This window comes from Rhizobacter sp. P5_A1 (assembly GCF_056400745.1).
Map to the genome: position 1 here is coordinate 1 of NZ_JBFUKR010000027.1, position 53,615 is coordinate 53,615.

58 protein-coding genes and 1 pseudogene (1 of these 59 running past the window's edge) are annotated in these 53,615 nt (G+C 69.6%); 33 read left to right on the forward strand and 26 right to left on the reverse strand.

Annotation, left to right across the window (positions count from 1 at the left end; all coding sequences use genetic code 11):
* From AC1DTW_RS22705 to AC1DTW_RS22715, 3 genes are all read left to right on the forward strand, one after another.
* On the forward strand, positions 1-1,535 hold a 1,535-nt coding region (locus tag AC1DTW_RS22705; RefSeq protein WP_477983665.1), incomplete at its 5' end, for an ATP-binding protein.
* 104 nt (positions 1,536-1,639) lie between these two features.
* On the forward strand, positions 1,640-1,915 hold the full coding sequence (locus AC1DTW_RS22710; RefSeq protein ID WP_477983666.1) for a DUF4339 domain-containing protein: 276 nt from the start codon (positions 1,640-1,642) through the stop codon (positions 1,913-1,915).
* Between the two features lie 16 nt (positions 1,916-1,931).
* A complete protein-coding gene (locus tag AC1DTW_RS22715; protein ID WP_477983667.1) occupies positions 1,932-2,993 on the forward strand; it encodes a surface-adhesin E family protein in 1,062 nt (353 codons plus the stop codon).
* Positions 2,994-3,005: 12 nt separating this feature from the next.
* On the opposite strand, the gene ureG is transcribed toward AC1DTW_RS22715, so the two are convergent.
* Positions 3,006-3,656: an urease accessory protein UreG gene (ureG, locus tag AC1DTW_RS22720; RefSeq protein ID WP_477983668.1), complete on the reverse strand. Its 651-nt coding sequence runs from the start codon at positions 3,654-3,656 to the stop codon at positions 3,006-3,008.
* Positions 3,657-3,747: 91 nt separating this feature from the next.
* On the opposite strand from ureG, the gene AC1DTW_RS22725 reads away from it, so the two are divergent.
* Positions 3,748-4,632: a UDP-2,3-diacylglucosamine diphosphatase gene (locus AC1DTW_RS22725; RefSeq protein ID WP_477983669.1), complete on the forward strand. Its 885-nt coding sequence runs from the start codon at positions 3,748-3,750 to the stop codon at positions 4,630-4,632.
* Positions 4,633-4,642: 10 nt separating this feature from the next.
* Positions 4,643-5,698, forward strand: a complete 1,056-nt coding sequence (locus tag AC1DTW_RS22730; RefSeq protein ID WP_477983670.1) for a glycosyltransferase family 4 protein — start codon at positions 4,643-4,645, stop codon at positions 5,696-5,698.
* Between the two features lie 27 nt (positions 5,699-5,725).
* Here AC1DTW_RS22730 and AC1DTW_RS22735 read toward each other — a convergent pair whose 3' ends face one another.
* Positions 5,726-6,133, reverse strand: a complete 408-nt coding sequence (locus tag AC1DTW_RS22735) for a hypothetical protein (RefSeq protein WP_477983671.1) — start codon at positions 6,131-6,133, stop codon at positions 5,726-5,728.
* A 90-nt stretch (positions 6,134-6,223) separates the two neighbouring features.
* Here AC1DTW_RS22735 and AC1DTW_RS22740 point away from each other — a divergent pair, with 90 nt between their 5' ends.
* Both AC1DTW_RS22740 and AC1DTW_RS22745 read left to right on the forward strand, forming a co-directional pair.
* Entirely contained in the window at positions 6,224-6,421 is a 198-nt protein-coding gene (locus AC1DTW_RS22740; RefSeq protein WP_477983672.1) for a hypothetical protein, read from the forward strand.
* Positions 6,418-7,623 (forward strand): DUF2252 domain-containing protein, encoded by a 1,206-nt coding sequence (locus tag AC1DTW_RS22745; protein ID WP_477983673.1) that lies wholly within the window; start codon positions 6,418-6,420, stop codon positions 7,621-7,623. Before AC1DTW_RS22740 ends, AC1DTW_RS22745 begins: the two co-directional genes overlap by 4 nt.
* 34 nt (positions 7,624-7,657) lie before the next feature.
* Here AC1DTW_RS22745 and AC1DTW_RS22750 read toward each other — a convergent pair whose 3' ends face one another.
* The 3 genes from AC1DTW_RS22750 to AC1DTW_RS22760 form a co-directional block, all read right to left on the reverse strand.
* The gene (locus tag AC1DTW_RS22750; RefSeq protein ID WP_477983674.1) at positions 7,658-8,545 is read right to left on the reverse strand and encodes a dioxygenase family protein; all 888 of its coding nucleotides are present in this window, start codon (positions 8,543-8,545) and stop codon (positions 7,658-7,660) included.
* 103 nt (positions 8,546-8,648) lie between these two features.
* Complete coding sequence (locus tag AC1DTW_RS22755; RefSeq protein ID WP_477983675.1) at positions 8,649-10,004, reverse strand: sensor histidine kinase; 1,356 nt, start codon at positions 10,002-10,004, stop codon at positions 8,649-8,651.
* Positions 10,001-10,717, reverse strand: coding sequence for a response regulator (locus AC1DTW_RS22760; RefSeq protein ID WP_477983676.1), 717 nt, complete (start codon positions 10,715-10,717; stop codon positions 10,001-10,003). Before AC1DTW_RS22760 ends, AC1DTW_RS22755 begins: the two co-directional genes overlap by 4 nt.
* Positions 10,718-10,806: 89 nt before the next feature.
* On the opposite strand from AC1DTW_RS22760, the gene AC1DTW_RS22765 reads away from it, so the two are divergent.
* Complete coding sequence (locus AC1DTW_RS22765; protein ID WP_477983677.1) at positions 10,807-11,538, forward strand: transporter substrate-binding domain-containing protein; 732 nt, start codon at positions 10,807-10,809, stop codon at positions 11,536-11,538.
* Between the two features lie 19 nt (positions 11,539-11,557).
* On the forward strand, positions 11,558-12,220 hold the full coding sequence (locus AC1DTW_RS22770; protein ID WP_477983678.1) for an amino acid ABC transporter permease: 663 nt from the start codon (positions 11,558-11,560) through the stop codon (positions 12,218-12,220).
* Here the strand turns inward: AC1DTW_RS22770 and AC1DTW_RS22775 are convergent.
* From AC1DTW_RS22775 to ureE, 3 genes and pseudogenes are all read right to left on the reverse strand, one after another.
* On the reverse strand, positions 12,207-12,764 hold the full coding sequence (locus AC1DTW_RS22775) for a class IV adenylate cyclase (RefSeq protein WP_477983679.1): 558 nt from the start codon (positions 12,762-12,764) through the stop codon (positions 12,207-12,209). The two genes, AC1DTW_RS22770 and AC1DTW_RS22775, sit on opposite strands and share 14 nt — an antisense overlap.
* Before the next feature lie 5 nt (positions 12,765-12,769).
* Positions 12,770-13,495 carry an urease accessory protein UreF gene (locus AC1DTW_RS22780; protein ID WP_477983730.1) on the reverse strand — a complete coding sequence of 242 codons (726 nt, stop codon included), beginning with the start codon at positions 13,493-13,495 and terminating at the stop codon, positions 12,770-12,772.
* Positions 13,496-13,505: 10 nt separating this feature from the next.
* Positions 13,506-14,027 (reverse strand): annotated as a pseudogene (ureE, locus tag AC1DTW_RS22785) (urease accessory protein UreE); the annotation flags it as partial.
* Positions 14,028-14,290: 263 nt separating this feature from the next.
* On the opposite strand from ureE, the gene AC1DTW_RS22790 reads away from it, so the two are divergent.
* On the forward strand, positions 14,291-15,319 hold the full coding sequence (locus tag AC1DTW_RS22790; RefSeq protein ID WP_477983680.1) for a porin: 1,029 nt from the start codon (positions 14,291-14,293) through the stop codon (positions 15,317-15,319).
* Between the two features lie 243 nt (positions 15,320-15,562).
* A complete protein-coding gene (locus AC1DTW_RS22795; RefSeq protein ID WP_477983681.1) occupies positions 15,563-17,113 on the forward strand; it encodes a tetratricopeptide repeat protein in 1,551 nt (516 codons plus the stop codon).
* A 37-nt stretch (positions 17,114-17,150) separates the two neighbouring features.
* Here the strand turns inward: AC1DTW_RS22795 and AC1DTW_RS22800 are convergent, their stop codons facing one another.
* Positions 17,151-17,648: a hypothetical protein gene (locus AC1DTW_RS22800; protein ID WP_477983682.1), complete on the reverse strand. Its 498-nt coding sequence runs from the start codon at positions 17,646-17,648 to the stop codon at positions 17,151-17,153.
* Positions 17,649-17,845: 197 nt separating this feature from the next.
* On the opposite strand from AC1DTW_RS22800, the gene AC1DTW_RS22805 reads away from it, so the two are divergent.
* Both AC1DTW_RS22805 and AC1DTW_RS22810 read left to right on the forward strand, forming a co-directional pair.
* Positions 17,846-18,520 carry a heavy metal response regulator transcription factor gene (locus tag AC1DTW_RS22805; RefSeq protein WP_477983683.1) on the forward strand — a complete coding sequence of 225 codons (675 nt, stop codon included), beginning with the start codon at positions 17,846-17,848 and terminating at the stop codon, positions 18,518-18,520.
* Entirely contained in the window at positions 18,495-20,069 is a 1,575-nt protein-coding gene (locus AC1DTW_RS22810; protein WP_477983684.1) for a heavy metal sensor histidine kinase, read from the forward strand. Before AC1DTW_RS22805 ends, AC1DTW_RS22810 begins: the two co-directional genes overlap by 26 nt.
* Here the strand turns inward: AC1DTW_RS22810 and ureC are convergent.
* The 4 genes from ureC to AC1DTW_RS22830 are packed head-to-tail and all read right to left on the reverse strand — an operon-like array spanning position 20,066 to position 23,059.
* A complete protein-coding gene (gene ureC / locus AC1DTW_RS22815) occupies positions 20,066-21,778 on the reverse strand; it encodes an urease subunit alpha (RefSeq protein WP_477983685.1) in 1,713 nt (570 codons plus the stop codon). The genes AC1DTW_RS22810 and ureC overlap by 4 nt on opposite strands.
* On the reverse strand, positions 21,775-22,080 hold the full coding sequence (locus AC1DTW_RS22820) for an urease subunit beta (protein ID WP_477983686.1): 306 nt from the start codon (positions 22,078-22,080) through the stop codon (positions 21,775-21,777). The genes ureC and AC1DTW_RS22820 overlap by 4 nt, the downstream gene beginning before the upstream one ends.
* A 9-nt stretch (positions 22,081-22,089) precedes the next feature.
* Complete coding sequence (locus AC1DTW_RS22825; RefSeq protein WP_477983687.1) at positions 22,090-22,704, reverse strand: HupE/UreJ family protein; 615 nt, start codon at positions 22,702-22,704, stop codon at positions 22,090-22,092.
* A 52-nt stretch (positions 22,705-22,756) separates the two neighbouring features.
* On the reverse strand, positions 22,757-23,059 hold the full coding sequence (locus AC1DTW_RS22830) for an urease subunit gamma (RefSeq protein ID WP_477983688.1): 303 nt from the start codon (positions 23,057-23,059) through the stop codon (positions 22,757-22,759).
* A gap of 161 nt (positions 23,060-23,220) precedes the next feature.
* On the opposite strand from AC1DTW_RS22830, the gene AC1DTW_RS22835 reads away from it, so the two are divergent.
* The 15 genes from AC1DTW_RS22835 (at position 23,221) to urtE (ending at position 38,705) form a co-directional block, all read left to right on the forward strand.
* The gene (locus AC1DTW_RS22835) at positions 23,221-26,817 is read left to right on the forward strand and encodes a hybrid sensor histidine kinase/response regulator (protein ID WP_477983689.1); all 3,597 of its coding nucleotides are present in this window, start codon (positions 23,221-23,223) and stop codon (positions 26,815-26,817) included.
* Entirely contained in the window at positions 26,814-27,809 is a 996-nt protein-coding gene (locus AC1DTW_RS22840; protein ID WP_477983690.1) for a response regulator, read from the forward strand. The genes AC1DTW_RS22835 and AC1DTW_RS22840 overlap by 4 nt, the downstream gene beginning before the upstream one ends.
* A gap of 255 nt (positions 27,810-28,064) precedes the next feature.
* Positions 28,065-28,637, forward strand: coding sequence for a GNAT family N-acetyltransferase (locus AC1DTW_RS22845; RefSeq protein ID WP_477983691.1), 573 nt, complete (start codon positions 28,065-28,067; stop codon positions 28,635-28,637).
* Between the two features lie 84 nt (positions 28,638-28,721).
* The gene (locus tag AC1DTW_RS22850; RefSeq protein ID WP_477983692.1) at positions 28,722-29,267 is read left to right on the forward strand and encodes a GNAT family N-acetyltransferase; all 546 of its coding nucleotides are present in this window, start codon (positions 28,722-28,724) and stop codon (positions 29,265-29,267) included.
* Between the two features lie 173 nt (positions 29,268-29,440).
* Positions 29,441-29,818 (forward strand): putative quinol monooxygenase, encoded by a 378-nt coding sequence (locus AC1DTW_RS22855; protein ID WP_477983693.1) that lies wholly within the window; start codon positions 29,441-29,443, stop codon positions 29,816-29,818.
* Positions 29,819-29,897: 79 nt separating this feature from the next.
* Entirely contained in the window at positions 29,898-30,317 is a 420-nt protein-coding gene (locus AC1DTW_RS22860; RefSeq protein WP_477983694.1) for a hypothetical protein, read from the forward strand.
* 27 nt (positions 30,318-30,344) lie between these two features.
* Positions 30,345-30,839: a BON domain-containing protein gene (locus AC1DTW_RS22865; RefSeq protein WP_477983695.1), complete on the forward strand. Its 495-nt coding sequence runs from the start codon at positions 30,345-30,347 to the stop codon at positions 30,837-30,839.
* A gap of 38 nt (positions 30,840-30,877) precedes the next feature.
* On the forward strand, positions 30,878-31,261 hold the full coding sequence (locus tag AC1DTW_RS22870) for a hypothetical protein (protein WP_477983696.1): 384 nt from the start codon (positions 30,878-30,880) through the stop codon (positions 31,259-31,261).
* A 60-nt stretch (positions 31,262-31,321) separates the two neighbouring features.
* The gene (locus tag AC1DTW_RS22875; RefSeq protein ID WP_477983697.1) at positions 31,322-31,669 is read left to right on the forward strand and encodes a hypothetical protein; all 348 of its coding nucleotides are present in this window, start codon (positions 31,322-31,324) and stop codon (positions 31,667-31,669) included.
* Positions 31,670-31,759: 90 nt separating this feature from the next.
* Complete coding sequence (locus AC1DTW_RS22880; protein ID WP_477983698.1) at positions 31,760-32,941, forward strand: HPP family protein; 1,182 nt, start codon at positions 31,760-31,762, stop codon at positions 32,939-32,941.
* Between the two features lie 146 nt (positions 32,942-33,087).
* The gene (urtA, locus tag AC1DTW_RS22885) at positions 33,088-34,371 is read left to right on the forward strand and encodes an urea ABC transporter substrate-binding protein (protein ID WP_477983699.1); all 1,284 of its coding nucleotides are present in this window, start codon (positions 33,088-33,090) and stop codon (positions 34,369-34,371) included.
* A gap of 6 nt (positions 34,372-34,377) precedes the next feature.
* The gene (gene urtB, locus AC1DTW_RS22890) at positions 34,378-35,964 is read left to right on the forward strand and encodes an urea ABC transporter permease subunit UrtB (protein ID WP_477983700.1); all 1,587 of its coding nucleotides are present in this window, start codon (positions 34,378-34,380) and stop codon (positions 35,962-35,964) included.
* On the forward strand, positions 35,961-37,109 hold the full coding sequence (gene urtC, locus AC1DTW_RS22895; RefSeq protein WP_477983701.1) for an urea ABC transporter permease subunit UrtC: 1,149 nt from the start codon (positions 35,961-35,963) through the stop codon (positions 37,107-37,109). Before urtB ends, urtC begins: the two co-directional genes overlap by 4 nt.
* Positions 37,106-37,996: an urea ABC transporter ATP-binding protein UrtD gene (urtD, locus tag AC1DTW_RS22900; RefSeq protein ID WP_477983702.1), complete on the forward strand. Its 891-nt coding sequence runs from the start codon at positions 37,106-37,108 to the stop codon at positions 37,994-37,996. Before urtC ends, urtD begins: the two co-directional genes overlap by 4 nt.
* Position 37,997: 1 nt before the next feature.
* Complete coding sequence (gene urtE, locus AC1DTW_RS22905; RefSeq protein ID WP_477983703.1) at positions 37,998-38,705, forward strand: urea ABC transporter ATP-binding subunit UrtE; 708 nt, start codon at positions 37,998-38,000, stop codon at positions 38,703-38,705.
* Here urtE and AC1DTW_RS22910 read toward each other — a convergent pair whose 3' ends face one another.
* Both AC1DTW_RS22910 and AC1DTW_RS22915 read right to left on the reverse strand, forming a co-directional pair.
* The gene (locus AC1DTW_RS22910; RefSeq protein ID WP_477983704.1) at positions 38,706-39,380 is read right to left on the reverse strand and encodes a general secretion pathway protein GspB; all 675 of its coding nucleotides are present in this window, start codon (positions 39,378-39,380) and stop codon (positions 38,706-38,708) included.
* 11 nt (positions 39,381-39,391) lie between these two features.
* Positions 39,392-41,080: an ExeA family protein gene (locus AC1DTW_RS22915; protein ID WP_477983705.1), complete on the reverse strand. Its 1,689-nt coding sequence runs from the start codon at positions 41,078-41,080 to the stop codon at positions 39,392-39,394.
* 104 nt (positions 41,081-41,184) lie between these two features.
* Between AC1DTW_RS22915 and AC1DTW_RS22920 the strand changes: the two genes are divergently transcribed.
* Positions 41,185-41,859, forward strand: coding sequence for a glutathione S-transferase family protein (locus tag AC1DTW_RS22920; protein WP_477983706.1), 675 nt, complete (start codon positions 41,185-41,187; stop codon positions 41,857-41,859).
* 24 nt (positions 41,860-41,883) lie between these two features.
* Here the strand turns inward: AC1DTW_RS22920 and AC1DTW_RS22925 are convergent, their stop codons facing one another.
* From AC1DTW_RS22925 to AC1DTW_RS22935, 3 genes are all read right to left on the reverse strand, one after another.
* Positions 41,884-42,273 (reverse strand): hypothetical protein, encoded by a 390-nt coding sequence (locus AC1DTW_RS22925; protein ID WP_477983707.1) that lies wholly within the window; start codon positions 42,271-42,273, stop codon positions 41,884-41,886.
* Positions 42,274-42,383: 110 nt separating this feature from the next.
* Complete coding sequence (locus tag AC1DTW_RS22930) at positions 42,384-43,226, reverse strand: urease accessory protein UreD (protein WP_477983708.1); 843 nt, start codon at positions 43,224-43,226, stop codon at positions 42,384-42,386.
* Positions 43,226-43,756 (reverse strand): nucleoside deaminase, encoded by a 531-nt coding sequence (locus AC1DTW_RS22935; protein WP_477983709.1) that lies wholly within the window; start codon positions 43,754-43,756, stop codon positions 43,226-43,228. Before AC1DTW_RS22935 ends, AC1DTW_RS22930 begins: the two co-directional genes overlap by 1 nt.
* 120 nt (positions 43,757-43,876) lie before the next feature.
* Between AC1DTW_RS22935 and AC1DTW_RS22940 the strand changes: the two genes are divergently transcribed.
* The 3 genes from AC1DTW_RS22940 to AC1DTW_RS22950 all read left to right on the forward strand — a co-directional run bounded on the left by AC1DTW_RS22940 (position 43,877) and on the right by AC1DTW_RS22950 (position 44,839).
* A complete protein-coding gene (locus AC1DTW_RS22940; RefSeq protein WP_477983710.1) occupies positions 43,877-44,344 on the forward strand; it encodes a thioredoxin family protein in 468 nt (155 codons plus the stop codon).
* Positions 44,345-44,420: 76 nt separating this feature from the next.
* The gene (locus AC1DTW_RS22945; protein ID WP_477983711.1) at positions 44,421-44,630 is read left to right on the forward strand and encodes a type II toxin-antitoxin system HicB family antitoxin; all 210 of its coding nucleotides are present in this window, start codon (positions 44,421-44,423) and stop codon (positions 44,628-44,630) included.
* Entirely contained in the window at positions 44,627-44,839 is a 213-nt protein-coding gene (locus AC1DTW_RS22950) for a type II toxin-antitoxin system HicA family toxin (protein WP_477983712.1), read from the forward strand. The genes AC1DTW_RS22945 and AC1DTW_RS22950 overlap by 4 nt, the downstream gene beginning before the upstream one ends.
* Positions 44,840-44,852: 13 nt before the next feature.
* On the opposite strand, the gene AC1DTW_RS22955 is transcribed toward AC1DTW_RS22950, so the two are convergent.
* The 4 genes from AC1DTW_RS22955 to AC1DTW_RS22970 all read right to left on the reverse strand — a co-directional run bounded on the left by AC1DTW_RS22955 (position 44,853) and on the right by AC1DTW_RS22970 (position 47,945).
* Positions 44,853-45,263, reverse strand: a complete 411-nt coding sequence (locus AC1DTW_RS22955; RefSeq protein WP_477983713.1) for a nuclear transport factor 2 family protein — start codon at positions 45,261-45,263, stop codon at positions 44,853-44,855.
* Positions 45,264-45,328: 65 nt separating this feature from the next.
* Positions 45,329-46,096 carry an ABC transporter permease gene (locus AC1DTW_RS22960; RefSeq protein WP_477983714.1) on the reverse strand — a complete coding sequence of 256 codons (768 nt, stop codon included), beginning with the start codon at positions 46,094-46,096 and terminating at the stop codon, positions 45,329-45,331.
* Positions 46,093-46,932 carry an ABC transporter ATP-binding protein gene (locus AC1DTW_RS22965; protein WP_477983715.1) on the reverse strand — a complete coding sequence of 280 codons (840 nt, stop codon included), beginning with the start codon at positions 46,930-46,932 and terminating at the stop codon, positions 46,093-46,095. Before AC1DTW_RS22965 ends, AC1DTW_RS22960 begins: the two co-directional genes overlap by 4 nt.
* Positions 46,929-47,945 carry an ABC transporter substrate-binding protein gene (locus tag AC1DTW_RS22970; protein WP_477983731.1) on the reverse strand — a complete coding sequence of 339 codons (1,017 nt, stop codon included), beginning with the start codon at positions 47,943-47,945 and terminating at the stop codon, positions 46,929-46,931. Before AC1DTW_RS22970 ends, AC1DTW_RS22965 begins: the two co-directional genes overlap by 4 nt.
* Before the next feature lie 239 nt (positions 47,946-48,184).
* On the opposite strand from AC1DTW_RS22970, the gene AC1DTW_RS22975 reads away from it, so the two are divergent.
* Positions 48,185-49,216, forward strand: coding sequence for an SGNH/GDSL hydrolase family protein (locus AC1DTW_RS22975; protein WP_477983716.1), 1,032 nt, complete (start codon positions 48,185-48,187; stop codon positions 49,214-49,216).
* 4 nt (positions 49,217-49,220) lie between these two features.
* Here AC1DTW_RS22975 and AC1DTW_RS22980 read toward each other — a convergent pair whose 3' ends face one another.
* The 4 genes in view from AC1DTW_RS22980 to AC1DTW_RS22995 are tightly spaced (at most 17 nt apart) and all read right to left on the reverse strand, a layout consistent with a single transcriptional unit that may run on beyond the window.
* Complete coding sequence (locus AC1DTW_RS22980; protein WP_477983717.1) at positions 49,221-50,468, reverse strand: M20 family metallopeptidase; 1,248 nt, start codon at positions 50,466-50,468, stop codon at positions 49,221-49,223.
* 10 nt (positions 50,469-50,478) lie between these two features.
* Positions 50,479-52,266 (reverse strand): 2-oxo-4-hydroxy-4-carboxy-5-ureidoimidazoline decarboxylase, encoded by a 1,788-nt coding sequence (uraD, locus tag AC1DTW_RS22985; RefSeq protein WP_477983718.1) that lies wholly within the window; start codon positions 52,264-52,266, stop codon positions 50,479-50,481.
* A gap of 17 nt (positions 52,267-52,283) precedes the next feature.
* Positions 52,284-53,207: an allantoinase PuuE gene (gene puuE / locus AC1DTW_RS22990; RefSeq protein ID WP_477983719.1), complete on the reverse strand. Its 924-nt coding sequence runs from the start codon at positions 53,205-53,207 to the stop codon at positions 52,284-52,286.
* A protein-coding gene (locus AC1DTW_RS22995; RefSeq protein ID WP_477983732.1) for a GntR family transcriptional regulator crosses the window boundary here: on the reverse strand, positions 53,204-53,615 show its 3' portion. Its footprint extends 341 nt past the window's final position; 412 of the gene's 753 nt are visible here — the last part of the coding sequence; its start codon lies off the right edge, out of view — the gene reads right to left on this strand; the stop codon is at positions 53,204-53,206. Before AC1DTW_RS22995 ends, puuE begins: the two co-directional genes overlap by 4 nt.

A 53,615-nucleotide genomic window follows, 5' to 3' on the forward strand; every position in this document is an offset into this window, starting at 1 on the left:
CGCCGCATGCGCGCGCGGCCGGCGAACTGCAGCGCGCCGGTACGCAGTTCCGCGCCGCGGCCGACGCCGCGCGCGCGGCCGGGCGCCTGTCGGAAGAAGTGCGCTTGCTGGCCACCGCCGCCGAATGCTTCGACGAACTCGGCGATCGGTCGGCGCGCTTCGAGAGCCTGGCCCGGCGCGCGACGGCCGCCCTCGAAGCCTTGCCGCCGGCGCAGGCGATGGAGGCGGCCGAGGCGCTCGTCGAAGCCGCCGGCGACGACCGCGAGCTCGGCATCGCGCTGCGCCTGGTCGGCGCCTGCCACCTGAACGGCGCACGCTTCGAGCGCGCCGCGCCCGAGCTCGAGCGCGCGATCGAGTGCTCCGAGCGCGGCGGCGACATCGACAGCGCCTGCCATGCGCGCTACCTTCTCGCGCTGACCGTCGTGCAGACCCAGGGCGCCGCGCCGGCGCTCGAACGCATCGAGTCGCTGCTCGAATGGGCCGAGACACAGGCCGACATCGGCTTGCGCCACGCCTTCATCGCCGACCTCGCGATCCTGCTCGACCAGGCCGACCAGCGCCGGCGTGCGCGGCCGCATTTCGAACGCGCGCTGGCGCACTTCGACGCCGTGCGCGCGGTCGGCGACGCCGCGAGCACGCGCATGATGTTCGCGCGCAGCCTGGGTCTGCTCGGCGATCTGGCGCAGGCGCGTGTGCTGCTCGAGGCCGCCGAGCGCGAGCGCGAGGCCCTCTCCGAAGGCGGCGGCGGGCAGGGCATCGAGGCGCTCAACCTCGGCCGTGTCTATTGCGAGCTCGGCCACTACGGCGAAGCGCTGCGTCTGCTCGAGCCGACGCGGCAGCGGCTGGCCGAAGGCGGCGCGAGCGTCGTCGGCACCGCGATCGCGCTGGTGATCGCGCGCGTGCTGTTGCACCTGGGCCAGGGCGCGCGGGCGCAAGCGCTCTGCACGGAACCGGGCCCCGAGGCGCCGTTCCACCAGCGCGCGACCTGGCTCTGGACCTGCGCGCTGCTCGCGCTCGAGCGCCCGGCCGAGCGCGCGCGCCTGCTCGGCGACGCCGAGCGCGAGTTCGACCGCACCGACCTGCCGTTCGTGCGCCTGCCGATCCAGTTCGATCGCCTCGGCAGCGAGGCGACCGGTGATGCGGCCGGCGCTGCGGCGATCGCGGCCTGCCGCCTGCTGGTCAACGAGTGCGAGCGCCGCGAACTGCCGGCGCCGCAGATGCTCGGGCGCGCGCGGCTTGCCCAGCTGCTGCTCGCGCAGCGCGAGCTCGACACCGCGATCACCGTCGTGCACGGGCTGCAGGCCGATCTCGCGCACTGCCACCCGGTCGGCATGTACCTGCCCGAGCTGCACTGGATCTGCCATCGGGTCGCTCGCGAGGCGGGCGACGCGGCCTTCGCGGCGCGCTGCCTGGACGCCGCGGTGCGCTGGATCCGCGACACCGCGCTGCCGCATGTGCCCGCGCCGTATCGCGACAGCTTCGTCCGGCGCCAGCCGATCAACCGGCGCATCCTGGCGGCTGCGTCGTTGCTGTAGGAAGGCTGGGCGTAACGGGTCGGTAACGGCCTGCGCCTAGGCTTGCAGCGTGCGACAGGTGTTCGTCCGGCCTGTCGCCGTCGCAAGCCAACGAGGAGGCGAGCATGCGCCCAGCGGGCCGCGGAATCGTGCTGTCGGTCGCCACACTGGCGGTGGCGCTGGCCGGCGTCGGCCTCGCGCTGCTGTGGCCCCGCCGCTGCGCCGCCGCAGGCCTGTACTACCTCGACCACCGTGCGCAGCCGCGCGGGCCGATCGACCGGGGCCGCCTGCGCGCGATGCTCGCCGACGGCCGGCTCACGCCGGATGCGCCCGTCTCGCTCGACGGTTCGGACGATTGGCGCGCGGCGATCCACTGGATCGGACGTGGCCGCCACGACTGAGAAGGGAGAGCACCCCATGGATCCGCGAAGCACCTCGAAGTCCCGAAGCGCGGGCTGCGCCCTGATCGGCGCCGCGCTGCTCGCTCCGGCGTGGGCCCAGCAGCCCATGACGCCGTACGAACGCAGCATGCAGCAGCAACAGCTGTACGACCTGCAGCAGCAGAACGCCCGCCAGCAGCAGCAACTGCAACAGCAGAGTCAGGACCAGCTCTACAACGACGCCGCGCGCCAGCAGCAGGCGCGCCAGCAGGGCGACATCGCGCAGGGCCAGGCGGTGCTGCGCAGCTGGCAGCAGCGCCCGCCGCTGGCGGCGGACAAGAACCCGCTGCTGGGTCGCTGGAATTCGCTCGGCTCGGCCGGGGCGAAGCGCTCGGCGCCGGGGGTCAGCCCCGAGATGGCCCAGCTCGCCAACGCGCTGATCGGCGGCATCACCGGCGGCCTGTGCGATTCGATGCTCGGCCGCGGGCTGGTCGAGTTCCGGCCGAACGCGGTGGTCGCGATCGGCGCCGGCGGCCGCGAGCGTGTGATGTACCAGGCCGAGTATCGCGGCGGCGGGTCGCGCGTCGTCGTGCTGCCGCACGGCGCGACCTCGTTCACCCACATGATCATCGACTTCAACGGCCGCGATCAGGCGAGCGTCGCGGCGGTCGGCTGCGGGCTGACGCGCGTCGGCGGCGCGGCGGCGGGCGAAGGCGCCGCGCAACCGACCGATGTCGCGGCTGCGGTGGTGGGCGCGCAGTGGGAGTCGGCCGGCAGCAATCACGACGGCGACGGCTACTACCTCGCGCCGGCGACGATACGCCGCAGCGGCGACACCGTGAAGCTGTGGGACATGTACGACTTCAAGGTCGCGCACATGAGCGAAGGCAAGCCGATGCTGTCGATGCGCAGCCTGTGGCACTACGACTGCCGCGGCGCGCGCCGCCGCATGCTCGCCGCGACCGCCTATGCCGGGCACCTCGGCAAGGGCGCCGTCGTGGGCTCCGAGAACTTCGCGAACCCCGGCGCCTGGGAGCCGATCGGACCCGACGAAGGCTCCAGCCGGTACGTCCTGAAGCTGGCCTGTGCGCGGACCTGAGGTGCCGCGCGCTCAAGCCTGCAGCAGCAGGCCCTTGGTCTCGATGAACGCGACGACCTCGGCCAGGCCCTGGTTCGTCTTCAGGTTGCTCATCACGAACGGCCGGGCGCCGCGCATGCGCTTCGTGTCGGCCGCCATCACCTCGAGGTTCGCGCCGACGTACGGCGCGAGGTCGGTCTTGTTGATCACGAACAGGTCGCTCTTCGTGATCCCCGGCCCGCCCTTGCGCGGGATCTTCTCGCCGGCGGCGACATCGATCACGTAGATCGTCAGGTCGGAGAGTTCCGGGCTGAACGTTGCGGCGAGGTTGTCGCCGCCGCTCTCGATGAAGACGATGTCGGCATCCGGGAACTTCTCGAGCATCCGGTCGACCGCCTCGAGGTTGATCGATGCGTCTTCGCGGATCGCGGTGTGCGGGCAGCCGCCGGTCTCGACGCCCATGATGCGTTCGGCCTCGAGCGCGCCGGCGACCGTCAGCAGGCGCTGGTCTTCCTTCGTGTAGATGTCGTTCGTCACGACGACGAGGTCGTAGCGCTCGCGCATCGCCTTGCACAGCATCTCGACCAGCGTGGTCTTGCCCGAGCCGACCGGCCCGCCGACGCCGACCCGCAGCGGCGGCAATTTGCGGGTGCGGTTCGGGATGTGGTGCAGGGCAGTGCTCATCGCGCCGATTATCCCCGGTGCCGGCCGCTGTCATCGGCACGTCACCGGCTGGACACGACATCGTCACCGGGCGCGGCGACGATCCGGCCTCATGCAGCGCGACCTTCCTTCGATGGAACTGCCGCTCTCGTCAGGGCCCGGCGACGACGCGGACGATCCGTCGCCCGGCGGCAGCCTGCGCGTGCGCACGGTCTGGATTTCCGACCTGCACCTCGGCACGCCGGGCTGCCAGGCTGCGGCGCTGCTCGCGTTCCTGAAGCACGTCGAGTGCGAAACGCTCTACCTCGTCGGCGACATCATCGATGGCTGGCAGCTCAGGCGTGCGTGGTACTGGCCGCAGGCGCACAACGATGTCGTGCAGAAGCTGCTGCGCAAGGCGCGCAAGGGCACGCGCGTGATCTTCGTGCCGGGCAACCACGACGAGTTCGCGCGCAAGTACGTGCAGCACAACTTCGGCGGCGTCGAGGTCGTCGACGAATGGATCCACGAGACCGCCGACGGCCGCAAGCTCTGGGTCATCCACGGCGACCTGTTCGACGGCGTGATCCAGTGCGCGAAGTGGCTCGCGCATCTCGGCGACTCGATGTACGAGTTCACGCTGAAGCTGAATCGCCACCTGAACTCGCTGCGCGCGCGCCTCGGGCTGCCGTACTGGAGCCTGTCGAAGTACCTGAAGCTGAAGGTCAAGCGCGCGGTCAGCTACGTCAGCGATTTCGAGGTCGCGGTCGCGCGCGAGGCGAAGAAGCGCGGGCTGCAGGGCGTCGTCTGCGGCCACATCCACCACGCCGAGCTGCGCGAGATCGACGGCGTGCTGTACGCGAACGACGGCGACTGGGTCGAGAGCCTGACCGCGCTGATCGAGCATGCCGATGGGCGGCTCGAGATCTTCGACTGGCTGCAGCGCGCGCCGCGTGCCGGCGCCGAGCCGGCGCGCGACTTCGCGCCGGCCGCGTGGGCGCCGGCATCGTCCACCTGAAGGAGCCCGCATGAAGATCGTCATCGTGACCGACGCCTGGCTGCCGCAGGTCAACGGCGTCGTGACCACGCTGCTCGAGCTCGCGCGCGGCCTCGAGGCGCGCGGCCACGAGCTCGTGCTGATCGAGCCGTCGACCTTCAAGCGCTTCGCCTGCCCCGGCTATGCCGAGATCGAGCTCGCATGGCGGCCCGGCGCGAAGGTCGCGAAGCTCATCGACGACGCCGGCGCCGATGCGATCCACATCGCGACCGAAGGTCCGCTCGGCAGCGCCGCGCGCCGCCATTGCCTGCGCCGCAAGCTGGCGTTCACGACCGCGTTCCACACGCGCTTTCCCGACATCCTCGCGAAGGCGCTGCACCTGCCGGCGTCATGGGGCTATGCGTGGTTCCGGCGCTTTCACGCGCCGTCGTCCGGCGTGATGGTGCCGGCCGAGGGCATGCTGGCGATCCTGAAGCAGCACCGCTTCGAGCGCCTGCTGCGCTGGTCGCACGGCGTCGACCTGGGCCTGTTCAAGCCGGTCGAGCCGCTGCCGCTGGATCTGCCGCGGCCGGTCTTCCTGCACGTCGGCCGGATCTCGTACGAGAAGAACCTCGAGGCCTTTCTGCGCCTCGATCTGCCCGGCTCGAAACTCGTCTACGGCGTCGGCCCGCTGCTGCCGAAGCTGCGCGAGGCGTACCCGCAGGTGCATTGGCGCGGCGTCGTGCCGCGCGAGGCGCTGCCGGCGATCTACAGCGCGGCCGATGCCTTCGTGTTCCCCAGCCACAGCGAGACCTTCGGCCTCGTGATGCTCGAGGCGATGGCCTGCGGCACGCCGGTCGCCGCGTTTCCGGTCGCCGGGCCGCTGGACGTGATCGGCGACTCCGACGGCGGCGTGCTCGACGACGATCTCGCACGCGCCGCGCTGCAGGCGCTGCAGGTGCCGCGCGCCCGCGCCCGCGCCCGCGCGCTCGAGTTCGACTGGGAGCGCGTGTGCGACCAGTTCATCTCGTTCCTGGTGCCGGCGGGCGCGGTCGGGCGCGCCGCCGGGCCGCGATCGCAGGCGCTGCCGTCGTCGGCGCCATCCTGAAGCCGGGCCGGCGAGCGCGTTGGCGCGCTACTTCGGGCTCTTCGCGGCCGGCGCCGCGACGGTGGCGGCGGGGCGGCCGGTCTTCAGGCTCGGCACGCCGTTCATCGCCGCGAGAAACGCCTTGTCGCTCATCGCATTCAGCGCGCCGATGCCGGCGCGCAGTAACTCGCTCTTCTTGACCGGGCGGGCCAGGTTCGCGGCACGGACCTTCAGGGACTCGAGCACCGCGTATTCCGCCTTCGGGATCGTGAAGCTGTCGCGCACCAGCTTGTGCTTCGGCTTCGGTGCCGCGACCACCGGCGCGCTGGCCGCCGCCGGCGCTGCGGCCTTGGCCTTCGCCGCCGCGGGCGCCGCGACAACCTTTCGTGCCGGCGCGGCGGGCTTCGACGATTTCGACGCGGCGGTCGTTTTGCGCACGATCTTGCGGGTGGCCATGGGATGGGGTTTCCTTTTAACGGGGTATACCGTATAAACGGTTTATACCATAGGCCAACCGGCCGAACGAGACCGCAAACGGAGGCAGACATGCAAGCGACCCGATCCCCTTCCGACGAGATGCCGCACTCGGTCGGCGCGTTGATCGACACCGCTTTCGTCCGCAGTGCCGTGGCCGCCGCGAACGAACCGGCGGGCGCGCGGCCGGCGGTGGCGCCGTCGGCATGGCAGCGCGCTGCCGCCTGGGTGCAGGCCGCGCTGGCCCGCCTGACGGCGCCGCCCCGGTGACCTTCGACGTCGCGGGCCAGATCCGCGCGTTCAACGGCGGGCGCGACCCCGAGCGCCTGCAGCGCAAGTACGCGGCGATGCGCGCGAGCCCGTTCACCTTTCTGCGCGGCACCTGCCACCTCTTCTACGCGCGCATGGCGCGCGGCGGCGTGCACAAGTCGGCACCGCCGGTGTGGGTCTGCGGCGACCTGCACCTCGAGAACTTCGGCAGCTACAAGGGCGACAACCGGCTCGTCTACTTCGACATCAACGACTTCGACGAATCGGCGCTGGCGCCGGCGAGCTGGGATCTGGTGCGCTTCCTCGCCAGCGTGCAGGTCGGCGCCGCGACGCTGAAGGTCGGCGGGGCGAAGGCCCAGCGGCTGTGCGAGACCTTCATCGAGGCCTACGCCGACGCGCTCGCGCTGGGCAAGGCGTATTGGGTCGAGCGCGACACCGCGACCGGCCTCGTGCGCGACCTGCTCGACAACCTGCGCGGCCGCGAGCGCGCCGCGTTCATCGCCGAGCGCACGCACCTCGATGGCAAGAACCACCGGCTGAACACCGACGGCAAGAAGGCGCTGAAGGCGACGCGCGATCAGCGCCGGCGCGTCGTCGCGTTCATGCGCGAGTTCGCGAAGACGCAGCCCGAGCCATCGTTCTTCGAGGTGCTCGATGTCGCGCGCCGCATCGCCGGCACCGGCAGCCTGGGCGTCGAGCGCTACGTGATCCTGGTGCGCGGCAAGGGTTCTCCCGAGCGCCACTACCTGCTCGATCTGAAAGCGAGTTCGGCGACGTCGCTGGCACCGCGGCTGAAGCTCGTGCAGCCGAAGTTCGCATCGCACGCGGCGCGCGTCGTCGCGGTGCAGCGGCGCATGCAGGCGGTGCCGATGGACTTCCTGCATGCGGTCCGGTTCGGTGAGAACCCCGGCGTGCTGCGCGGCCTGCAGCCGAGCGAAGACCGGGTCGAACTGGCGCGTGCCGGCGGCGACATGCAGGTGCTCGGCCCGCTGCTCGCGGCGATGGGCCGCGCGGTCGGGTGGGCGCAGCTGCGCAGCGCCGGACAGGGCGGCTCGGCGAGTGTCGACGCGTTGATCGACTTCGGGCGCCGCAAGAAATGGCGCGCGCCGCTGCTTGCCGCATCGCGCGACTGCGCCGCGCAGGTGCTCGCCGATGCGGCGACCTACAACGATGCGTTCGACCGCGGCTTCTTCGATGCCTGAGACTGCCGCCTGAGCGCGACGCCGGACGAGGCCGTCAGCCGGCGATGCCGACCGTCAGCGCCAGCGCGTAGCCGGCGGCGATGCTGCCGGTGATCGTCGGCGTCTCGAGCGTGGCGCCGTCGCTGAACACGTTGTCGCTGGTCAGCGAGACCTGCGCGAAGTTTGCGATGCTGGCGCTGTAGCCGCTGCTCGCGAACACCGCGCTGCAGGCCTCCTGCGTCATCGCGATCTGCGTCGTCTTCGCGACGTGCGAGACGCTGGTCGCGAGCGCCAGGCTCGGATAGATCTCGACGTGGATGTGCGGCCAGCGGCCCGAGTAGCAGGCCGGAAAGATCGTCGTGAACGTGACATGGCCGCTGCTGTCGGTGACCTGCACGCCGCGCAGGTAGTTCTCGCCGGTGACGCCCGACGAATACAGCGAATAGCGGCCGGCCTCGTCGCAGTGCCAGATGTAGACCGCGTAGCCGGCCAGGCTCGCGCAGCTCGCGCTCGCGTTGACGAGCGTCAGCGTCACGGTCAGCGGCACGCCGGCCGCGACCCCGGTCGCGCCGGCGAAGCTGCTGCGGATGTCGCTGCGCACGATGCCGCTGAGCAGCAGCGCGTTCAGCGAGGTCGAGCCGTCGGCCGGGTAGGGACCGTTGGTCTCGGTCGGGATCACCGAGCAGCTCGTCGTCGACGGCGTGGTCGTCGTGGTGGTTGTGGTCGTCGTGGTCGATGCGGTGGCGGAACTGCCGGTCGAGGCGTCGCCGCCGCCGCCGCAGCCGAGCATCGGCAGCGTGCTCAAACCGGCGCCGGCACCGGCGGCCAGCCACAGCAGCGCGCGGCGGCGCTTCAGCAGTGTGCTTTGCAACGCGCTCAGGTCATGCGCGAGGCCGTGGTCGTGGTCGTCTGGCGTGGGCGGCTGGGGAAGAGGCTGAGGCATGGTCGGGCGCGAGGTTCGTGGCAACGACGCTCACTTTGCCGACCCGATGTGTCGGCGCTATAGCCGCTTTGTGTCGGCGCCGACACGGTTGTCACGCCCCTTCTCAGACGAGCGACAGCACGAGCTCGGCGCGCAGCCCGCCGCCGGCGCGGTTCGCGAGCGTCAGCCGGCCGCCGTTGCGCTGCGCCAGATCGCGCGCGATGTACAGGCCCAGGCCGCTGCCGGTCGCGGACGCACCGTCGCCGCCGCCGCGTTCAAGCCGCCGGAACGGCTCGAATGCCGATTCGAGCTGCTCGGCCGGGATGCCCGGGCCGTCGTCGTCGATCGCGACATGCACCGCGCCGGCCCGCAACTCGACCGACACCCGGGCCGTGCCGCCGTGATGCAGTGCATTGCCGATCAGGTTGCCGAGCACGCGGCGCAGTGCCGCGGGCTGCGCGAGCACGATCGCCGAGCCGGCCGGCGGCGTCGCCGCGACGCTCGCCGGCTCGCGCTGCTCGGCCAGGTCGTCGACGAGCGACTGCGCGAGCGCGGCGACGTCGACGCGTTCCGGCGCGGCGCTCGAATGCTGTTCGCGCATCATGCCGAGCACGCTGGCGATCAGCGCGTCCATCTCGTGCACGTCGGTGATGCAGCGCTCGGTCTGCGACTGGGAGCCTGGGCGGCGGAGAACGGGGCCCGCGCCGAGGCGAGTCGCGGCGCCAGACGAGGCGCCGGCGAGGCCGTGTGGCTTGGCCACACAACGAGCTGGCAACGACGGATGGCGCCGCGAATCGCCCCGGCCCAACGCGGGCCCCGTTCTCCGCCGCCCAGGCTCCTGGGCCTGCATCGTCTCGAGCCGCAGGCGCAGGCGCGCGAGCGGCGTGCGCAGGTCGTGCGAGATCGCGGCCATCAGCAGGCCTTGTGCGTCGAACTGCGCGTGCAGGCGCTGCGCCATCGTGTTGAAGACCTGCGCGGTCTGGCGCACTTCGAGCGTGCCGCGTCGCGCGTCGAGGGGCACGCCGCGCTGGCCTTGGCCGAGTGCGCGGCCGAGCGCCTCGGAGGCATCGGCGAGCCGGCGCATCGGCGTCGACAGCCAGCGCGCGCCGAACCATGCGACGACGCCGATCGCGAGAAAGCGGATGCCGTAGTCCAGCCACAGCGCAGCCGCGGGCAGCCCGCCGGGGCCGCCATCCGGCGCACCGGGCGGCGGGGGTCCGGGCGGACGATCCTGCGGCGAGCCCGGCGGTGGGCCTGGCGGCGGCCCGCGGCGTTCGGTCGAACCCGGCGGTTCGCCCATCGGCGGCAGCGACGGCAGCACGGGCAGCCGGCCGATCGCCGGTTCCCCGCCGCCGGGCGGCGCATGCACCTGGTTCGTCACGAGGAACGCGATCAGGTGGCTCGCGACCAGCCCGAACCACATCAGCAGGAACAGCCGCTTGAACAGCGTGTCGGCCCACCAGCGCTCGGCCCATCTCACGACGCCGCCTCCACGTCGGCATCGAACGCATAGCCCTCGCCGCGCACCGTGCGGATCAGCTCCGCGTCGCGCCCTGGGTCGGCGAGCTTCTGGCGCAGCCGCGAAACCGCGAGATCGATCGCGCGGTCGGTCACGTCGACACCGGGCGCGCGCGTCAGGTCGAGCAGGCGGTCGCGGCTCAGCACGCGCCGCGGGTGCTCGATGAACGCGACGAGCAGGCGGAACTCTGCGTTCGACAGCGCGACCATCACCTGCTGCGGCGAACGCAGCTGGCGGCCGAGGCGGTCGAGCGTCCAGCCCTCGAAGCGCAACGATGTCGCGGGTGCCTCGGTGCCCGCGGTGCCGCGCGGGCCGGCGCGGCGCAGCACCGCGTTGATCCGCGCGACCAGCTCGCGCGGCTCGAAGGGCTTGGGCAGATAGTCGTCGGCGCCGAGCTCCAGGCCGACGATGCGGCTCGCCGGATCGCCCTGCGCCGTCAGCATGATGATCGGCAGGCTCGAGGTGCGGCGCACCCAGCGGCACAGGTCGAGGCCGTTCGCGTCGGGCAGCATCAGGTCGAGCAGCAGCACGTCGAAGCGGTCGTCCGGCAGCATCTGGCGCAGCGCGGCGCCGCTCGCGACGGCCGTCACGCGCATGCCGTAGCGCTGCAGGTAGTCGGCGACGAGCGTGCGCAACTCGGTGTCGTCGTCGACGAGCAGGGCATGGGTCATCATGGGGCGACATCATGCGCGTTTGTGCGGCCCCGCGGCCTGGCACGGAGCATGCAGAATCGGCGGCTTCATTCGCCACCAGAGCCCATCCCATGAACCTGCGCCGTTCCGTCCTGCTCGCTGCTGCCTCTGTGCTCTTGCCGCTCTCCGCCCCTGCGCAGGAGGCGCTGCGCGTCGTGACCGACGCGACCTTCCCGCCGATGGAGTTCGTCAAGGACGGCAAGCGCACCGGCTTCGACATCGAGCTCGTCGAGGCGCTCGGCGTGGCGATGGGCCGCAAGATCGAGTGGATCGACATCGACTTCAAGGGCCTGATCCCGGCGCTGATCTCGAAGCGCGCCGATCTCGCGATGTCGGCGATCTACATCACCGACGAGCGCAAGAAGGTCGTCGACTTCAGCGACCCGTACTTCGCCGGCGGCCTGGTCGTGCTGACGACGAAATCCGGGCCGATCAAGTCGCTGAAGGATCTCGAGGGCCGGCGCGTCTCGGTGCAGGTCGGCACCAAGTCGGTCGGCTACCTGAAGGAGAACTACCCGAAGGTCGAGCGCGTCGAGGTCGAGAAGAACCAGGAGATGTTCAACCTGGTCGAAATCGGCCGCGCCGATGCGGCGGTCACCGGCAAGCCGGCCGCGAAGATCTTCGCGCAGGCCAAGCCCGCTCTGACCGTCCTCGCCGAACAGCTGACGACCGAGGACTACGGCATCGCGGTGCGCAAGGACGAGCCCGAGATCCGCGCCGCGGTGAATGCCGCGCTGAAGAAGATCAAGGCCGACGGCAGCTACGACAAGCTCGTGACCAAGTGGTTCGAATCGAGCAAATGAGGCGGCGAGTGCCGCGCTGATGGAATTCGATTTCTCGCCGGTCGCCGCCGGCTGGCCCGATCTGCTGCGCGGCGCGCGCGCGACGATCGAGGTCACCGCGGCGTCTCTCGGCCTGGGCTGCGTGCTGGGCCTCGCCGGCGGCCTGGGCCGGCTCGATGCGCGGCGCCGGCCGCTCTACGCGATCTGCAGCGCCTACGTGCTGCTGATCCGCGGCACGCCGTTGCTGGTGCAGCTGTTCCTGCTGTTCTTCGGGCTGCCGCAGTTCGGCATCGTGCTACCGGCGTTCGCGTGCGGCGTGATCGGCCTCGGCCTGTACTCCGGCGCCTACGTCTCGGAGATCGTGCGCGGTGCGATCCAGTCGATCGATCGCGGGCAGACGCTGGCCGCGCAATCGCTCGGCATGACACCGCGCCAGGCGATGCGCTTCGTGGTGCTGCCGCAGGCCCTGGTGCGCATGATCCCGCCGCTCGGCAACGAGTTCATCGCGCTGATCAAGAACTCGGCGCTGGTCTCGCTGCTGACGATCCACGACCTGATGCACGAGGGCCAGAAGATCATCGCGGTGTCGTACCGCTCGCTCGAGGTCTACCTCGCGGTCGCCGCGGTCTATCTCGTGCTGACCGGCTCGACCGCGTGGCTGCTGCGCCGCGTCGAGCACCGGCTCGGCGTCAGCCGGCGCTGAGCGGGCGCGGGCCGAACCGGGCGCCGCCGCCGGGCGGCGCTTGCAGCAGGTCCACGTAGGCGCCGGCGACCAGCTGCGCGGCGTCGATCTGCAGGCGCCGCAGCAGTTCGTGCGCGACGGCCTCGCCGTCCTCGGCGCGCTCGCCGTCACGCAGCACGACCTCGAGCTCCATGAAGTCGCCGAGGCCCGCGACGCGGTCGAGGTGCACGCGCGTGCGGCCGATGCGCAGCAGCGTGCGCTGCTTCACGACGCGTCCGCTGATGCCGAGTGCGCGTGCGAGCGCCGCGCGCAGCGCGTCCGGGTCGGCGACCGGCGTGATCGCGTAGTCCGAGGTCTTCGGGCCATCGGCATCGGGGCGCTCGTAGGCGATCAGCTCGCCGCGGCCGTCGGCGAATGCGCGCAGCTTCAGCCGACCGGTGCGGCAGGCGAAGAAGGTGTCGTCCTGCGCGATCTGCTCGGGCGCGCCGTCGGCGCAGGCGAGAGCCAGTGGCAGCAGGGCTTCGACACTGTCGATGCGGGCCTTGATCTCGACGTTGCGGGCCATCGCGATCAGGAGCGGAACAGCCGCGAGTACTGCATCTCGTGCTGCGCCGACAGGATCGCGAGCATCGGCGTGAAGGCCTGGCGCTCGCTGTCCATCAGCGCCGCGGCGTGCTCGACGGCCGCGGGAATCTCGCCGACCAGCGCCGCGAGGATGCGCTGGCCGGCGCTCTGTCCGAGCGGCACCGCCTTGAGCGCCGCCTGCACCATGTTCTCGGCCCAGCCGAACGCGAAGCTCAGCAAGGCGTCGCGCAGCGGCGCGCCGGTCTGCTGCGCCGCGAGCGCGAACGCGACCGGCCAGGTCGGCGCCGGCGCGAGCGCCTTCAGCTGCGCGACGCGGAGGCTGTCGATCGACTGCGGCGCGGCGCCGCGGTTCTTCAGCCACTCGACCATCGAGCGGCCCATCTGTTCGGTCTGCTGGCGCAGCTCGGCGCTTTCGCGCGTCGTCGTGACCCAGGCGTTGAGCCCGACGATCGTCTCGAGATCGGCGCGGCCCCAGGCCTTGAACGCCTTCGCGACGACCGCGAGATCGCTGCGCGCGAGGCTGAGCTGCAGCTGGTCGAGCAGCCAGGCGCGGGCCTGCGCTTCGTCGCGGACCAGGGCCGCGTCGACCGCCGCCTCGAGCGCTTCCGAGTAGCTGAAGCCGCCGACCGGAAGCGCCGGCGATGCCAGCCACATCAGCTGCAGCAGCGCGTTCGCGGACGCCGGCGGGGCGGGGCGACGCACGCGCGGCATCGGGCGATCAGTGCGCGTGGCCGTGACCGTGACCGTGGTCATGATCGTGATCATCCGCGTGGCCGTGACCGTGACCAGCGGCTGCATACGCACCGCTCTCGGGTTCGAAGGCCTCGTTCGCGTCGGCGACGATCAGGTGCATCTGGCGCAGCATCGCGGCGAGCACGTGGTCGGGTTCGAGCTTCAGGTGGTCGGGCTTCACCTCGAGCGGCACATGGCGATTGCCGAGGTGGTAGGCGGCGCGCAGCAGGTCGAACGGCGTGCCGTGCTGCGGGCACGCGGTGACCTTCAGCACCGGCTGCGGCGCGGCCTTCACGATCACCAGCGAGCCGTCCTCGGCGACGAGCACGTCGCCGCCGCGCACGACGCTGCCGCGCGGCAGGAACACGCCGAGCGCGCGGCCGAGCGAATCGGTGGCGTCGAAGCGGCTCTTCTGGCGCACGTCCCAGTCGAGTTCGACGTGCGCGGCGCGCTTGACGAGCACCGGTGCGAGGCCGGCGCCGCGCGCGATGAGTTTGCTGGCCTTGAGCATGGGTCGGTGTTCGGTTCGGTGGATCGGATCGTGTCCCGGCGGGACTGTACCGAAAGAAAGACCTTGCGCCGTGTGGGCGTTGCGGCGCTGTTGTGGCGATTGCGGAACGCCGCGTTCCCGTTCGAGGGGGGGTGTGCGAGCGCCACCCGGGCGGTTCGCGCGGCACGCGTGCCCGCGGCGCACGCGCTTCCTAAGCTTCGCCATGTCCTCGCTCTCGTGGCATGGGACATGGACATGTCCGAATCACCAATCAAAGGAAGAGCATGAAAAAATTCGCAACCCTGGCAGTGCTCGCTGCCATCTCGGGCGGTGCATACGCCCAGTCGTCGGTCACGCTGTTCGGCGTCATCGACGAAGCCGCACGCTACGTCAAGAACGGCGACCTGAAGATCAAGTCGCTGGCCAGCGGTGGCATCAACACCAGCCGCCTCGGCGTGCGTGGCGTCGAGGACCTGGGCGATGGCCTGAAGGCCGGCTTCTGGCTCGAGACCGGCCTGAACGCCGACAGCGGCACCCAGTCCGACAGCACGCGCTTCTGGAACCGCCGCTCGACCGTCAGCCTGATGGGCAACTTCGGTGAACTGCGCCTGGGCCGTGACTTCACGCCGACCTACACCGGCTACTCCGACTACGATCCGTTCGGCGACAACGGCGTCGCCGCGTCGAGCAAGTTCGACTCGAGCCTCGGCACCGCGCGCGACACCGGCACGCGTGCCGACAACCAGATCGCGTACTTCCTGCCGAGCAACCTCGGCGGCGTGTACGGCCGCGCGTCGGTCGCCGCGGGCGAAGGCACCGCTGGCAGGAAGTACTACGGCGGACGCATCGGCTACGCCGCCGGCCCGGTCGACGTGTCGGTCTCGTACGGCCAGACCACGGTCGTTCCGCTGCTCGGCGAAGACAAGTTCAAGACCGCCGACGTCGGCGCCTCCTACGACTTCGGCGTCGTCAAGGCGATGGGCTACTACACGCAGTCGAAGTTCGCCGGGCAGAAGATCGCGAGCTACAGCCTCGGCGCGATCGTGCCGGTCGGCGTCGGCCAGATCAAGGCGGCCTACACCCACGCGAACGCGTCGGGCACGAACGCTGCCGGCGTGAATGTCGATGCGAACGACGCGAACCAGTTCGCGCTCGGCTACATCTACAACCTGTCGAAGCGCACCGCCGTCTACGGCACCGGTGCCTACGTGAAGAACAAGGGCAACGCGACCTTCGCGGTGGCCTCGGCGCCGACGCTGGTGGCCGGCGGCAAGTCGACCGGCCTCGAGGTCGGCCTGCGCCACGCCTTCTGATCGACGCGTTCCCCGGTCGTCCGACCGGGCTCGCACAAGGGCTGCACGCCGCGAGGGGTGCAGCCCTTTTTGATGGGCTGAACACTTTGATAGCGATCATTACGAAAGCGTAATCAAATCGCCATCTCCGGGTCATCGCCGCATTTCTATCGTCATGGCATCCCAAACCCGTGACCCCTGCGCGATGACGCGAGCCTGTTCGTGCGTCCGTCGTGCTGCTCACGCAACACGTAGGAGCCCGACATGCGCCGACAAGACATTCAACTGCTGGCCCTGGCCCGCCAGGGCGACACCGCCGCCCGCTGCGAGGCCGGGCGCCGATACCTGCTGGGCATCGACGGCTTCCCGCGGCACATCGCGACCGGCCTCGACTACCTGACCCACCCGAACGTGCGCGAGCTGCCGCAGGCCGCGCGCATCATCGCCGAGAGCCTCGCGCTCGAAGACATCCTGCAGCTGCAGCAGGAAGGCGCGCTCGCACAGGCCGCGGCGGCCGGCAGCGCGAGCGCGCAGGTCAAGCTCGGCGTGTGGCTGTGCGTGCGCCATGGCCGCATCGAGGAGGGCGCGCGCTGGCTCGACAAGGCCGGCGCCGCCGGCCACGAGGCCGCGGTGCGCGCGATGGCCGCGCTGCGCCAGCCCGACGCCGACGATCCGATGACCGGCTTCCTGAACACGCTGACCGCGTCGGGCGACCTGAAGGGCCCGCTGGTCGCGACGATCGCCGCGCAGCAGGCGCTCGCCGGCCGCGACCTGAAGCGCCTCGCCGGCAGCCTGCGCACCGCACTGGCACTGACGCCGACCTTGACCGCCGAACTCGCCGAGCTCGTCGCCGCTGCGGTGAAGCTCGCCGAGGAGAACACGAAGCCGCTCGTCGGCATCGACCCGCACGCGATCGAGGCCGCGCTCGACATGCGCACCAGCCGCGGCGACCGCGACGCGGCCTATGCGCTCGGCCGCGCGCTGTGCGGCATCGCCTGCGGCGTGCTGGCACCCGATGCACTGGCGGCCGGCGCGAACATGCGCAAGGGCGTCGCGCTGCTGTTGCGCGCGGCCGATGCCGGGTGCGAAGAAGCCTGGCTGCACCTGTACCGCATGCACGGCGACCACCGGCTCTCGGTCGCGAACCCGCAGATGGCGCGCTTCTGCCTCGAGAAGGCCGCACTCGGCGGCCAGACCGAGGCACAGCGCAAGCTCGGTGCGCTGATGCTGCGCGCCTCCGACACGCTGGCCGATTCGGAGCAGGCGATCCAGTGGCTGCATCAGGCCGCGAGCGCGCGCGACCCGCACGCCGGCGCGCTGCTGCAATCGCTGGTGCTGCCGCTGGCCGGCGACGACGCGCAGGCCGATTCGGCGATCGAGCTCGTGCGGCGCGACGACCCGTGGCTCGCGGTGCGCATGCAGCTGTCGCGCCAGTTCGGGCTGACCAAGCTCGAAGCGCTGTGCGTCGACCCGGCCGACGGCCTGCGGCCGTGGGGGCTGGTGGTCGGCAAGAACCCGTTCATCTCGCAGATCCGGCTCTCGGCCGCGCGCGCGATTCCGGCGCTCAGCGATGCGGCGCTCGACGCGGTACGCCGCGCGGCGTCGTTCTTCGGCCAGGCCGGGCGCGATGCGCAGGCCTTCGAAGGCGACCTGCGGCGTCGCTCGCTGCGCCAGCGCCGCGCGTTCGAGCGCCATGGTCTCGACGAAGCCATGTTCTTCGCGACCGCGACTTCGATGACGCTCGAGGCGTTGCGCCTCGGGCCGAAGTGGGCCTTCCGCGCCAAGGAGCCGCTGCAGCTCGCGCTGGCGGCGTGAGATGGATGCGGGCCCGGCGACGGGGCCCGCTGCGGGCTTACCTGACGAGCGCTGCGGTGCGCGTGCGCTCGACCGCGCTGGCCGTGCGGTGGGCACGCGCGAGGCCTTCGGCGGACGGTCCTTCGCCGGCCGGGATCAGCGCGCCGGCGCTGCGCGCCGCGAGCACCTCGGCCTTCACCTCGGCGCGTGCCAGCACCGCGCCGCTCGACGCCTGCGCGGCCGGGAACTCCTCGGCTTCGCCGGCCGCGATCAGCTGGCCCGAGGCCCGCGCTGCGCGCACTTCGGACTCGACCTCGGCGCGCGTGCGTGCCACCTGGCCGGTCGCGACGGCCTCGCTCGGCACGACATGCTCGCCGGCCGGTGCGAGCGCGCCGGCACTGCGCGCCGCGCGGGTCTCGGCGACGACGTCGCCACGCTCGCGCGGCGCGCTCGCCGTGGCGGCGGGATCGGCCGCGAACGCAGTGCCGGCGGCCAGTGCCAGCGCGCCCAGCGCGCCCAGCGATGCAAACGACTTGAGATTCAGCTTGCTGTTCATGACGAACGAACTCCTCGAGTGGATGATGGACATCCGCGAAGATAGACAGCGGCCGCTCACGAGAGGCTGGCAGCCGGATGACAAGTTCGTCATCCGCCGCGGGTCATACCGAGCCGCCGGCGCAAGGAGTCGAACGATCCGCGATACTTGGCGGCGATGAACGCGACCCCGCCCCACCGCCCCCCGCGCGGCCGCCCATGCGAATCCTGATCGTCGAGGACGAGCCCAAGACCGCCGCCTACGTGTCGAAGGGCCTGACCGAGCACGCCTACATCGTCGACGCCGCGAGCAACGGCATCGAGGGCCTGCACCTGGCGGTCTCGGGCCACTACGACCTGATCCTGCTCGACGTGATGCTGCCCGGCGCCGACGGCTGGGCCGTGCTGCAGGGCATCCGGCGCGAGCGCCAGACGCCGGTGCTGTTCCTGAGCGCGCGCGACGAGGTCGCGGACCGCGTCAAGGGCCTGGAGCTCGGCGCCGACGATTACCTGGTCAAGCCGTTCGCGTTCTCCGAGCTGCTCGCGCGCATCCGCACGCTGCTGCGTCGCGGCGCGACACAGCTCGAGCAGCGCATCCGCGTCGCCGACCTCGATGTCGACCTGGTGCGCCGCCGCGTCACGCGCGCCGGCGAGCGCATCGACCTGACCGCGAAGGAGTACGCGCTGCTCGACTACTTCGTGCGCCACCTCGGCGAGGTCGTCTCGCGCACGCTGATCGCCGAGCATGTGTGGGACATGAACTTCGACAGCGACACCAACGTCGTCGATGTCGCGGTGCGGCGCCTGCGCGCCAAGCTCGACGACCGCTTCCAGACCAAGCTGATCCACACGATCCGCGGCGTCGGCTATGTTTTCGACGCGCGCGCCGATTGACGCCGGCCTGCGGCCCGCCGCGCCGGCGCCGCGCGCGGCGGCGAAGCCGCGCTTCCTGGCGAGCCTGAAGCGCTCGCTGACGGCGCAGATCAGCCTGTCGATCGCGACGATCTCGATCGTGCTCGTGGCCGGCAGCGGCCTGCTGATCAACCGCCTGGCGATTCGCGAGCTGCGCGAGGGCAACGAACTGGTGATGTTCGGCAACCTCGCGCTGCTGCGCGAAGATCTGGCGGCCGCGCACTACGACCTGAGCTCGGAGCCGCAGCGCCTCGTCAAGCGCATGGACCTGCAGTTCGGCCAGTTGAACATGGCACTGCTCGACGAGAACCGGCGCGTGATCGCCGCGTCGGACCGGTTCGAGGTGCCGCTGACCGCGCTGCCGAAGCAGCCGATGTCGGTCGACAACCTGCCGCCCGGCATCGAGCACGCCGACGTGCGTGCACTCGGCAAGGCGCTCGGGCCGCTGACGACCGTCTGGACCGCGCCGGACCGTCGCAGCTTTCGGGTGCTGCTCGCGCGCATCCCGGTGCCGGCCGGTTCGCTCGCCGGGCCCGACACGCACGCGCTGCTGATCGCGTTCGCGTACGAGCTGACGCAGACGCGGCAGATCGTCGTGAGCGAGCTGCAGATCTTCCTCGTCACGCTGCTGCTCGGGGCGGGCGCGTCCGGGCTGCTCGGCGTGTGGATCGCGCGGCGCATCGTCGCCGGGCCGCGCGGCCTCGCGGCGGCGGCGAACCGCATCAGCGCGCGGCCGATGAGCGAGCGGCTGTCGATCGAGCTCACGCCGACCGAGCTGGTCGACTCGACGCTCGCGTTCAACCGCATGCTCGACCGGCTCGAGGCCGCGTTCCGGCGCCTGTCGGAGTTCTCGTCCGACCTCGCGCACGACCTGCGCACGCCGATCAACAACCTGCTCGGCGAGGCGCAGGTCGCGCTGTCGAAGCCGCGCTGCGCCGCCGAGTACCGCGCGGTGCTCGAATCGGCGGTCGAGGACTACGAGCGCATCTCGCGGCTGATCGAGAACATGCTGTTCCTCTCCCGGGCCGACGACCCGCAGGCGGCGACGAACCGGCGCTGGATCGACCTGCAGCCGGTGCTCGAACGTGGCCGCGGCTACTTCGAGATGCTCGCCGACGAGCGCGGCGTCGCGCTCGACATCGAGATGCAGGGCGCCGAGCGCGCGTGGCAGCAGGTCTGGGCCGACGAGACCCTGTTCATCCGCGCGCTCGGCAACCTGGTCTCGAATGCACTGCGCTATGCGCCGCGCGGCAGCACGGTGATCGTCGCGACGACACCGCACGACGGCGGCGGCTGCACACTCGAGGTCACGAACGAAGGCCCGCCGATCGCGCCCGAGTACCAGGAGCGAATCTTCGAGCGCAGCTTTCGCATCGACGGCTCGCGCGCCGGCTCGGCCACGGGCTCGGGGCTCGGCCTCGCGATCGTCAAGTCGATCATGGACCTGCACGGCGGCAGCGCGACGGTGATCAGCGGTGCCGGGCGGCGCACGATGTTCAGGCTGTGGTTTCCCGGGCCGGCGGCCAGCTAGAACAAGAAGTAGCGTTGCGCCATCGGCAATTCGGTCGCCGGTTCGCAGGTCAGCAGCACGCCGTCGGCGCGCACTTCGTAGGTCTGCGCGTCGACCTCGATGGTCGGCGTGCCGGCGTTGTGGATCATGTCCTTCTTGCCGATCCGCCGCGTGTTCTTCACGACCTCGGTGCGGCGCCGCAGGCCGAGCTGCGCGGGCACGCCGAGATCGGCCGCGGCCTGCGAGACGAAGGTCAGGCAGGTGTTGTCCATCGCCGCGCCGAACGCGCCGAACATCGGCCGGTAGTGCACCGGCTGCGGTGTCGGGATGCTCGCGTTCGGGTCGCCCATCGCGGCCGCGGCGATCATGCCGCCCTTGACGATCAGGCTCGGCTTGACGCCAAAGAACGCCGGCTTCCAGACCACCAGGTCGGCGAGCTTGCCGACCTCGATCGAGCCGACGACATGCGAGACGCCCTGCGTGATCGCCGGGTTGATCGTGTACTTCGCGATGTAGCGCTTGACGCGGAAGTTGTCGTTGCGCGCCGAGTCCTCCGGCAGGCTGCCGCGCTGCGCCTTCATCTTGTGCGCGGCCTGCCAGGTCCGGATGATGACCTCGCCGACGCGCCCCATCGCCTGGCTGTCGGACGACATCATCGAGAACACGCCCAGGTCGTGCAGGATGTCTTCGGCGGCGATCGTCTCGCGCCGGATGCGGCTTTCGGCGAACGCCAGGTCTTCGGCGATCGCGGGGTCGAGGTGGTGGCACACCATCAGCATGTCGAGGTGCTCGTCGACGGTGTTGACCGTGTACGGCATCGTCGGGTTCGTCGACGACGGCAGCACGTTCGGCAGGCCCGCGCACTTGATGATGTCGGGCGCGTGGCCGCCGCCGGCGCCCTCGGTGTGGAAGGTCGCGATGGCTCGGCCCTTGAACGCCGCGATCGTGTCTTCGACGAAGCCGGATTCGTTCAGCGTGTCGGTGTGGATCGTGACCTGCACGTCGTGCCGGTCGGCGACGCTCAGGCAGTTGTCGATCGCGGCCGGCGTCGTGCCCCAGTCCTCGTGCAGCTTCAGGCCGTAGGCGCCGGCCTCGAGCTGTTCTTCGAGCGCGCGCGGCAACGAAGCGTTGCCCTTGCCCTGGAAGCCCAGGTTCATCGGGAAGCTCTCGGCGCTCTTCAGCATCGAGTGGATGTGCCACGGCCCCGGCGTGCAGGTGGTCGCGAAGGTGCCGGTCGCAGGGCCGGTGCCGCCGCCCATCATCGTCGTGACGCCGCTCATCAGCGCCTCTTCGATCTGCTGCGGGCAGATGAAGTGGATGTGCGTGTCGACGCCGCCGGCGGTGATGATGTTGCCTTCGCCGGCGATGATCTCGGTGCCGGGCCCGATGACGATGTCGACGCCGGATTGCACGTCGGGATTGCCGGCCTTGCCGATCGCCGCGATCAAGCCGTTCTTCAGGCCGATGTCGGCCTTCACGATGCCCCAGTGGTCGATGATCAGCGCGTTCGTGATCACGGTGTCGGCGACCTCGGCGGCCAGCCGCTGGCTCTGGCCCATGCCGTCGCGGATCGTCTTGCCGCCACCGAACTTGACCTCTTCGCCATAGCCTCCCGCCGCGAGCGTGAAGTCTTTTTCGACCTCGACGATCAGCCCGGTGTCGGCGAGCCGCACGCGGTCACCGGTGGTCGGGCCGAACATCTCGGCATAGGCGCGTCGTTGAATCTTCACAGCGCCCCCTGCACCAGGCCGCGAAAGCCGTAGACCTTGCGCTCGCCCGCATAGTCGACGAGCTCCACCGTGCGCTGCTGGCCGGGCTCGAAGCGCACCGCGGTGCCCGAGGCGATGTTCAGACGCATGCCGCGCGCGGCGGCACGGTCGAAGCGCAGCGCGGCGTTCGTCTCGGCGAAGTGGTAGTGCGAGCCGACCTGCACGGGGCGGTCGCCGCTGTTCTCGACCACGACGGTCAGCGTGCGCCGGCCCGGGTTCAGCGTGTGGTCGGGGCCGTCGGTGAGGAGTTCGCCGGGGATCATCGCGGCGCCTCAGGCGAGCTGGCCGAGCATGACGACGCCGGACAGCGCGACCGCCGCGCCGGCTGCGCGCGGCAGCCAGGCGCTGCGCTGTTTCAGCATCCGGCCGAAGACGAGGCCCACGCCATGCAACACGGCCGTCGCGAGCACGACGCCGCCGATCGCGAACAGCGCACCGTCGCCGGCGAACGCCTGGCCGTGCGCCGCGCCGTGGAACAGCGCGAACACCGCGGCGACGACCGCGCCGTCGAGCGCCGGCAAGCGGGCGCCGGTCGCGAGCAGCAGGCCCAGCACGAGCACCGACACCGCGATCACCGGCTCGACACCCGGCAGCCACGCGTCGGCCTGGCCGGAGGCGCCGAGCAGCGCGCCGAGCGCCAGCGTGACGGCGAACGCGAGCGGTGCGATCCAGATGCGACGTGCGGTCAGCGCGCTCCAGACGCCGAGCGCCCACATCGCCGCGAGGTGATCGAACCCGGTGAAAGGGTGCTCGAAGCCGGCGGCAAACGCGGCCGCGCCGTGGTGCTGCGCGGCGTCGCCGCCGACGTGGGCGAGGCACAGCGCCGGCGCGAGCAGCGCGGCGCCGAGCACGGCGCGCGGCGTGCGGCGGAGGAGGGAAGAGGTCATCGGGTCGGCTCCGGTTGGCGGCGATTGAATGCGACGAGGGACCGTCGCGTCGTCATGCGATCGGTTGGTGCACCGTCACCAATTTGGTGCCGTCGGGGAAGGTCGCTTCCATCTGGATCTCCGGGATCAGCTCGGCGACGCCGTCCATCACGTCGGCGCGTGCGAGCCAGGTCTTGCCTTCGCTCATCAGCGCCGCAACGCTCTTGCCGTCGCGCGCGCCTTCCATGATCGCGGCGCTGATCAGCGCGACGGCCTCGGGGTAGTTCAGCTTCAGGCCGCGCGCCTTGCGTCGTTCGGCCAGCAGCGCGGCGGTGAAGATCAGCAGCTTGTCCTTCTCGCGCGGGGTCAGTTCCATGGCGACATCGGTAGCAGGAGACGTGCCGATGCTAACGAAGTGGCGCGCGGGCCGAGCGCCGGGCCGCCCCAAGCCGGCCCGCATCCCCTCGGGGGATCGGCAGCCGTACTCGGCTGCCGAGGGGTCGTCATCTTGGCACAGGGCTTGCACCAACTCGGGTCATGAGCGCGCTGTTGCCCCCTGTTGTCGCCGACGAGCCGCGCCCGCGCTTGGGGCAGGGCGCGGCTGCGCCCGCCGGCAGCACACCCGTGCAGCAGGTGATCAAGGTCCGACGCGACTACAACAGCTGGGTCGCGCGCGAGACGATCGAGGACTACGCGCTGCGCTTCACGCCGCGCTCGTTCCGCAAGTGGTCGGCGTTGCGCGTCGCGAATACCGCGTTCGGTGCCGCGTCGTTCCTGGTGCTCGAGGCGGTCGGCGGCACCTTGCTGGTCGACTACGGCTTCGTCAACGCGTTCTGGGCGATCCTCGCGACCGGGCTGATCATCTTCCTCGCCGGCTGGCCGATCAGCGTCTACGCGGCGCGCCACGGCGTCGACATGGACCTGCTGACGCGCGGCGCCGGCTTCGGCTACATCGGCTCGACGATCACCTCGCTGATCTACGCGAGCTTCACCTTCATCTTCTTCGCGCTCGAGGCCGCGATCATGGCCTACGCGATCGAGCTCGCGTTCGACATCCCGCCGGCCTGGGGCTACCTGCTGTGCTCGCTGGTCGTGATCCCGCTCGTCACGCACGGCGTCACGACGATCAGCCGGCTGCAGGTCTGGACCCAGCCGCTGTGGCTCGCGATGCTGATCGTGCCGCTCGCCTACGTGCTGCACCAGCACCCCGGCGTGCTGAGCGAGCTCTGGCGCTACGGCGGGCAGGGGCCGGAAGGTGTGCGTGCCCCCGGCTTCGACCTGCTCAAGTTCGGCGCCGCGATGACGGTCGGCATCGCGCTGATCACGCAGATGGGCGAGCAGGCAGACTATCTCCGCTTCATGCCCGAGCCCTTGCCCGATCGGAAGGCCCGCTGGTGGGCCGGCGTGATCATCGGCGGGCCGGGCTGGGTGGTGCCCGGCGTGCTGAAGATGCTGGCCGGCGCGCTGCTCGCGTACCTCGCGATCGGCTATTCGGTGCCGCTCGACCGCGCGGTCGACCCGACGCAGATGTACCTGGTCGCGTACAACGCGGTGTTCTCGCAGTACGGCCTCGCGGTCGCGGCGACCGCGCTGTTCGTGTTCGTCTCGCAGCTGAAGATCAACGTGACCAACGCCTACGCCGGCTCGCTCGCGTGGTCGAACTTCTTCGCGCGGCTGACGCACAGCCACCCGGGGCGCGTCGTGTGGATGCTGTTCAACACGCTGATCGCGCTGATGCTGATGGAGCTCGACGTGTTCCAGGCGCTCGGCAAGGTGCTCGGGCTGTACTCGAACATCGCGATCTCGTGGATGATGGCCGTCGTCGCCGACCTGGTGATCAACAAGCCGATGGGCTGGTCGCCGAAAGGCATCGAGTTCAAGCGCGCGCACCTGTTCGACGTCAACCCGGTCGGCGTCGGCGCGATGGGGGTCGCGTCGCTGCTCGCGATCGTCGCCTACCTCGGCGCGCTCGGGCCGCTGGCGCAGGCGTTCTCGGCGCTGATCGCGCTGGTCACCGCGCTCGTCGTCTCGCCGCTGATCGCGTGGTGGACCCAGGGCCGGTATTACCTGGCCCGTGCGCCGTCCGGCGCGGCCGCAGTCGAGGCCGACGCCGGCCGCTACCGGCCCCTGACCCGCTGCGTGATCTGCGAGCGCGACTACGAAGGCGACGACCTCGCGCATTGCCCCGCGTACCAGGGTTCGATCTGCTCGCTGTGCTGCACGCTCGACGCGCGCTGCAACGACCTGTGCAAGCCGCACGCGCGCCTGTCGGTGCAATGGATGCAGCTGCTGCGCGCGCTGCTGCCGCGCGCCGCCTGGCCTTACGTCGAGACCGGCCTCGGCCACTACCTGCTGCTGATGGCCATCGTCGTGCCGCTGCTCGCCGGGCTGTTCGCGACGCTCTACGCGCAGGAACTGCCCGCGCTGCTCCAGGTCGGCGCCACCGGCATGGCCGCACCGACGGCGCTGCGCCTGGGCTTCGTGAAGGCCTTCGCCGCGCTGCTGCTGATCAGCGGCATCGTCGCGTGGTGGCTGGTGCTGACGCACAAGAGCCGGCAGGTCGCGCAGGAAGAATCGAACCGGCAGACCCAGGCGCTGAACGAGCAGGCCCAGGTGCTGCGCCACGAGATCGAATCGCACCGCCGCACCGACGAGGAACTGCAGCGCGCGAAGCTGCAGGCCGAAGACGCGAAGCGCCAGGCCGAGCTCGCGAACCAGGCCAAGAGCCGCTACATCATGACCGTGAGCCACGAGCTGCGCACGCCGCTGAACAGCATCCTCGGCTATGCCCAGCTGCTCGAGGAGGACGCCTCGGTGCCGCCGCACCGGCACCAGGCCGTGAAGGTGATCCGGCGCGGCGGCGAGCATCTGCTGTCGCTGATCGAGGGCACGCTGGACATCGCGCGCATCGAGGCCGGCCGCCTGCGGCTCGAGAACAAGCCGATGCGCTTTCGCGATTGCGTGCAGGAGATCGTGCGCATGTTCGAGCTGCAGGCCGCGGCCAAGGGCATCGAATTTCGCCGCGTGCTGAACGACCCGTTGCCGGAGCTGGTGCGCGCCGACCAGAAGCGGCTGCGCCAGATCCTGATCAACGTGCTCGGCAACGCGGTCAAGTTCACGCAGGCGGGGCGGGTCGAGTTCCGCGTCAGCCACGCGCGCGAGATGGCGTTGTTCGAGATCGAGGACACCGGGCCCGGCATCGCCGCGAGCGAGATCGAGCATGTGTTCGAGCCGTTCGCGCGCGGCTCCGAGGCGAGCGCCGCGGCGAGCGGCGGCACCGGCCTCGGCCTGACGATCGGCAAGATGCTGACCGACCTGATGGGCGGCGAGATGAGCGTGAAGAGCGAGGTCGCGGGTCCACCAGGCTCGCCCGTTTCGGGCTCGGTGGGCACGCTGTTCCGCATCCGTTTGTTCCTGCCCGAGGTCAGCGGCGTGCACGTCGCGAGCGAGCTGCCGCGCCATGCGCGCAGCGGCTACGCCGGCGCGCGCCGGCGCGTGCTCGTCGTCGACAACGAAGAGGTCGATCGCGACCTGCTCGCGAACCTGCTCGAGCCGCTGGGCTTCGAGATCGGCCGCGCCGCGTCGGGCCAGGCCTGCCTGGATCTGCTGCAGCACACGTCTCGCGACGATGCGCCCGATGCGATCCTGATGGATCTCGCGATGCCCGGCATCGACGGCTGGGCGACCGTGCGGGCGATCCGCGAACGCGGCCTGTGCGATGCGCCGATCGCGATCGTCTCGGGCAACGCCTACGACAAGGGGCTGGACAACGACGTCGGCATCGCTGTCGACGACTTCATCCTGAAGCCGGTGCGCGGCAACGAGCTGCTCGACTGGCTCGGCACGCGGCTGCAGCTCGAATGGCACGAAGCGCCCTCGCGCGAGCCGCTGCCACGAGCCGCACCCGCCCCGATCGACGGGGCCGTGCCCGATGCCGCGCAGCTGCGCGCGCTCGACGAGCTCGTCAGCCTCGGCTACTACCGCGGCATCGTGCGCAAGCTCGACGAGATCGAGGCGCTCGACGCCGGCCATGCCGGCTTCGCGGCCCAGCTGCGCTCGCTCGCGCAGCAGTTCCAGCTCGACGCGATGACGCGCATCATCCGGCAGACCCTGAACGGGCAGACCGCCCCATGAACGACGCACTCTTCGACCGCAGCCACTCGCCCGTCGTGCTGATCGTCGACGACGTGCCCGACAACCTCTCGGTGCTGCACGATGCGCTCGACGAGTCGGGCTACACCGTGCTCGTCGCGACGAACGGCGAGAGCGCGCTGCAGCGCGCGGCGCAAGCCTTGCCCGATGTCGTGCTGCTCGACGCGGTGATGCCGGCGATGGACGGCTTCGAGGTTGCGCGCCGGCTCAAGGCGCACCCGGCGACGGCGCAGATCCCGATCGTCTTCATGACCGGCCTGACCGAGACCGAGCATGTCGTCGCCGCGTTCGCGGCCGGCGGCGTCGACTACGTGACCAAGCCGATCCGCGCTCAGGAGGTGCTCGCGCGCATCGGCGTGCACATCAGCAGCGCGCGCGAAAGGCTTCACGAGCGAGCGCAGGCGACGCAGGCGCACAACGCGCTCGACGCGTTCGGCCACGCGACGATGGCGATCCAGCTCGACGACACGACCCGCGCGCTGCGTGCGGTCTGGCAGACGCCGCTGGCGCGCCGGCTGATGCACGACTACTTCGGCGCCGCGCCGGCGCAGATCCCCGAGCCGGTGCTGGAATGGCTGCGCAGCGAATCGTCGCTGGCGGCGAACGGCCGCGAGCCGCGCCCGTTGCCGGTCAGCCGCCCCGCCGATGGCGGCACGCGCCAGCTCGTGTTCGCGCTGCAGCAGCGCACCGGCGACGACGATCTGCTGATCGTGATGCGCGAGGTCTCGGACGCCGCCATCGTCGACGCGATGGTGCAGGCCTTCAGGCTCACGCTGCGCGAGGCCGAGGTGCTGTACTGGGTCGCGAAGGGCAAGACGAACCGCGATATCGGCGACATCCTCGGCAGCAGCCCGGCGACCGTGAAGAAGCACCTCGAGCGCGTCTACGTGAAGCTCGGCGTCGAGACCCGCACCGCGGCCGCCGCAGTGGCGGCGACGCGGCTGCGGCAGCTGAATCTGGCGATGTCGAGTTAGGAGGGGTCAGGGCTCTTCCTCTTCGCGTGAATGCGGATACAAGAAGAGGGAAGGGGCCCCGGCATCCGTTGTCCTGTTACATCGTCCACAATGACCTGTGCCCGTCCAACAACTGCCACGTCGATGCCAAGAAAAATTCAAATTCGGCGGCAACTTGGGCCGATCGTTGTCCACTTTCAGCGGCGTATCTTGCTATGTCCAACTGGACGGGCTTGTCGTCTATAAGAGGTTAGGTCTCACGAGACACATCCGTCGATGTCACGCTTCACCATCAAGCCCCTATCTCCAGTCACCTGGCCAGACTTTGCTGCACTGGTCGAGCGGCACAACGGTGTCTGGGGCGGCTGCTGGTGCCTCGAGTTCCACCCGGAGGGTAAGGAGCGTGGCACTCATCGCCGCGATGCGAAGGAGCAGCGCGTGCGCCAAGGCACTGCTCACGCCGCGCTCGTGTACGACGGTGCCATTTGTGTTGGTTGGTGTCAGTTTGGTGCCCCCGAAGAGCTTTCACGCATCAAGCATCTGCGCATCTACAGCGAGGGAGCCGGTGTGCCACCTCAGTGGCGAATCACGTGCTTCTTCGTCGACAAACAATACCGCGGAATGGGAGTCTCCTCGGCCGCGCTTGCAGGCGCACTTAAAGAGATTGCGCTTCTTGGCGGCGGCGTTGTCGAGAGTTCTCCTGAGGAGGTCACCGGCCGCAATGTCTCGGCCTCGTTCCTCTACAACAGCCGGCTGGCAATGTTCGAGCATCAAGGCTTCGAGCGCGTTCGTCCTCTCGGCAAGAATCATTGGCTCGTGGCCAGAGTCGTTGAGGCGAGCGCGAGGTGAGACCTAACCCCCTTCCATCGAGGGGACGTCCACAAGCGGGCTTCGCCCACTTGCGGCCGCCCCCCATGTCAAACGTTAGGCGTCATGAGCAACATCACTTTCCGCGTCGTAGACAAGTTCCCTGAACCGGCGTTCTCAACGCTCAGGGACGAGGCGTTCTCGGACTACGAGGCGTCAGAGTTGCTCACCGATGTCGCGAACGAGGAGGCAGCCGCGCGGCCCGCAACTCCCAGCGCCGGTGACGAAGGCGCCCTCCGGATTGGTGCTTTCCGAGGTGACTCCCTGGTTGGATGGACATTCGCCCGTCCGGAAGGAGCGAGCCACCTATACATGATCAATTCAGGGGTTACGCCTGTGGAGCGGCGCCAAGGAATCTACTCAGAGCTCGCGCGGTTGGTCATTGAGCATGCAAGATCGCGAGGCTATGTCGCGGTTCTCTCGCGACATGCGGCAAACAACAACGCTGTCATCGTCGCAAAACTCAAGCTGGGCTTCTTTGTATCCGGCTTTGAATACTCGGAGGTCTACGGCCCGCTGGTTCGCCTGACATTTTTGGTCGGGGAGCTTCGACGCACCTTGTACCGAACTCGTTCGTCACCCATTCGTCGTGCGAAGCGCCGTGACGCGTAACCCCTCCATCGAGCGGACGCCTTCCAGCTTGCTTCGCAAGCTTCCAGTCGCCGCTCATGTCAAACGTTGGGCGTCACAAGCATGATCCTCAACCCCGCGCTCCGCTGCGAAGTTCAATGGCGATCCCAGTCACTTCGAAACGAAACTCGCTGCGCGCCCCGAAAGGAAGAAAGATGATCTCTATCCGTTCGTTCGTCGGCGTTGTTGTGTTTGCCACCGCAATTTCAAGTTTTCCTGCTCGGGCCACTGAGCAAGTGATCGTCCTTGTGAAGGTCTTTCCGAGCACGGGCCGAGAGGATGAGCTACAGGCACGGTACTTGAAGCAAGTTGAGTACCTTCGCAAGGCTGAACCGACCTCCGTATTCCGGCTCCACCGCAGCGGTAAGACTCCGACAACGTTCCTCTGGTACGAAGTCTATGAGTCGCCAGCCGCGTACGACAATCATCTCATGGTGGTCATGCCGAGCTTTCGAAAGGAGTTTGGCCCAACGCCGGAAGGCCTCATCGCCAAACCGTCCGAATCGGACGCGTACATTGAACTGGCGAAGTGACGCGTAACCGTTTCCCGCCTACTCCGGCAGACTTCGCCTGCCTGCCGCCGCTCATGTCAAACGTCGACGTTGCTGCCACATGAACCCTCTCACCGCCATGGCCAGACCAACCCGTGGCACTCGCCGCGCCCTGGTAACGCGAGCCGCCTGGTTCGCCGCGGTCGCGGTTGCACTTGTCCTCGCACTCCGGGCTCACGCTGCCCCGCCGGACGAATGGCCGGTCATGGGTCGACAAGGCCTCGTGCGCTTCGTCATCGTCCCCGCCGAGAAGGCCACCGATCAAGCGTCCTACGAGGAGCAGATCGTTCGGCTCTGCGAGCCAGAGCGCACGTGCTTCCTGAACTTCTATACCAACTCCACGCAAGCGGCTCCTTCGGTTCCGCTGCCGGAGGCCATCGCGAACGAGGCCACCGCCACGTATCGCCGCTCCACGAAGAATGGCGTCCAGTTCTTTGCCTGGAGCTGTCGCCTGAAGGTTCCGGGCCGCGAATGTTTCTAGCGTCTCGCTCATTCAGCCGCCCTTGCCATGAGACACCGACCTCGCCTGCTGGCACTCGCCATCGCCACAGCCGCTGGCCACGTGCACGCGGGTGAGGATTTGCAGAACTGGTTCAACGATCCGTTCTTCCAGATCTCGGCATCGATTCCGGACTGTCCGCTTCCCGCCGGCCCGTTCACCACCGAGAGTGATCGACGTGTGCAGGCGCACCGACGGGCAGAGAAGGGAACCACCTGCTGGCTCGCCAAGGAGTGCGATCGACCGAACGCCTACGTGTACGACCCGGACATCGCTTCGGCCTTCCAGGCCGCAGTGCGTGACGGCAATCCATTCCCGAACACCACACTATGGGTTACCGTCCAGGGTCGCGTGCTCTACATCGAAGGTTGCGCTGCTGACGAGGCGGTCGCCGCGAAGCTGGAAGCGTTTGCCAGATCGATCGCGCACGTGCAGCAAGCCATCGCGATCATCCGCAGCGATCCTGCGGCCCGTGCGCCCTACAAGCTTCGCCACCCGCAGTAGCTGCCTCACGAGGATGAACCTGCACTTCCCAACGAATCATGCGAACTCGCATCTGCCTCTGCTACGTCGTCGGTTATCTCGTCCTGACCGGCGCGGCGCTGCTGATCGCTCCCGCGGCCAGCCTGCACCTGATGCTCTCGACCGTCGACTACGGAGCGGTCATGCCGAGGTGGGTGGGGATGATGAGTTTGGCGTTGGGGGCTCTGATCGGACAGGCCGTGCGCCACCGACTCAAGGTTCTGTATCCCTTGGGCTTCTTCATGCCGGCCGCGATGCTGTTCGGCTTCGTCGGCCTGTACAAGCAGTCGGAAGATCCCTTGTTCCTGAGCGTCGCGGCGGTTGTCGGCGTGGGGGTCGTCCTGACGGGCACAAGCCTCCTGCTGGACTTTGCAGGCAACCGTTCGCCGCGCCACAAGGCGTAGTCTTGCCAGCCAGGATGAGCCGGATATCGGCCTCGCCGAGGCCGCGCGATGGAGGCCACGATGCCCGAGCAACTGACCAAGCACCCGGAGGTGACGCTGCAGGTGCTGCGCAGCTCCGGCGCCAAGTGCGCCCAAGGGGAGACGCAGGACATCCTCACCCGATGCCCCGCCGAGCGCTTCTGCAAGCTGCCGGGCGGAGAGATTTGCGTCTTCGGCCTGTCCGATGCGTCGCGGATGACCCAGATCACCGCCACCGAATGGAGGACTCTCACGCCGTTCACGCCTGCTGCAACACCCCGATCGGAAGCGCCTTTCGGCGCCGAGGTGCTGCTCAGTGGGGGCATCGGCCTGCTGGCAGGGGCGGCCATCGGCTTCGCCGTGTCACGCTTGCGGCGCCAGCGCCACTGAATCCGGAAACCGGCAGAGCGCGTCGTGCCCGCGTCGGCGCACCTATCATCTGCGCGATGTAATTTGCGCGGCGTCGATTTGCCGTCTCTCATGAATCCATCGCTGCCGTCGTGGCTGCAAAGCCTGTTGCCGGCGCGGACGTCGGTCAACCCGACCGAGCGACTGCGCGCCTGCGCCGGCGCGCTGCTCGGGATCCTGCTCACCGGCTTGCTGAGTGCGCGGGTGCTCGGCCCGACCGCCTCGCTGATCTGGTTGATGGCCCCGATGGGGGCGTCGGCGGTGCTGCTGTTCGCGGTGCCGGCCAGCCCGCTGGCCCAGCCCTGGGCGATCACCGGCGGCAACCTCGTCGCGGCGCTGGTCGGCGTCAGCTGCGCGAAGCTGATCGGCGCGCCGGTGGCTGCTGCGGCGGTCGCGATCTCGGTGGCGATCGGTGCGATGTTCGCGCTGCGCTGCCTGCACCCGCCGAGCGGTGCGGTGGCCCTGACCGCGGTGCTCGGCGGCCCGGAGATCCACGCGGCCGGCTACGGCTTCGTCGTCGCGCCGGTGGCGATCAACACCGCGCTGCTGCTGGTCGCCGCGCTGGTCTACAACAACGTCACCGGGCGCCGCTATCCGCACGCGCAACAGGCCGAGCCGGTGCGCCCGCATCGGACCGCCGACGCGATCCCGACGGCGCGGCTCGGCTTCACCCCCGGCGATCTGCAGGCCGCGCTGAAGGACTACAACCAGGTGCTCGACGTCAGCCTCGACGATCTCGAAGCGCTGTTCCGCCAGACCGAGATGCATGCGTTCCGGCGTCGCTTCGGCGAGACGCAGTGCAGCGAGATCATGTCGAAGGACGTTCTCGCGGTCGAGTTCGCGACCGAACTGGCCGAGGCCTGGCAGCTGATGCAGGCGCACACGGTGCAGGCGCTGCCGGTGATCGACCGGGCGCGGCGTGTCATCGGCATCGTCACGCGCTCCGACTTCCTGCGCCACGCCGACCTGCGCGACGAGCCCGGCTTCGGCGCGCGGCTGCGCGCGTTCCTGCGCCGCACGCCGAGTTCGCACTCCGACAAGCACGAGGTCGTCGGCCAGATCATGAGCGCGCCGGTGAAGACGGCGTCCGACACGACGCCGATCGTCGAGCTCGTGCCGCTGATGGCCGACGTCGGCTTCCACCACGTGCCGATCGTCGACGCCGAGCGGCGCCTGGTCGGCATCGTCACGCAGACCGACCTGGTCGCGGCACTGTACGAGACCCGGCTGGCGCAGCTCGCCAGCGCTGCCTGAGCCAGGCCTGTGCGCCGCATACGCCATCGGGCGTATTTCGGCGCGTCCGGTGGCTGCGTAACCTGCGGTCGGCGCAATCCGGCATTGGCGTGCCGCTTGCTCGTCACCCACAAGCCATCACAGGCAACCCACAGGAGCGTGAACCCATGAACACATCCCGCCGCCAAGCCGGCAAGACCCTCACGGCCGTCGCCCTGGGCGTCGCCGCCCTCGGCTTCAGCTCGCTCGCCAGCGCCGCCGACACGATCAAGGTCGGCGTGCTGCACTCGCTGTCGGGCACGATGGCGATCTCCGAGACGGTGTTGAAGGACACCGTGCTGATGGCGATCGACGAGATCAACGCCAAGGGCGGCCTGCTCGGCAAGAAGCTCGAGCCGGTCGTCGTCGACCCGGCCTCGAACTGGCCGCTGTTCGCCGAGAAGGCCAAGCAGCTGATCGGCCAGGACAAGGTCGTCGTGACCTTCGGCTGCTGGACCAGCGTGTCGCGCAAGTCGGTGCTGCCGGTCTACGAGGAACTCAACAGCCTGCTGTTCTACCCTGTGCAGTACGAGGGCGAAGAGCTCTCGAAGAACGTGTTCTACACCGGCGCGGCGCCGAACCAGCAGGCCATCCCCGCGGTCGAGTACCTGATGAGCAAGGCCGGCGGCGGCGCCAAGCGCTGGGTGCTGCTCGGCACCGACTACGTCTACCCGCGCACGACCAACAAGATCCTGCGCTCCTTCCTGCACAGCAAGGGCGTGAAGGACGAAGACATCGACGAGAAGTACACCCCGTTCGGCCACAGCGACTACCAGACCATCGTCGCCGACATCAAGAAGTTCGCGGCCGGCGGCAAGACCGCGGTGGTCTCGACGATCAACGGCGACTCGAACGTGCCGTTCTACAAGGAACTCGGCAACGCCGGCCTGAAGGCGAAGGACGTGCCGGTCGTCGCGTTCTCGGTCGGTGAAGAAGAGCTGCGCGGCGTCGACACCAAGCCGCTGGTCGGCCACCTCGCGGCGTGGAACTACTTCCAGTCGATCAAGGCCCCGGCGAACACCGAGTTCATCAAGAAGTGGAGCGACTACGCGAAGGCCAAGGGCATCGCCGGCCACAAGGACAAGCCGCTGACGAACGACCCGATGGAAGCCACCTACATCGGCATCAACATGTGGGCGCAGGCGGTCAAGAAGGCCGGCAGCACCGACACCGACAAGGTCATCGCGGCGATGGCCGGCCAGACCTTCCCGGCGCCGAGCGGCATCACCTCGACGATGGACCCGAAGAACCACCACCTGCACAAGTCGGTGTTCATCGGCGAGATCAAGGCCGACGGCCAGTTCAACGTCGTCTGGAAGACGCCGGGCCCGGTCAAGGCCCAGCCGTGGAGCCCGTTCATTCCCGAGAACAAGGGCAAGAAGGACGAGCCCGCGCTGATGGCGAAGAAGTAAGCCGCGATGACGCGCCGCCTGTTGCTGTTGCTGGGTTGCGTGCTCGGGGCCGTGCTGTGCGCCGGCCCGGCACTCGCCCTGACACCGCAGCAGGCGCGCGCGCTCGTCGCCGGCGAGGCCGAGGCGCGCATCGCTGCGCTCAACGCGGCCCTCGCCGGCGCCGACGAGAAGACGGTCGCGCTGATCCAGGCGATCTCCGACGACACGGTCAAGTTCAGCGACGGCGCCGTCTTCGTGATGAAGGACGGCAAGGGTTTCGACCCGGTCACCGGCGCCGAAGCGGCGGTGCCCGAGGCGGCCGAAGACGTCATCAACAACAACCAGATGCGCAGCGAGCTCGATGCGGCGCTGGCATCGATCAAGCTGTTCTCGGCCGACGTGAGCGTGCGCGCCGATGCGGTCAAGACCCTCGCGGCCGAGCCGGACGAAGCCAAGCTGCCGCTGGTCGAGAAGGCCTACGAGGCAGAGCAGGTGCCGGCGATCAAGAGTGCGCTCGCAGCCGTGCGCGCCGCGATGCTGCTCGGCAGCGCGGACGCGGCCAAGCGCCTTGACGCCGCGAAGTCGCTCGGCGCCACCGGCACGCCGGCGACCAAGACCCTGCTGCTCGAGCGCCAGAAGGTCGAGACCGATGCCGCGGTGCGCGGCGCGATCGTCGGCTCGCTCGACCAGATCGAAGCGCGCCTGGCCTGGGGCGAGCGCCTCGGCGTGGTCTTCACCGGCATCAGCCTCGGCTCGATCCTGCTGCTGGTCGCGCTCGGCCTGGCGATCACCTACGGGCTGATGGGCGTGATCAACATGGCCCACGGCGAGCTGATGATGATCGGTGCGTACGCGACCTACGTGATCCAGAACCTGTTCAGGGCCTACCTGCCCGGCGCGTTCGACTGGTACGTGTTGCTCGCGGTTCCCGCGTCGTTCCTGGCCGCGGCGCTGGTCGGTGCGGTGCTCGAGCGCAGCGTGATCCGCTGGCTCTATGGCCGCCCGCTCGAGACGCTGCTCGCGACCTGGGGCATCAGCCTGGTGCTGCAGCAATCGGTGCGCACACTGTTCGGCGCGCAGAACGTGCCGGTCGAGAACCCGGCATGGCTCTCCGGCGGTGTCGCGGTGATGAGCAACCTGACGCTGCCGTTCAACCGCATCGCGATCATCGCGTTCGCGGTGCTGGTGCTGGCCGGCGTCTCCTTGATGATCGCGCGCACGCGGCTGGGCCTGTTCGTGCGCGGCGTGACGCAGAACCGCAAGATGGCGGCCTGCATGGGCGTCAACACCGCGCGCATCGACACCTACGCGTTCGCGCTCGGCTCGGGCATCGCCGGCCTCGCGGGCTGCGCGCTGTCGCAGGTCGGCAATGTCGGGCCCGATCTCGGGCAGGGCTACATCGTCGACTCGTTCATGGTCGTCGTGCTCGGCGGCGTCGGCCAGCTCGCCGGCACGGTTTACGCGGCGCTCGGCCTGGGTGTGCTGAACAAGCTGCTCGAAGGCTGGCAGGGCGCGGTGCTCGCGAAGATCATGGTGCTGGTCTTCATCGTGATCTTCATCCAGAAGCGGCCGCAGGGCATCTTCGCGATGAAGGGGCGGAGTGCCGAGGCATGACCGCCGTGCTGTCGACGCCGATGCCGATGGGCGCGCCGCCGCGCGGCGTGCTGACCGGCACGCGCTGGAGCGCGGTGCTCGGCGCGATCGTCGTCGTCGCGGTGCTGGTGCCGATCCTGAACCTCGCGGTGCCGGCCGGCAGCGCGTTCCACCTGTCCGAGTACGCGGTGCAGCTGATCGCGAAGATCATGTGCTACGCGATCTGCGCGCTCGCGATGGACCTGATCTGGGGCTACACCGGCATCCTCTCGCTCGGCCACGGCGTGTTCTTCGCGCTCGGCGGCTACGCGATGGGCATGTACCTGATGCGCCAGATCGGCCGCGACGGCCAGTACCGCATGGACATGCCCGACTTCATGGTGTTCCTGAACTGGAAGACCTACCCGTGGCACTGGGCGCTGTCGGATTCGTTTGCCGCGCAGATGGCACTGGTCGTGCTCGTGCCGGGCCTGCTCGCGTTCGTGTTCGGCTATTTCGCGTTCCGCTCGCGCATCAAGGGCGTGTACTTCTCGATCATCACGCAGGCGATGACCTACGCCGCGATGCTGCTGTTCTTCCGCAACGAGACCGGCTTCGGCGGCAACAACGGCTTCACCGATTTCAAGCGCATCCTGGGCGTGCCGATCGCGACGCCTTCGATGCGCATGCTGCTGTTCGTGATCACCGGCTGCACGCTGATCGGCTTCTTCCTGCTCGCACGCTGGCTCGTCAACAGCAAGTTCGGCCGCGTGCTGCAGGCGATCCGCGACGCCGAGACGCGCGTGATGTTCACCGGCTACGACCCGCTGCGCTACAAGCTCGCGATCTGGGTCATCTCGGCGGTGATGTGCGGCATCGCCGGCGCGCTCTACGTGCCGCAGGTCGGCATCATCAACCCGGGCGAGATGTCGACGGCGGCGAGCATCGAGATCGCGATCTGGGCCGCGGTCGGCGGCCGCGGCACGCTGATCGGGCCGATCGTCGGCGCGTTCTTCGTCAACGGCGCGAAGAGCTGGTTCACGCAGGCGTTTCCGGAGTTCTGGCTGTACTTTCTGGGGGCCTTGTTCATCCTCGTGACGATCTTCCTGCCAAATGGGATCGTGGGCCTGCTGCGCAAGCCCGAAGGAATCATCGGTCTCGTGCGTCGCAAGAAGGACCGCGCATGACACCGGAGCTGATGGCTGCCGGCGCGCGCATCCGCGAGCAGGCCGAGGCGCGCAAACATGCGCCCGCGGGGCTTTCGGGCGGCCGCGAGACGAGCTATTCGCGCGTCGCCACCGGCGAGCTCGACGTGACTCACGGCGCGATCCTGTACCTCGACGACATCACCGTCAGCTTCGACGGCTTCAAGGCGCTGAACGCGCTGAGCCTGTCGATCAGTGCCGGCGAGATGCGCTGCATCATCGGCCCGAACGGCGCCGGCAAGACGACGATGATGGACGTGATCACCGGCAAGACCCGGCCCGACCTCGGCAAGGCCTTCTTCGGCTCGACGATCGACCTGCTGCGCATGCGCGAGAACGAGATCGCGTCGATCGGCATCGGCCGCAAGTTCCAGAAGCCCACGGTGTTCGAGCACCTGAGCGTGTTCGAGAACCTCGAACTCGCGTTGAAGGCGGACCGCGGCGTGCGTTCCGCGATGTTCTTTCGCCTCAGCGGCGAACAGCTCGACCGGATCGGCGCGATGCTGACGCTGATCCACCTGAAGGACAGCGCGCAGCGTGTCGCCGGGCTGCTCTCGCACGGGCAGAAGCAGTGGCTCGAGATCGGCATGCTGCTGATGCAGGACCCGAAGCTGCTGCTGCTCGACGAGCCGGTCGCCGGCATGACCGACGAGGAGACCGAGCGCACTGCCGAGCTGTTTCTCTCGCTCGAGGGCAACCACTCGCTGGTGGTCGTCGAGCACGACATGAAGTTCATCGGCGAGCTGACGCAGAACGGCAAGAACGGCAAGAAGGTCACGGTGCTGCACGAAGGCAGCGTGCTGGCCGAAGGCCTGCTGTCGGAAGTGCAGGCCAACGAGAAGGTCGTCGAGGTGTACCTTGGCCGCTGACATGCTGAAGGTCGAAGGCATCAACCAGTACTACGGCGGCTCGCACATCCTGCGCAATGTCGCGCTCGAGGCGCAGGCCGGCGAGGTCACCGTGATCCTCGGCCGCAACGGCGTCGGCAAGACGACGCTGCTGAAGAGCCTGATGGGCGTCGTGCCGGTGAAGACCGGCACGATCCAGCTCGACGGTGCGCCGATCACGAAGGACACGCCGTACGAGCGCGTGCGCAAGGGCGTCGGCTACGTGCCGCAGGGGCGCGAGATCTTCGGCCGGCTGACGGTACAGGAGAACCTGCGCATGGGCCTGGCCTACAAGAGCGGCAGCACGCCGATCCCGGCCGAGCTGTTCGAGCTGTTCCCGGTGCTCAAGCAGATGATCAACCGGCGCGGCGGCGATCTCTCGGGCGGCCAGCAGCAGCAGCTCGCGATCGCGCGCGCGCTCGCCGCCGGGCCGAAGCTGCTGATCCTCGACGAGCCGACCGAGGGCATCCAGCCCAGCATCATCAAGGACATCGGCCGCGTGATCCGCATGCTCGCGGACCGCGGCATGAGCGGCGGCCGCCCGATGGCGATCGTGCTGGTCGAGCAGTTCTACGACTTCGCCGCCGAGCTCGCCGACCAGTACATCGTGATGGAGCGCGGCGAGATCATCCAGCGCGGCCGCGGCGAGGACATGGAAGCCGACGGCGTGCGCGCGCTGATGTCGATTTGATCAGAAGCTGATCGTGAAGCGGTGATCCCTGAAGCTCAGCAATGCGGCCTTCAGCCGGATCTGCTGCAGCACCAGGCCCGGGGCGATCGCGTCGCCTTCGTGCAGCACCTGGCCGTTGATGATCAGGATCCGATCCGCCGGCTTGGTCGAGTACATCGAGCCGCCGACCGCGAGGTTCGGCAACTGGCGGCGGATCTCGTCGGGCAGATCGGCGAGTGCGTAGACGCGTTCCGCGGTCGCGGCCGGCTTCGCGTCGGGCGCGACGGCCGCGCTCGCCGCCGGGGCGACCGGCGGCTTGGGCTTGCGCGCGATCGGCGCCGGCTCGACCCGGGGCTTCGGCGCCTCGATCGGCGGCGCGATGGAGGGCGTGACCGGTGCGGGTGCGACCGCGACCGGCGCCGGCGCCGGCGCAGGCACGACAGCGGTCGGTAGCGGCGCCGGCGGCGCGCCGCGGCTCATGAAGAACCACGGCAGCAACCCGCCCAGCGCTGCCAGCGCAACGATCACGATCGCCGCCGCGAAGCCGACGAGCGCGATCGTGATCGCGGTGCGCGATTTCGCCGGCGTGCCGCCCGGGCGCGCGTCGCCGAAGCTCGGCTGCGCGTGGATGCCGGGCACGTTGCCGCGGTCGCGCTCGGCATCGGCCTTACGCAGGGCGTCGAGGATATAGGACATGTTGGGCTGCCTCAGTGCGTGGTCGCGGCGTCCCCGCGCAGCCGCGGCTCGTCGACGCCGGTGGCACGGTTGAGTTGCATGAAGGTCGTCGGGCCGGCGAGGCCGTCGGGCCGCAGGCCTTGCGAGAGCTGGAACGACGAGACCTGCGTCTTCCAGGCGGCGTCGGTCGTGGCTGCGGGCTGGGCCTGCAACGCCGCGAGTTGCGCGCCGATCCGGCTCGCGAGGGCGCCCGAGTTCGCGTCGACCACGCGGCCGGCGTAGCCCGGCGGCGCGCGCCAGAAGGTCGCGAAATCGCCGCGCCACAGCGTCGCGAGCGAGACCAGCGAGATCGTCTGCGAGGCGTCGCCGAGGCGCAGCGTCGCGCTCGTGTTCGTCAAGCCGCTGAGCAGCGCGTAGACCGGCTTGTCGTCGGCATCGCGCAGCGTCAGGATGCCGGGCCGATCGAGCTGGCGGATCAGCGCGAGCGTCGTGCTGGCGCTGCGATAGCACTGCAGCCCGCCGCGCTGCGCCGCGGCGCACGGGTCGGCGGCGTCATCGGCGCCGAGCTCGAGCTTCCAGGCGGGCGCGAGCTGGCGCCAGGCATCGCGCTCGTCGTGCGCGAGCGACTTGAAGCGCGCCTGCAGATCGGCCGCGGTCAGGAAGGTCGGCGCCGAGGCGGCCGGGACCGCCGATGCGCTGCGCGGTGACGCGGCTGCGCTCGCCGATGCCGCGCTCGACCCGGCCGGCCGAGGCGCCGATGCGGCGGCCATCGGCGCCGGCACGGGACCACGCGTCGGGCCGTACAGCAACAGCCCGAGCGCCGCGAGCGCCGCGCCGGCGAGCGCGGCCATGCCCCAGGCCGCGGGCCCCGAACCCCAGCGCTTCGGTGCCCCGCCATGTTCGCGGTCGAACACCTCGCTGGCGGCCCTGTCGACGATCGCGCGATCGACCTGGCCCTTGCCGCTCGCGTAGGCGCCGAGCAGCGCGCGATCGCACAGCAGGTTGATGCGTCGGGGAACGCCGCGCGAGAGCGCGTGGATGCGCTGCATCGCCTTGGCGTCGAACGGCATCGCGATCGTCATGCCGGCGACCGACAGGCGGTGCCGGATGTAGCGCTCGGTCTCGTCCTCGGTCAATGCGCCGAGGTGGTAGCGCGCGATCACGCGCTGTGCGAGCTGTTCGAGCTCGGGCTTCGCGAGCAGGTCGCGCAGCTCGGGCTGGCCGATCAGGATGATCTGCAGCAGCTTGCGCTCGTTGGTCTCGAGGTTCGTCAGCAGGCGCAGCTGCTCCAGCACCTGGGCCGACAGCATCTGCGCCTCGTCGATGATCAGCACGTTGTTCTGGCCGACGGCGTGCGTCTTCAGCAGGAACTCGTTGAGCGGGTCGAGGTAGTCCTTGACGGTCGGCTCGCCGTGCACGCGTTGCGGCCTCGGGATGCCGAATTCCTCGCACACCGACTGCAGCAGTTCGAGCACCGTGAGCTTCGGGTTGAAGATGTACGCGACGTTGGTGCGCCGCGGGATCTGCTCGAGGAAGCAGCGGCACACGGTCGTCTTGCCGGCACCGATCTCGCCGCTGAGCAGCACGAAGCCGCCGCCGCCGTTCACGCCGTACAGCAGGTGCGCGAGTGCCTCGCGGTGGCGCTCGCTCATGAACAGGTAGCGCGGGTCGGGCGCGATCGAGAACGGCTCGTGCTTCAGACCAAAAAATGACGCGTACATGGGGGCGGAGAATACCGCGCCCGGTAGCGGCTCCGACCGGCCGGGGCGCGGTCACAATCGCGACCACCCCGAGTGACGACCCCAACCGCGGAGCCTGGCCGATCATGATCACCGTCCACCACCTGAACAACTCGCGCTCGCAGCGCGTGCTGTGGCTGCTCGAAGAGCTCGGCCTGCCGTACGAGATCCAGAAGTACCAGCGCGATCCGAAGACGATGCTCGCGCCGCCGTCGCTGATGAAGGTGCACCCGCTCGGCAAGTCGCCGGTGATCACCGACGACGGCACGACGGTGGCCGAATCGGGCGCGATCGTCGAGTACCTGATCGAGCGCTACGGCGACGGCCGCCTGGCGCCTGCGATCGGCACGCCCGAGCGGCTGCGCTGGCGCTACTGGCTGCACTTCGCCGAAGGCTCGGCGATGCCGCCGCTGCTGCTGAAGCTGATCTTCGAGAAGATTCCGCAGGCGCCGATGCCATTCTTCGTCAAGCCGATCGCGAAGGGCATTTCGGCCAAGGTGCTCGCCGCGATGGTCGACCCGAACCTGAAGCGCCAGCTCGATTTCATGGAGGGCGAGCTCGGCAAGAGCGAATGGTTCGCGGGCGACGCGTTCAGCGCGGCCGACATCCAGATGAGCTTCCCGGTCGAGGCGGCCGCGCAGCGCGCCGGGCTCGATGCGAGCCGGCCGAAGCTGATGGCCTACCTGAAGCGCATCCACGCGCGCCCGGCCTACCAGAAGGCGCTGGAGCGCGGCGGGCCGTACAGCTTCGCGAACGACTGACGAGCGACGACCGGCGACGTTGGATTAGACGGCGCCCATCCGCGAACGCAGCACGTTCGCGCCGTCGCCCTGCGCTTCGCGCGCCTGTCGGCGGCCGAGGTCGGCGCCGTCGCGTTCGCGCAGGATTTCGGCGAGCGACTTCTTCTTCGGCTGGCCGGCGGCATCGGTCGCCGATGCGGCCGAGGCGGCCGGCGCGATGCGAGCCGCGACCGTCGTCGGCTGCGCCTCGGGCGGGCAGGGCGCCGACTGGAACACGATGCGCCCCTCGACGTGGCACTTGCGCACCGGGTCGGCGTGCGCGGCCCCGCACAGCAGCGCCGCGCTGCACAGCAGCAGGCTCGTCGGGCGGCCGAATCGGCCGGCACGGCGAGGGTCGTTTGCAGACATGGATGCGGCGTCGGGTGCGTTCTTCATGCCCGAAAGTCTAGGGTTGACGAGCCGCATCGCGGGTCGTCCGCGCTGGTAACAGAGTGCGCCGTTCGCGCAGGAAATCACGCGGGCGCATCCGACGGCCTCCCGCCTCCTCAGGTGCGCCAGACGCGCGGCGTGCAGCCCGCAAGGTGCCACGCGGCGTCGCGCCATGCAGCCCAGGCGCGCGTCAGCAGCGCGACCGCCGGCTCGACCCGCGGGGCCAGCACGCGCAGCACGATGACGCCGTCGTGGACCGCGGTCGCGCCGGCGCTGCGCTGCAGCGGATCGCCTTCGATCGCGCCGCGCGCGGCGGCGAGCAGCGCATCGCGGCGCGCGCCGCCGAGCCCGTGGCCGGCCGCGAACCACAGCGTGCCCATCACGCGATGGCCCGCCCAGCCCAGCGGCGAGTCGAGCAGGCGCGCGTCGAGTGCGTCGATCACGCCGCGCTCGAGCCAGCGGCCCGGCAGCTCGACGCACTGCGTGAAGCGGCCGCGCGCGAATGCCTGGTCGGACGCCGGCAGCCCGAGCGCGAGCACGTCCCAGCCGATCATCTCGGCGCCCGGCGCGAGCTCGAAGCGCATCAGGTTCGCGCCGAGGCAGCCGCTGTAAGCGATCGTCTCGAGCGGCAGCCACTCGAGGCGCGCGCCGTCGGCGAGCGAGGCGCGCAGGCGTTGGGTGGCCGGTGCGCCGCTGCTGCGGTAGAAGCGCGTCGCGCCGGGCGTGGTGATCAGCGCGTGCGCGCCGGGGTCGAGCGCGAGGTCGATGTCGAGCTCGTCACCGCCGACCAGCCCGCCCGGTGGATGCACCAGCACGTTGTGGCAGATCGCCTGACCTTCCGGGTACAGGCTCGCGAGCACGCGCAACGGGCCGTCGTGGCGGTCGTGCAGCACCGTGCGCGGCGCACCGCGCAGCTCGTCGCACCGGTAGTCCAGCCGCAGCGCGCCGGCCCAGGACATCAGCTGGCGTCGCGGCGCCAGAACGCGACGTGCAGCGCCGCGATCTCGGCCTCGACCTCGGGCACCGGGCCCCAGACGCGGATGTCCTTCTGGCCGCGCGCGAAGACCGTGCGACAGGGCAGGTCCAGCGTCGCGTTCTCGGGGTGGTCGCCGGTGAACTGCAGCAGCCGGTGCTCGTCCATGCCGTAGACGAGCCGGCCGATGTGCGCCCAGTACTGCGTGCCGGCACACATGCAGCAGGGTTCGACCGTGGTGTAGAGCGTGCAGCCCCAGAGCTCGTCGGGTGTCCAGGCCTTCGCGGCCATGCGGGCGAGCACCGCCTCGGCGTGGTTCACGCTGTCGATGTTGCCCTGCTCGGTCAGCACGGTTTCGTGGTCGGGGCCGACCAGCACGGCGCCGAACGGGTGATGGCCCGCGTCGAGCGCGCGCTTCGCGACCGCGTTCGCGGTGCGCAGATGGCGCTGCATCTGCTCGGGCGTCGGGTCGGCGCCGTGAGGTGGCAGGGCACGGAGCGGCGTGATGGCGGACATGCGGGCAAGGACGAAGTGAAGTGGTGAGTCTAAGAGAGCGGGCGGGAACAGAATGCGGTCGCTATCCCGCATTTCCATCCCACACGTCACACTTCACCCGCACGACCTGGAGCCCCTGCCATGCGCCGCACTCTTGTCACCGCGATCCTCGTCCTGGCCGCCGCCGGAGTGGCCGCTGCCGCGCTCCCGTACGACGAGGCCGCGAACCCGAAGGCCGACCTCGAGGCGGCCCTGGCGACGTCGAACGCGACGAAGCGGCCGGTGCTCCTGATCTTCGGTGCCAACTGGTGCGAGGACTGTCGCGCGCTCGACGCCTCGCTGAAGAACGCGAAGAACGCCGAGCTGGTCTCGAAGGAGTTCGTCGTGGTCAAGGTCGATGTCGGCAACTTCGATCGCAACCTGGACGTCGCGGCACGGTATGGCAACCCGATCAAGCGCGGCATTCCTGCCGCCGTCGTCCTGTCGCCGAACGACCAGGTTCTCTACGCGACCCGCGCCGGCGAGTTGTCGAACGCGCGGCGCATGAGCGAGACCGGGGTGTACGAATTCTTTCGGGGTGTGGCGTCTTCGTCCAAAGAGAAGAAGTAGCCCGTACTGCACCGCATCGTCAATCGCCTCTCAGTGAGTCGCCCGAGATAGACTCTGTTGCATCAAGGAGAGTGGCATGAAGTTCAGTCTCGAGTGCGAGCGTGAGGACGACGGGCGGTGGCTGGCCGAGGTGTCGCAGCTTCCAGGTGTCCTGGCCTACGGCGCGTCTGCCAATGAAGCGATGGCGAAAGCCGAAGTCCTCGCGCTGCGCGTGCTGGCCGAACAGCTCGAACATGGAGAGGCCCTTCCACTGGACATCAGCATTTCGATTCCGGCCGTGGCATGAGTCAATGGCCTTCGTCGAAGGCCAGGCGGGTGATCGCCGCTCTGCTCCGTCTTGGCTGGCAGACCAAGCGGCAAACGGGTTCTCATCGCACGCTGGCGCGAGAAGGCTGGCCTGACTTTGTGTTTGCCTTTCACGAAGGTGACGAGTTGGGCCCCAGAATGCTGGCGCGCATCGCCAAGCACACCGGGCTTCGACCCGAAGACCTGTAGTTGAGGCATCGCGTCATATCGCCGCCGGCGCCCGGTCGATGAAGCCGATCACCTGACGAATGCGCCCGTCCTGCAGCACGACGACGTCGCTGCCTTCGATCGGCGGCGCGCTGCCGTCGGGGCCGAGCGACCACGACAGCCGCACATAGTCGCCGTGGCCGTTCGGGGTGCCGGTCAGCCTGAAGCGGAACCCGGGGAAGCGCTGATGCACCGCGCCGACGAGTCCGGCGATCGGTGCTTCGCCTTCGGCGCGCATCATCGGGTCGACGTAGCTGGCGTCGCGCGCCCAGTGCGTCTTCAACAGCGACCGGCGCCGTTCGTCGTCGGTCTCGTTCCACGTGTCGAGGTAGGCTCGTGCGATGGATGCTGGATCGAACATGCTGACTCCTGATGGGGGTGAACCGGCAGATTCCGGCAGGAACAAGCGTACGAAGTACCGAGCCCGAAGACGATGACCTGCGAGGTCATGGCCCGCCCCGGCTAGCAAGGTCACTCGCCCTGCGTGCCCCGATGCGCCCAGCCGGTGGTGCGCAGCTCGATCAGCGAGAAGAGTTCGTACATCGCCATCGCCATCACGCCGATCACGACGAGCCCGGCGAAGGCCAACGGCATGCGCTGCTGCGAACCCGCGGTCTGCATCAGGTAGCCGATGCCCGAGTCGCCGGCCGTCATCTCGGCCAGCACGGTGCCGACGAACGCGAGCGTGATCGCGACCTTCAGCGACGCGTAGAAGTACGGCATCGAGCGCGGCAGGCCGACCTTGACGAGCACGTCCCAGCGCTTCGCACCGAGCACGCGCAGCACGTCCTCGAGCTCGGGCTCGAGCGTCGCGAGACCGGTCGCGATGTTCACGGTGATCGGGAAGAACGAGATCAGGAATGCGGTCAGGATCCCCGGCCCGAGACCGATGCCGAACCAGACGATCAGGATCGGCACCAGCGCCGCCTTCGGCACCGCGTTGAACCCCACCAGCAGCGGGTAGATCGCCGCATACGCCAGGCGCGACGAGCCGACCAGGAAGCCGAGCAGCACGCCGACGACGATCGCGATCGCGAAACCGAGCATCGTGACCCAGAAGGTCTTCCACGCCGCTTCGGCGATCGGGCCGGCGAACTCGCGCAGCGCCTGCACGATCGTCAGCGGGCTCGGGAAGATGAAGTCGTCGATCCGGAATGCCGAGCAGACGAGCTGCCACAACAGCAGCAAGGCCGCCGCGGTGACCACCGGTGCCCAGCGCTGCATCGCGCGCGGCGTCATGACGTGACCTCGGCCGGCGCCTTGCCGTCTTTTTGCGAACGAGCGGCCCCGATGTGCCCGCGCAGCTCGTGCACGATGTCGCTGAACGCGCTCGTGTAGGTCACTTCGAGATCGCGTGGCCGCGGCAGCTCGATCTCGCGCCGGACGACGAAGCGACCCGGGCTGCGGCTCATCACGTAGACAGTGTCGGCGAGGAACACGCTCTCGCGCAGGTCGTGCGTGACGAGGATGACGTTGAAGCGCCGCGCGGCCCACAGGTCGCGCAGCGTGCACCAGAGCTCCTCGCGCGTGAAGGCGTCGAGCGCGCCGAAGGGTTCGTCGAGCAGCAGCATCTTCGGTTCGTGGATCAGCGCGCGGCAGATCGACGCGCGCTGCTGCATCCCGCCCGAGAGCTGGTGCGGCAGCTTGTCTTCGTAGCCGGCGAGCCCGACCGTGCGCAGCAGCTGGATCGCGCGTTCGCGGTACTCGTCGCGGCGCGCCTTGAACTGCGTGCGGTGCGGCTCGACGATCTCGAGCGGCAGCAGCACGTTGTCGACCGTGCTGCGCCAGGGCAGCAGCGACGGCGCCTGGAACGACATGCCGCTGATCTTCAGCGGCCCGGTCACCGGCGCACCGCCGATCGCGATGCTGCCGCGGCTCGGCCGGCGCAGCCCGGTCGCGAGCTTCATGAAGGTCGACTTGCCGCAGCCCGACGGGCCGACGATCGCGATGAACTCGCCTTCGGCGGCCTGCAGCGTGATGTCCTCGACCGCGAACTTGTTCTGGGCCAGCAGCTCGTCGCTGTAGGCGAGCCAGACCTTGCTGAAGTCGACGAAGGCTGGATTGCCCGCGCTCACTTCTTCGCGGCCGGGAAGATGTTGCGCTCGGCCGCGCTCGGCAGCAGGGTGCCGTTCCAGACCGCATCGGGCTTGACGCGCTCCTTGGTGCCGAACGCATCCGACACTTGGCTCGCCATCAGGCTCAGGCGCGGCCCGGTGACCATGCCGAAGCCTTCGGCGCGCGCGTCCGGCGTCAGCACGGTCGCGTCGAGCGCGAGCTTCAGGCGACGCTCCTCGAGCGCGGCATCGATGATGCCGTCGCGCGCCTTCACGGTCGCGATGCTCGCCTTCGGGTCGGCGATCACGTCGCGCATGCCCTTCGTGAACGCGCGCAGGAATGCCTTCACGGCCTCCGGGTTCTTCTTCAGGAAATCCTCGCCGACGATGATCGCGTTGCCGTACAGCTTCACCCCAAAGCTGGGGTACGGCAGGATCACGACATCGGAGGCTGCAACGCCGCGCGCCTCGATGTTCAGCAGCGACGTGAACGAGAACCCGGTGATCGCATCGACATCGCCGCGCACCAGCATCGTCTCGCGCAGCGGCGGGTCCATCGCGGTCCAGGTGACGTTGGCGATGCCGTTCGCCTTCGCGAAGATCGGCCAGGCCTTGCGGCCGGCGTCGAACACCGGTGCACCCAGCTTCCTGCCGGTCAGGTCGGCGGGGGTCTTGATGCCCGACTTCTTCAGCGCCAGCACCGCGGCCGGCGTGTTGTTGTAGACCATCATCACCGCGACCGGCTTGTTCGCGGCGGCCGGGTTGTTCGCATGGAACTCCATCAGCGCGGCCAGGTCGGCGAAGCCGATGTCGTACGAGCCCGACGCGACCCGCGTGACCGCGCCGCCGGAGCCGTTGCCGGCATCGACGGTGACGTTGAGCTTCTCGGCCTTGAAGTAGCCCTTCGCGACCGGCACCAGGAACATCGCGGCCGGGCCCTCGAAGCGCCAGTCGAGCTGGAACTTGATCGGCGTCTCCTGAGCGCTGGCGGGCAGCGCAGCGAGGGCGAGCGTGCTGCCGAGGGCGGCGATCAGCGCGCGGCGCGAAGGGGTGGCGAGTGGGTTCAAGCGAGCTCCAGCGACTGAATTGAAGGGGACAGGGGAGGGAATGCAAATTCTGTGCGCGGCCGCAGCCGGCGCGCACCGAGTCGAACCCGGGGTCGGCCCCACCCCGCGGTTCGGGGGGATCGCCGGCGCAGCGCGGGGCACCCCGATAGCGATGTCGCCGGTCGCGTGCTACTTTGATGCGACAACCACCACCACTCGCGGCAACCATGAATCGCTCGCTCTCACTCGGCCGTCTGCTGTCGGCCGCAGCCATCGCGCTGGGTACCTTGGCCAGCGTGCCGGCGCAGGCCGGACCGTTCGGCTCGATGTTCGTGTTCGGCGACAGCCTCTCGGACAACGGCAACAACGCGATCGCCGGCCTGTACGACCCGGCGCAGGTCGTCACCGGCAACTCGTACATCCCGTCGTCGACCTACGCGTCGGCAGCGCCGTTCCCGACCTACAGCAACGGTCCGGTCTGGGCCAACTACTACGCTTCGATGATCGGCGTGTCGCTGGTGCCTTCGTTGGCCGGCGGCGGCGATTACGCGTTCGGCGGTGCGACGACCGGCACGCCCGGGCCGGGCCCCGGCGGCTTCCCGTACAGCCTGCGTACGCAGACCGACATGTACCTTGCGCACACCGGCGGCGTCGCGTCGGCCGATGCGTTGTACGTCGTCGCCGGCGGCGGCAACAACGCGCGCGCGGCACTGGCCGCGATCTCGGCGCAGCCGGCCAACGCGGGCGCGATCATCGCGGCGGCCGCCGCGGCGTTCGCGAACGACATCGGCGTCATCGTCGACGAGCTGCAGGCCGCCGGCGCGCAGCACATCGTCGTCTGGGATGCGCCGAACCTCGGGCTCGCGCCGGCGGTGACGGCGGCGGGCCCTGCGGCGTCCGCGACCGGCTCGTTCCTGGCCGGCGTGATGAACGGTGCGCTCGCCGCGCGCCTGAACGGCGAGGGCGGCGTCTCGATCTTCGATCTGTTCGGGTTCAACACGGCGCTGGTGACCACCCCCGGCGCGTTCGGCCTGACGAACGGAACCGACGCCTGCGGCGCGATCGTCGGCGCCAACTGCAGCCAGTACGCGTACTGGGACGGCATCCACCCGACCACCGCGGCGCACATGGCGATTGCCAATGCGATGTTCGTCGCGACGATCCCCGAACCCGAGACCTACGCGCTGCTCACGCTCGGCCTGATCGCGGTGGTGTGGCAGACCCGGCGCCGCGCGCAGCCGCTGGCCCGCGCCAGCTGATCGCTCACGGCGTCGTCAGCAGATCGAACAGCGTGCGCGCGACCACCTGGGTCGCGCGGCGCAGGTCTTCGAGCACCAGGTGCTCGTCGGCGCGCTTCGCGTTCGATTCGAACACGGTCCGCGGCCCGGCGCCGTAGATCGCGGCCGGCACGCCGGCCTCGCCGTACAGCCGCACATCGGTGTAGAGCGGCGTGCCGGAGGTCGGGATCGGTTCGCCGAAGACCTCGGCGCCGTGTCTCTGCAGCGCCTCGACCAGCGCCTGGTTGCCCGGCAGCGGCTGCAGCGCGTTCGCGAGCAGCAGGCGCTTGATCTCGACGGTGATGCCGGGGTCGTTCTTGCCAAATTCGGCCGCCGCGTCCGCGATCACCCGACGGATCGCCGCCTCGACCTCGACCGGGTTCTCCTCGGGGATCATGCGGCGGTCGAGCTTCAGCACGACCTTGCCCGGCACGACGTTGGTGTTCGTGCCGCCCTCGATGCGCCCGACGTTCAGGTACGGGTGCGTGATGCCCGCGACGCCCGACCTGACCTGCCGGTAGAGCGAGTTCTGCTCGTACAGCGCGTTCAGGATCGCGACCGCGCCCTGCAGCGCGTCGACGCCGGTGTCGGGGATCGCCGCATGCGCCATCTTGCCGTGCACCGTGACCTCCATCTGCAGGCAGCCGTTGTGCGCGGTCACGACCTGGTAGCTGAAGCCGGCCGCGAGCAGCAGGTCGGGCTTCGTCAGCTTGTTGCGCAGCAGCCAGCCGGGGCCGAGCTCGCCGCCGAACTCTTCGTCGTAGGTGAAGTGCAGCTCGACCGCGCCCTTCAACTGCGCGCGCAGCGTCTCGATCGCGCGCAGAGCGAAGGTGTAGGTCGCGAAATCGCTCTTGCTGACGGCCGACGCGCGGCCGTAGAGCTTGCCGTCGACCACCTCGCCGCCGTACGGGTCGTGCGACCAGCCCTCGCCGGGCGGCACGACGTCGCCGTGGGCGTTCAGCGCGATGGTCGGGCCGCCGGGCGCGTACGGCCGGCGCACGATCAGGTTCGTGATCGAGGCCATGCCGTATTCCTTCAGCGCCCACTCGGGAACCGGGTGCTTCTCGGCGTCGAGGCCGAAGCCGTGCAGGAGCTCGGCGGTGCGCTCGGCATGCGGCGCGTTGTTGCCGGGCGGCGTGTCGGTCGGGACCTGGACGAGCGCCTGCAGGAACTTCACTTCCTCGTCGAAGTGCGCGTCGATCCAGGCGTCGAGTTGTTGGTAGGCGGTGGTCATCGGGTGTCTCTCAGGCTTTCTCGGTTGCCAGCTGATCGAGCAGGTGCATGAACGCTTCGACCGCGAGCTGCATGTCGTCGCTGGTGCTCGATTCGAGCGGGTTGTGGCTGATGCCGGCGTTCTGGCCGCGCACGAACAGCATCGCCTGCGGCATCGCCTCGTGCAGCTTCATCGCGTCGTGGCCGGCGCCGCTGGGCATGCGGAACACCGGCAGGCCGCTGGCCTCGACCGCGCGTTCCCAGCGCCGCTGCCATGCGGGCGCGCTGGGCGCCGCGGCGGCGCGCATCGTCTCCTCGATCGTGTGGGACAGGCCGCGCCGCGCGCAGATCTGCGCGAGCGCCGCGAGCACGTCGCTCGCGCAGGCATCGCGCACCTCGTTGGTCGTTGCGCGGATGTCGAGCGTGAACTGGCAGCGGCCCGGCACGACGTTGGTCGAGCCGTTCGGCACCGTCAGGATGCCCATCGTGCCGACGAGGTTCGGCAGCAACGCGGCACGCGTTTCGAGGAACAGCGCGAGCTCGGCGACCGCGGTCGCGGCGTCGCGCCGGCTGTCCATCGGCGTCGTGCCGGCGTGGCTCGCCATGCCGACGACCTCGCCGAGATAGCGCACGCCCCCATTGATCGAGGTCACGACGCCGAGCGGCAGGTCGAGCGCGTTCAGCACCGGGCCTTGTTCGATGTGCACCTCGACGAAGCCCCGGTAGCGGCTCGCGTCGCGCTTCAGCGCATGGATCGACGCCAACGCGGCGGGCAGGCCGGCGTGGCGCATCGCCTCCTTCATCGTGATGCCGTCGGCGTCGCGCTGGTCGAGCCAGGCAGGGTCGAAGTGGCCGGTCAGCGCGCCGGAGCCGAGGAAGGTCGCCTTGTAGCGCTGGCCTTCTTCTTCGGCGAAGCCGACGACCTCGAAGCCGTAGGGCAGGCGCCTGCCTGAGCGGTGCAGCTCGCGCACGCAGATCATCGGCACGAAGATGCCGAGGCGCCCGTCGTACTTGCCGCCGTTGCGCACGGTGTCGTAGTGCGAACCGGTCAGCAGGCGCGGCTGCTTCGGATCGCTGCCGTGGTAGAGGCCGACGACGTTGCCGACCGCGTCGATGCTCACCTCGTCGAAGCCGCATTCGAGCATCCACGACTTCAGCTGCGCGGCGCAGGCGCGGTGCGCGTCGGTCAGGTAGGTGACGGTCAGCTCGCCGCGCTCGGCGTAGCCCGAGTCGGAGTGCGTCGCAAGCAGCTCGGCGCAATCCCAGGCCTGGTTGCCCAGCGTCGGCGCGACGCCGAACTTGTCGTTCAGGCGGATCTCGGCGATGCGGTGGACGTTGCGAGTGCACTCGGCGAGCTCGAAGTCCGGGTGGTTCGCGAGGCGCCGCTCGAAGGTCCTGATGATCTCGTGCCGGTGCAGCCCGCTGCCGCGCGGCCCGCGCACCGCGAGCGTGAACGGCCAGCCGAACTTCGCGTTGTAGGCCGCATTGAGCTGCTGGATCTGCGCGAACTCGGCCGGCGTGCAATCGCTCAGGCCCGCCTTGCCTTGCTCATGGGTCGATTCGGCCGTCAGCGTCTTGCTGACCATCGCCTTGCCGGCGAGCTCGGGGTGGGCGCGGATCAGCGCGACCTGCGCGTCGCGGCCGGCGTCGCGCAGCACCGTCACCAGCGCATGCTTCAGCTGCGCCAGCGTCGCGAACGGGCGCTTCGCCCAGGCGGCCTCGGCGATCCACGGCGAGTGTTCGTAGACGCCGTCCAGCAGCGCGGCGAACTCGGGTCGGGTCGTGCGGTTCAGGCGATCGAGCGTCAGCGGCGAGGCCATCGGTGTCTCCGGGCGATTCATGCGGGATGGGTCTGCGCCCAATGGCGCGCGATGTCGATGCGACGGCAGATCCACACGCGATCGTGCTGCTGCACGTGATCGAGAAAGCGCTGCAGCGCCTTGAAGCGCCCGGGCTTGCCGAGGATGCGGCAGTGCATGCCGATGCTCAGCATCTTGGGCACGGCGTCGCCTTCCTCGTAGAGCACGTCGAACGCGTCCTTCAGGTAGTTGAAGAAGTGGTCGCCGGTGTTGAAGCCCTGCATCGACGCGAAGCGCATGTCGTTGGTGTCGAGCGTGTACGGCACGATCAGGCGCTGGATCGTCGTGCCGTCGGTCCTTTCGACCGGCATCCAGAACGGCAGGTCGTCGCCGTAGTAGTCGCTGTCGTACTCGTAGCCGCCGTGGTCGGCGACCAGGCGCTTGGTGTTCGGGCTGTCGCGCCCGGTGTACCAGCCGAGCGGCCACTGGCCTTTCGTCATGTCGCGGATGATCTGCGTGCCGATCTCGATGTGGCGGCGCTCGCGCGTCTCGCTCATGTGCTGGTAGTGGATCCAGCGCCAGCTGTGGCAGGCGATCTCGTGGCCGAGCTCGACGAAGGCCTGCGTCAGATCGGGGTTGCGGTGCAGCGCCATCGAGACGCCGAAGACCGTCAGCGGCAGGCCGCGCTTCTCGAACTCGTCGAGGATGCGCCAGGCGCCGACGCGCGAGCCGTATTCGTACATCGACTCCATCGACAGGTGGCGCGTCTCGAAGGCCTGCGCGCCGATGATCTCGGAGAGAAAGGTCTCCGACGACGGGTCGCCATGCAGCACGCAGTTCTCGCCGCCTTCTTCATAGTTCAGCACGAACTGGACCGCGATCTTCGCCTGCTGCGGCCACTGCGCCTGCGGCGGGTTGCGCCCGTAGCCGATCAGGTCGCGAGGGTAGTCCTTCGTCATCATCGTGGCGGTCTCCGCGTCAGGCTCGGGTCAACGCCCAACCCGTCCGGCAGCAAGACCGAGCCGAGGTCGGGCGCGCGCGGGTCGAGCCGCAGGTTGCGCTCGACATTGTGCAAGTGCGATTCCATCAGCCTCACCGCGGCGCGCGCATCGCGCCGTTGCAGCGCATCGACGATCGCGACATGCTCGTCGAACGAGTGCTCGGCCGAATGGGCCGACTGGTACATCAGCGCGATCAGCGAGCAGCGCGAGACCAGGTCGCCGAGCAGCCCGGCCAGCACCTCGTTGCCAAGCATGCGTGCGATCACGACGTGGAAGTCGGCCAGCAGCCGCGTGCGGCCCGATACGTCGGTGCGCTGCAGCGCCGCGGATTCGGCCTTCAGGTGCGCGCGCAGCTCGGCGATCTGCGCG

What these genes read in the sequence shown, in the direction of transcription:
- AC1DTW_RS22710 (WP_477983666.1), top strand. Translation starts at nt 1,640, where the DNA reads ATGCGCCCAGCGGGCCGCGGAATCGTGCTGTCGGTCGCCACACTGGCG.
- AC1DTW_RS22715 (WP_477983667.1), top strand. Translation starts at nt 1,932, where the DNA reads ATGGATCCGCGAAGCACCTCGAAGTCCCGAAGCGCGGGCTGCGCCCTG.
- ureG (WP_477983668.1), bottom strand. Translation starts at nt 3,656, where the DNA reads ATGAGCACTGCCCTGCACCACATCCCGAACCGCACCCGCAAATTGCCG.
- AC1DTW_RS22725 (WP_477983669.1), top strand. Translation starts at nt 3,748, where the DNA reads ATGCAGCGCGACCTTCCTTCGATGGAACTGCCGCTCTCGTCAGGGCCC.
- AC1DTW_RS22730 (WP_477983670.1), top strand. Translation starts at nt 4,643, where the DNA reads ATGAAGATCGTCATCGTGACCGACGCCTGGCTGCCGCAGGTCAACGGC.
- AC1DTW_RS22735 (WP_477983671.1), bottom strand. Translation starts at nt 6,133, where the DNA reads ATGGCCACCCGCAAGATCGTGCGCAAAACGACCGCCGCGTCGAAATCG.
- AC1DTW_RS22740 (WP_477983672.1), top strand. Translation starts at nt 6,224, where the DNA reads ATGCAAGCGACCCGATCCCCTTCCGACGAGATGCCGCACTCGGTCGGC.
- AC1DTW_RS22750 (WP_477983674.1), bottom strand. Translation starts at nt 8,545, where the DNA reads ATGCCTCAGCCTCTTCCCCAGCCGCCCACGCCAGACGACCACGACCAC.
- AC1DTW_RS22760 (WP_477983676.1), bottom strand. Translation starts at nt 10,717, where the DNA reads ATGATGACCCATGCCCTGCTCGTCGACGACGACACCGAGTTGCGCACG.
- AC1DTW_RS22765 (WP_477983677.1), top strand. Translation starts at nt 10,807, where the DNA reads ATGAACCTGCGCCGTTCCGTCCTGCTCGCTGCTGCCTCTGTGCTCTTG.
- AC1DTW_RS22770 (WP_477983678.1), top strand. Translation starts at nt 11,558, where the DNA reads ATGGAATTCGATTTCTCGCCGGTCGCCGCCGGCTGGCCCGATCTGCTG.
- AC1DTW_RS22775 (WP_477983679.1), bottom strand. Translation starts at nt 12,764, where the DNA reads ATGGCCCGCAACGTCGAGATCAAGGCCCGCATCGACAGTGTCGAAGCC.
- AC1DTW_RS22780 (WP_477983730.1), bottom strand. Translation starts at nt 13,495, where the DNA reads ATGCCGCGCGTGCGTCGCCCCGCCCCGCCGGCGTCCGCGAACGCGCTG.
- AC1DTW_RS22790 (WP_477983680.1), top strand. Translation starts at nt 14,291, where the DNA reads ATGAAAAAATTCGCAACCCTGGCAGTGCTCGCTGCCATCTCGGGCGGT.
- AC1DTW_RS22795 (WP_477983681.1), top strand. Translation starts at nt 15,563, where the DNA reads ATGCGCCGACAAGACATTCAACTGCTGGCCCTGGCCCGCCAGGGCGAC.
- AC1DTW_RS22800 (WP_477983682.1), bottom strand. Translation starts at nt 17,648, where the DNA reads ATGAACAGCAAGCTGAATCTCAAGTCGTTTGCATCGCTGGGCGCGCTG.
- AC1DTW_RS22805 (WP_477983683.1), top strand. Translation starts at nt 17,846, where the DNA reads ATGCGAATCCTGATCGTCGAGGACGAGCCCAAGACCGCCGCCTACGTG.
- AC1DTW_RS22810 (WP_477983684.1), top strand. Translation starts at nt 18,495, where the DNA reads ATGTTTTCGACGCGCGCGCCGATTGACGCCGGCCTGCGGCCCGCCGCG.
- AC1DTW_RS22820 (WP_477983686.1), bottom strand. Translation starts at nt 22,080, where the DNA reads ATGATCCCCGGCGAACTCCTCACCGACGGCCCCGACCACACGCTGAAC.
- AC1DTW_RS22825 (WP_477983687.1), bottom strand. Translation starts at nt 22,704, where the DNA reads ATGACCTCTTCCCTCCTCCGCCGCACGCCGCGCGCCGTGCTCGGCGCC.
- AC1DTW_RS22830 (WP_477983688.1), bottom strand. Translation starts at nt 23,059, where the DNA reads ATGGAACTGACCCCGCGCGAGAAGGACAAGCTGCTGATCTTCACCGCC.
- AC1DTW_RS22835 (WP_477983689.1), top strand. Translation starts at nt 23,221, where the DNA reads ATGAGCGCGCTGTTGCCCCCTGTTGTCGCCGACGAGCCGCGCCCGCGC.
- AC1DTW_RS22840 (WP_477983690.1), top strand. Translation starts at nt 26,814, where the DNA reads ATGAACGACGCACTCTTCGACCGCAGCCACTCGCCCGTCGTGCTGATC.
- AC1DTW_RS22845 (WP_477983691.1), top strand. Translation starts at nt 28,065, where the DNA reads ATGTCACGCTTCACCATCAAGCCCCTATCTCCAGTCACCTGGCCAGAC.
- AC1DTW_RS22850 (WP_477983692.1), top strand. Translation starts at nt 28,722, where the DNA reads ATGAGCAACATCACTTTCCGCGTCGTAGACAAGTTCCCTGAACCGGCG.
- AC1DTW_RS22855 (WP_477983693.1), top strand. Translation starts at nt 29,441, where the DNA reads ATGATCTCTATCCGTTCGTTCGTCGGCGTTGTTGTGTTTGCCACCGCA.
- AC1DTW_RS22860 (WP_477983694.1), top strand. Translation starts at nt 29,898, where the DNA reads ATGAACCCTCTCACCGCCATGGCCAGACCAACCCGTGGCACTCGCCGC.
- AC1DTW_RS22865 (WP_477983695.1), top strand. Translation starts at nt 30,345, where the DNA reads ATGAGACACCGACCTCGCCTGCTGGCACTCGCCATCGCCACAGCCGCT.
- AC1DTW_RS22870 (WP_477983696.1), top strand. Translation starts at nt 30,878, where the DNA reads ATGCGAACTCGCATCTGCCTCTGCTACGTCGTCGGTTATCTCGTCCTG.
- AC1DTW_RS22875 (WP_477983697.1), top strand. Translation starts at nt 31,322, where the DNA reads ATGCCCGAGCAACTGACCAAGCACCCGGAGGTGACGCTGCAGGTGCTG.
- AC1DTW_RS22880 (WP_477983698.1), top strand. Translation starts at nt 31,760, where the DNA reads ATGAATCCATCGCTGCCGTCGTGGCTGCAAAGCCTGTTGCCGGCGCGG.
- urtA (WP_477983699.1), top strand. Translation starts at nt 33,088, where the DNA reads ATGAACACATCCCGCCGCCAAGCCGGCAAGACCCTCACGGCCGTCGCC.
- urtB (WP_477983700.1), top strand. Translation starts at nt 34,378, where the DNA reads ATGACGCGCCGCCTGTTGCTGTTGCTGGGTTGCGTGCTCGGGGCCGTG.
- urtC (WP_477983701.1), top strand. Translation starts at nt 35,961, where the DNA reads ATGACCGCCGTGCTGTCGACGCCGATGCCGATGGGCGCGCCGCCGCGC.
- urtD (WP_477983702.1), top strand. Translation starts at nt 37,106, where the DNA reads ATGACACCGGAGCTGATGGCTGCCGGCGCGCGCATCCGCGAGCAGGCC.
- urtE (WP_477983703.1), top strand. Translation starts at nt 37,998, where the DNA reads ATGCTGAAGGTCGAAGGCATCAACCAGTACTACGGCGGCTCGCACATC.
- AC1DTW_RS22910 (WP_477983704.1), bottom strand. Translation starts at nt 39,380, where the DNA reads ATGTCCTATATCCTCGACGCCCTGCGTAAGGCCGATGCCGAGCGCGAC.
- AC1DTW_RS22915 (WP_477983705.1), bottom strand. Translation starts at nt 41,080, where the DNA reads ATGTACGCGTCATTTTTTGGTCTGAAGCACGAGCCGTTCTCGATCGCG.
- AC1DTW_RS22920 (WP_477983706.1), top strand. Translation starts at nt 41,185, where the DNA reads ATGATCACCGTCCACCACCTGAACAACTCGCGCTCGCAGCGCGTGCTG.
- AC1DTW_RS22925 (WP_477983707.1), bottom strand. Translation starts at nt 42,273, where the DNA reads ATGAAGAACGCACCCGACGCCGCATCCATGTCTGCAAACGACCCTCGC.
- AC1DTW_RS22930 (WP_477983708.1), bottom strand. Translation starts at nt 43,226, where the DNA reads ATGTCCTGGGCCGGCGCGCTGCGGCTGGACTACCGGTGCGACGAGCTG.
- AC1DTW_RS22935 (WP_477983709.1), bottom strand. Translation starts at nt 43,756, where the DNA reads ATGTCCGCCATCACGCCGCTCCGTGCCCTGCCACCTCACGGCGCCGAC.
- AC1DTW_RS22940 (WP_477983710.1), top strand. Translation starts at nt 43,877, where the DNA reads ATGCGCCGCACTCTTGTCACCGCGATCCTCGTCCTGGCCGCCGCCGGA.
- AC1DTW_RS22945 (WP_477983711.1), top strand. Translation starts at nt 44,421, where the DNA reads ATGAAGTTCAGTCTCGAGTGCGAGCGTGAGGACGACGGGCGGTGGCTG.
- AC1DTW_RS22950 (WP_477983712.1), top strand. Translation starts at nt 44,627, where the DNA reads ATGAGTCAATGGCCTTCGTCGAAGGCCAGGCGGGTGATCGCCGCTCTG.
- AC1DTW_RS22960 (WP_477983714.1), bottom strand. Translation starts at nt 46,096, where the DNA reads ATGACGCCGCGCGCGATGCAGCGCTGGGCACCGGTGGTCACCGCGGCG.
- AC1DTW_RS22975 (WP_477983716.1), top strand. Translation starts at nt 48,185, where the DNA reads ATGAATCGCTCGCTCTCACTCGGCCGTCTGCTGTCGGCCGCAGCCATC.
- AC1DTW_RS22980 (WP_477983717.1), bottom strand. Translation starts at nt 50,468, where the DNA reads ATGACCACCGCCTACCAACAACTCGACGCCTGGATCGACGCGCACTTC.
- uraD (WP_477983718.1), bottom strand. Translation starts at nt 52,266, where the DNA reads ATGGCCTCGCCGCTGACGCTCGATCGCCTGAACCGCACGACCCGACCC.
- puuE (WP_477983719.1), bottom strand. Translation starts at nt 53,207, where the DNA reads ATGATGACGAAGGACTACCCTCGCGACCTGATCGGCTACGGGCGCAAC.